This is a genomic window from Mucilaginibacter sp. (assembly GCF_025362475.1).
In the GTDB taxonomy this organism is placed as follows: domain Bacteria; phylum Bacteroidota; class Bacteroidia; order Sphingobacteriales; family Sphingobacteriaceae; genus Mucilaginibacter.
This window is the reverse complement of record NZ_JANYGH010000034.1, coordinates 57,672-110,286: the sequence shown is the minus strand read 5'-3', so window position 1 is coordinate 110,286 and position 52,615 is coordinate 57,672. Positions and strand designations below refer to the sequence as shown.

The 52,615-nt window shown below is 41.9% G+C and carries 47 protein-coding genes and 1 tRNA gene (1 of these 48 running past the window's edge); 27 read left to right on the top strand and 21 right to left on the bottom strand.

Annotated elements, in window-relative coordinates; all coding sequences use genetic code 11:
• Positions 1 to 161: 161 nt before the first annotated feature.
• Positions 162 to 249, bottom strand: a tRNA-Ser gene (locus tag Q0R88_RS12575).
• 264 nt (positions 250 to 513) lie between these two features.
• Between Q0R88_RS12575 and Q0R88_RS12570 the strand changes: the two genes are divergently transcribed.
• From Q0R88_RS12570 to Q0R88_RS12550, 5 genes are all read left to right on the top strand, one after another.
• The gene (locus tag Q0R88_RS12570) at positions 514 to 1,485 is read left to right on the top strand and encodes a polyprenyl synthetase family protein (RefSeq protein WP_295716569.1); all 972 of its coding nucleotides are present in this window, start codon (positions 514 to 516) and stop codon (positions 1,483 to 1,485) included.
• An 85-nt stretch (positions 1,486 to 1,570) separates the two neighbouring features.
• Positions 1,571 to 2,056 carry a group II truncated hemoglobin gene (locus Q0R88_RS12565; RefSeq protein ID WP_295716567.1) on the top strand — a complete coding sequence of 162 codons (486 nt, stop codon included), beginning with the start codon at positions 1,571 to 1,573 and terminating at the stop codon, positions 2,054 to 2,056.
• Between the two features lie 37 nt (positions 2,057 to 2,093).
• On the top strand, positions 2,094 to 2,885 hold the full coding sequence (cdaA, locus tag Q0R88_RS12560; protein ID WP_295716566.1) for a diadenylate cyclase CdaA: 792 nt from the start codon (positions 2,094 to 2,096) through the stop codon (positions 2,883 to 2,885).
• Positions 2,886 to 2,950: 65 nt separating this feature from the next.
• Positions 2,951 to 3,787, top strand: coding sequence for a sterol desaturase family protein (locus tag Q0R88_RS12555; protein WP_295716565.1), 837 nt, complete (start codon positions 2,951 to 2,953; stop codon positions 3,785 to 3,787).
• Positions 3,784 to 4,233: a hypothetical protein gene (locus tag Q0R88_RS12550; RefSeq protein WP_295716563.1), complete on the top strand. Its 450-nt coding sequence runs from the start codon at positions 3,784 to 3,786 to the stop codon at positions 4,231 to 4,233. Before Q0R88_RS12555 ends, Q0R88_RS12550 begins: the two co-directional genes overlap by 4 nt.
• On the opposite strand, the gene Q0R88_RS12545 is transcribed toward Q0R88_RS12550, so the two are convergent.
• Positions 4,230 to 4,607, bottom strand: a complete 378-nt coding sequence (locus Q0R88_RS12545) for a hypothetical protein (protein ID WP_295716561.1) — start codon at positions 4,605 to 4,607, stop codon at positions 4,230 to 4,232. The two genes, Q0R88_RS12550 and Q0R88_RS12545, sit on opposite strands and share 4 nt — an antisense overlap.
• 196 nt (positions 4,608 to 4,803) lie before the next feature.
• On the opposite strand from Q0R88_RS12545, the gene frr reads away from it, so the two are divergent.
• Positions 4,804 to 5,367 (top strand): ribosome recycling factor, encoded by a 564-nt coding sequence (gene frr / locus Q0R88_RS12540; RefSeq protein ID WP_295716559.1) that lies wholly within the window; start codon positions 4,804 to 4,806, stop codon positions 5,365 to 5,367.
• A 73-nt stretch (positions 5,368 to 5,440) separates the two neighbouring features.
• Positions 5,441 to 7,198 carry an ABC transporter ATP-binding protein gene (locus Q0R88_RS12535; protein WP_295716557.1) on the top strand — a complete coding sequence of 586 codons (1,758 nt, stop codon included), beginning with the start codon at positions 5,441 to 5,443 and terminating at the stop codon, positions 7,196 to 7,198.
• Positions 7,199 to 7,330: 132 nt separating this feature from the next.
• On the opposite strand, the gene Q0R88_RS12530 is transcribed toward Q0R88_RS12535, so the two are convergent.
• Genes Q0R88_RS12530 through Q0R88_RS12520 form a run of 3 tightly spaced genes read right to left on the bottom strand, consistent with a single transcriptional unit; the run spans position 7,331 to position 10,511 of the window.
• The gene (locus Q0R88_RS12530; protein ID WP_295716556.1) at positions 7,331 to 8,056 is read right to left on the bottom strand and encodes a LytTR family DNA-binding domain-containing protein; all 726 of its coding nucleotides are present in this window, start codon (positions 8,054 to 8,056) and stop codon (positions 7,331 to 7,333) included.
• Between the two features lie 51 nt (positions 8,057 to 8,107).
• Positions 8,108 to 9,442 (bottom strand): DUF1080 domain-containing protein, encoded by a 1,335-nt coding sequence (locus tag Q0R88_RS12525; protein WP_295716555.1) that lies wholly within the window; start codon positions 9,440 to 9,442, stop codon positions 8,108 to 8,110.
• A gap of 16 nt (positions 9,443 to 9,458) precedes the next feature.
• Complete coding sequence (locus Q0R88_RS12520; RefSeq protein ID WP_295716552.1) at positions 9,459 to 10,511, bottom strand: sensor histidine kinase; 1,053 nt, start codon at positions 10,509 to 10,511, stop codon at positions 9,459 to 9,461.
• Positions 10,512 to 10,748: 237 nt separating this feature from the next.
• Between Q0R88_RS12520 and Q0R88_RS12515 the strand changes: the two genes are divergently transcribed.
• The 3 genes from Q0R88_RS12515 to Q0R88_RS12505 are packed head-to-tail and all read left to right on the top strand — an operon-like array spanning position 10,749 to position 12,657.
• Positions 10,749 to 10,961, top strand: coding sequence for a hypothetical protein (locus Q0R88_RS12515; protein WP_295716550.1), 213 nt, complete (start codon positions 10,749 to 10,751; stop codon positions 10,959 to 10,961).
• On the top strand, positions 10,955 to 11,854 hold the full coding sequence (locus tag Q0R88_RS12510) for an ABC transporter ATP-binding protein (RefSeq protein WP_295716548.1): 900 nt from the start codon (positions 10,955 to 10,957) through the stop codon (positions 11,852 to 11,854). The genes Q0R88_RS12515 and Q0R88_RS12510 overlap by 7 nt, the downstream gene beginning before the upstream one ends.
• Positions 11,855 to 11,859: 5 nt before the next feature.
• Positions 11,860 to 12,657, top strand: coding sequence for an ABC transporter permease (locus Q0R88_RS12505; RefSeq protein ID WP_295716547.1), 798 nt, complete (start codon positions 11,860 to 11,862; stop codon positions 12,655 to 12,657).
• 214 nt (positions 12,658 to 12,871) lie between these two features.
• Here the strand turns inward: Q0R88_RS12505 and Q0R88_RS12500 are convergent, their stop codons facing one another.
• The 3 genes from Q0R88_RS12500 to mutY all read right to left on the bottom strand — a co-directional run bounded on the left by Q0R88_RS12500 (position 12,872) and on the right by mutY (position 16,002).
• Positions 12,872 to 14,362: a serine hydrolase gene (locus tag Q0R88_RS12500; protein ID WP_295716545.1), complete on the bottom strand. Its 1,491-nt coding sequence runs from the start codon at positions 14,360 to 14,362 to the stop codon at positions 12,872 to 12,874.
• A gap of 144 nt (positions 14,363 to 14,506) precedes the next feature.
• Positions 14,507 to 14,926: a single-stranded DNA-binding protein gene (gene ssb, locus Q0R88_RS12495; RefSeq protein WP_295716543.1), complete on the bottom strand. Its 420-nt coding sequence runs from the start codon at positions 14,924 to 14,926 to the stop codon at positions 14,507 to 14,509.
• A gap of 23 nt (positions 14,927 to 14,949) precedes the next feature.
• A complete protein-coding gene (gene mutY, locus Q0R88_RS12490; RefSeq protein WP_295716542.1) occupies positions 14,950 to 16,002 on the bottom strand; it encodes an A/G-specific adenine glycosylase in 1,053 nt (350 codons plus the stop codon).
• A gap of 362 nt (positions 16,003 to 16,364) precedes the next feature.
• On the opposite strand from mutY, the gene Q0R88_RS12485 reads away from it, so the two are divergent.
• From Q0R88_RS12485 to Q0R88_RS12475, 4 genes are all read left to right on the top strand, one after another.
• Positions 16,365 to 16,658, top strand: a complete 294-nt coding sequence (locus tag Q0R88_RS12485; protein WP_259093777.1) for an HU family DNA-binding protein — start codon at positions 16,365 to 16,367, stop codon at positions 16,656 to 16,658.
• 10 nt (positions 16,659 to 16,668) lie between these two features.
• Entirely contained in the window at positions 16,669 to 17,511 is an 843-nt protein-coding gene (locus Q0R88_RS12480; RefSeq protein ID WP_295716538.1) for a tetratricopeptide repeat protein, read from the top strand.
• A gap of 21 nt (positions 17,512 to 17,532) precedes the next feature.
• On the top strand, positions 17,533 to 17,622 hold the full coding sequence (locus tag Q0R88_RS27200; RefSeq protein ID WP_008506795.1) for a hypothetical protein: 90 nt from the start codon (positions 17,533 to 17,535) through the stop codon (positions 17,620 to 17,622).
• Between the two features lie 120 nt (positions 17,623 to 17,742).
• Positions 17,743 to 19,293, top strand: a complete 1,551-nt coding sequence (locus tag Q0R88_RS12475; protein WP_295716537.1) for an Rne/Rng family ribonuclease — start codon at positions 17,743 to 17,745, stop codon at positions 19,291 to 19,293.
• Positions 19,294 to 19,552: 259 nt separating this feature from the next.
• Here the strand turns inward: Q0R88_RS12475 and Q0R88_RS12470 are convergent, their stop codons facing one another.
• On the bottom strand, positions 19,553 to 20,413 hold the full coding sequence (locus tag Q0R88_RS12470) for a glycosyltransferase (RefSeq protein ID WP_295716535.1): 861 nt from the start codon (positions 20,411 to 20,413) through the stop codon (positions 19,553 to 19,555).
• A 528-nt stretch (positions 20,414 to 20,941) separates the two neighbouring features.
• Here Q0R88_RS12470 and Q0R88_RS12465 point away from each other — a divergent pair.
• Complete coding sequence (locus Q0R88_RS12465; RefSeq protein ID WP_295716534.1) at positions 20,942 to 21,571, top strand: acetyltransferase; 630 nt, start codon at positions 20,942 to 20,944, stop codon at positions 21,569 to 21,571.
• A gap of 87 nt (positions 21,572 to 21,658) precedes the next feature.
• On the opposite strand, the gene Q0R88_RS12460 is transcribed toward Q0R88_RS12465, so the two are convergent.
• Positions 21,659 to 22,102 carry a DUF1569 domain-containing protein gene (locus Q0R88_RS12460; protein ID WP_295716533.1) on the bottom strand — a complete coding sequence of 148 codons (444 nt, stop codon included), beginning with the start codon at positions 22,100 to 22,102 and terminating at the stop codon, positions 21,659 to 21,661.
• 315 nt (positions 22,103 to 22,417) lie between these two features.
• Between Q0R88_RS12460 and radA the strand changes: the two genes are divergently transcribed.
• Positions 22,418 to 23,896 carry a DNA repair protein RadA gene (gene radA / locus Q0R88_RS12455; RefSeq protein WP_295716519.1) on the top strand — a complete coding sequence of 493 codons (1,479 nt, stop codon included), beginning with the start codon at positions 22,418 to 22,420 and terminating at the stop codon, positions 23,894 to 23,896.
• 243 nt (positions 23,897 to 24,139) lie between these two features.
• Here radA and Q0R88_RS12450 read toward each other — a convergent pair whose 3' ends face one another.
• Positions 24,140 to 25,513, bottom strand: a complete 1,374-nt coding sequence (locus Q0R88_RS12450) for an NHL repeat-containing protein (protein WP_295716516.1) — start codon at positions 25,511 to 25,513, stop codon at positions 24,140 to 24,142.
• 260 nt (positions 25,514 to 25,773) lie between these two features.
• Here Q0R88_RS12450 and Q0R88_RS12445 point away from each other — a divergent pair, with 260 nt between their 5' ends.
• On the top strand, positions 25,774 to 26,238 hold the full coding sequence (locus Q0R88_RS12445) for a DUF4920 domain-containing protein (RefSeq protein WP_295716514.1): 465 nt from the start codon (positions 25,774 to 25,776) through the stop codon (positions 26,236 to 26,238).
• 18 nt (positions 26,239 to 26,256) lie between these two features.
• Here the strand turns inward: Q0R88_RS12445 and Q0R88_RS12440 are convergent, their stop codons facing one another.
• The 4 genes from Q0R88_RS12440 to Q0R88_RS12425 all read right to left on the bottom strand — a co-directional run bounded on the left by Q0R88_RS12440 (position 26,257) and on the right by Q0R88_RS12425 (position 30,918).
• Positions 26,257 to 26,736: a hypothetical protein gene (locus tag Q0R88_RS12440; protein ID WP_295716512.1), complete on the bottom strand. Its 480-nt coding sequence runs from the start codon at positions 26,734 to 26,736 to the stop codon at positions 26,257 to 26,259.
• Between the two features lie 89 nt (positions 26,737 to 26,825).
• The gene (locus Q0R88_RS12435; RefSeq protein ID WP_295716510.1) at positions 26,826 to 27,518 is read right to left on the bottom strand and encodes a hypothetical protein; all 693 of its coding nucleotides are present in this window, start codon (positions 27,516 to 27,518) and stop codon (positions 26,826 to 26,828) included.
• A 103-nt stretch (positions 27,519 to 27,621) separates the two neighbouring features.
• Entirely contained in the window at positions 27,622 to 30,438 is a 2,817-nt protein-coding gene (gene carB, locus Q0R88_RS12430; RefSeq protein WP_295716507.1) for a carbamoyl-phosphate synthase large subunit, read from the bottom strand.
• A 165-nt stretch (positions 30,439 to 30,603) separates the two neighbouring features.
• Positions 30,604 to 30,918, bottom strand: a complete 315-nt coding sequence (locus Q0R88_RS12425) for a sterol desaturase family protein (protein WP_295716506.1) — start codon at positions 30,916 to 30,918, stop codon at positions 30,604 to 30,606.
• A 402-nt stretch (positions 30,919 to 31,320) separates the two neighbouring features.
• On the opposite strand from Q0R88_RS12425, the gene Q0R88_RS12420 reads away from it, so the two are divergent.
• Positions 31,321 to 31,851 (top strand): hypothetical protein, encoded by a 531-nt coding sequence (locus Q0R88_RS12420; protein ID WP_295716504.1) that lies wholly within the window; start codon positions 31,321 to 31,323, stop codon positions 31,849 to 31,851.
• Between the two features lie 126 nt (positions 31,852 to 31,977).
• Here the strand turns inward: Q0R88_RS12420 and panD are convergent, their stop codons facing one another.
• The gene (gene panD, locus Q0R88_RS12415; protein WP_295716502.1) at positions 31,978 to 32,328 is read right to left on the bottom strand and encodes an aspartate 1-decarboxylase; all 351 of its coding nucleotides are present in this window, start codon (positions 32,326 to 32,328) and stop codon (positions 31,978 to 31,980) included.
• A 128-nt stretch (positions 32,329 to 32,456) separates the two neighbouring features.
• Complete coding sequence (gene panC, locus Q0R88_RS12410; RefSeq protein ID WP_295716501.1) at positions 32,457 to 33,287, bottom strand: pantoate--beta-alanine ligase; 831 nt, start codon at positions 33,285 to 33,287, stop codon at positions 32,457 to 32,459.
• A 155-nt stretch (positions 33,288 to 33,442) separates the two neighbouring features.
• Between panC and Q0R88_RS12405 the strand changes: the two genes are divergently transcribed.
• The 3 genes from Q0R88_RS12405 to glmS all read left to right on the top strand — a co-directional run bounded on the left by Q0R88_RS12405 (position 33,443) and on the right by glmS (position 37,709).
• Positions 33,443 to 34,267 (top strand): glycogen/starch synthase, encoded by an 825-nt coding sequence (locus Q0R88_RS12405; RefSeq protein ID WP_295716500.1) that lies wholly within the window; start codon positions 33,443 to 33,445, stop codon positions 34,265 to 34,267.
• Between the two features lie 15 nt (positions 34,268 to 34,282).
• On the top strand, positions 34,283 to 35,683 hold the full coding sequence (locus tag Q0R88_RS12400; RefSeq protein ID WP_295716499.1) for a DUF4270 family protein: 1,401 nt from the start codon (positions 34,283 to 34,285) through the stop codon (positions 35,681 to 35,683).
• A gap of 190 nt (positions 35,684 to 35,873) precedes the next feature.
• On the top strand, positions 35,874 to 37,709 hold the full coding sequence (gene glmS / locus Q0R88_RS12395; protein ID WP_295716497.1) for a glutamine--fructose-6-phosphate transaminase (isomerizing): 1,836 nt from the start codon (positions 35,874 to 35,876) through the stop codon (positions 37,707 to 37,709).
• 246 nt (positions 37,710 to 37,955) lie between these two features.
• Here the strand turns inward: glmS and Q0R88_RS12390 are convergent, their stop codons facing one another.
• The gene (locus Q0R88_RS12390) at positions 37,956 to 39,449 is read right to left on the bottom strand and encodes a catalase (RefSeq protein ID WP_295716496.1); all 1,494 of its coding nucleotides are present in this window, start codon (positions 39,447 to 39,449) and stop codon (positions 37,956 to 37,958) included.
• 87 nt (positions 39,450 to 39,536) lie between these two features.
• On the opposite strand from Q0R88_RS12390, the gene Q0R88_RS12385 reads away from it, so the two are divergent.
• From Q0R88_RS12385 to Q0R88_RS12375, 3 genes are all read left to right on the top strand, one after another.
• On the top strand, positions 39,537 to 40,472 hold the full coding sequence (locus tag Q0R88_RS12385; RefSeq protein ID WP_295716494.1) for a hydrogen peroxide-inducible genes activator: 936 nt from the start codon (positions 39,537 to 39,539) through the stop codon (positions 40,470 to 40,472).
• A gap of 266 nt (positions 40,473 to 40,738) precedes the next feature.
• Positions 40,739 to 43,156, top strand: coding sequence for a TonB-dependent receptor (locus Q0R88_RS12380; RefSeq protein ID WP_295716492.1), 2,418 nt, complete (start codon positions 40,739 to 40,741; stop codon positions 43,154 to 43,156).
• 2 nt (positions 43,157 to 43,158) lie between these two features.
• On the top strand, positions 43,159 to 44,331 hold the full coding sequence (locus tag Q0R88_RS12375; RefSeq protein WP_295716491.1) for a PepSY-associated TM helix domain-containing protein: 1,173 nt from the start codon (positions 43,159 to 43,161) through the stop codon (positions 44,329 to 44,331).
• 224 nt (positions 44,332 to 44,555) lie between these two features.
• Here Q0R88_RS12375 and Q0R88_RS12370 read toward each other — a convergent pair whose 3' ends face one another.
• Together Q0R88_RS12370 and Q0R88_RS12365 are read right to left on the bottom strand one after the other, a co-directional pair.
• Positions 44,556 to 45,809 carry a TlpA disulfide reductase family protein gene (locus Q0R88_RS12370; RefSeq protein WP_295716489.1) on the bottom strand — a complete coding sequence of 418 codons (1,254 nt, stop codon included), beginning with the start codon at positions 45,807 to 45,809 and terminating at the stop codon, positions 44,556 to 44,558.
• 60 nt (positions 45,810 to 45,869) lie between these two features.
• Positions 45,870 to 47,009 carry an acyl-CoA dehydrogenase gene (locus Q0R88_RS12365; RefSeq protein ID WP_295716487.1) on the bottom strand — a complete coding sequence of 380 codons (1,140 nt, stop codon included), beginning with the start codon at positions 47,007 to 47,009 and terminating at the stop codon, positions 45,870 to 45,872.
• Positions 47,010 to 47,412: 403 nt separating this feature from the next.
• Here Q0R88_RS12365 and Q0R88_RS12360 point away from each other — a divergent pair, with 403 nt between their 5' ends.
• From Q0R88_RS12360 to Q0R88_RS12350, 3 genes are all read left to right on the top strand, one after another.
• Positions 47,413 to 47,655, top strand: a complete 243-nt coding sequence (locus Q0R88_RS12360) for a helix-turn-helix transcriptional regulator (protein WP_295716485.1) — start codon at positions 47,413 to 47,415, stop codon at positions 47,653 to 47,655.
• A gap of 84 nt (positions 47,656 to 47,739) precedes the next feature.
• Positions 47,740 to 49,791 carry a M13 family metallopeptidase gene (locus Q0R88_RS12355; protein WP_295716484.1) on the top strand — a complete coding sequence of 684 codons (2,052 nt, stop codon included), beginning with the start codon at positions 47,740 to 47,742 and terminating at the stop codon, positions 49,789 to 49,791.
• A gap of 257 nt (positions 49,792 to 50,048) precedes the next feature.
• Positions 50,049 to 52,088: a M13 family metallopeptidase gene (locus Q0R88_RS12350; RefSeq protein ID WP_295716482.1), complete on the top strand. Its 2,040-nt coding sequence runs from the start codon at positions 50,049 to 50,051 to the stop codon at positions 52,086 to 52,088.
• A 208-nt stretch (positions 52,089 to 52,296) separates the two neighbouring features.
• On the opposite strand, the gene Q0R88_RS12345 is transcribed toward Q0R88_RS12350, so the two are convergent.
• Positions 52,297 to 52,615, bottom strand: partial view of a DPP IV N-terminal domain-containing protein gene (locus Q0R88_RS12345; RefSeq protein ID WP_295716481.1) — the end only. It continues 1,865 nt past the right edge of the window; only the last 319 of its 2,184 coding nucleotides appear in the window; its start codon lies off the right edge, out of view; it ends in the stop codon at positions 52,297 to 52,299.

The window sequence follows — 52,615 nt, the reverse complement described above, 5'->3', positions numbered from 1 at the left end:
TATAAGCTTTTTGGTGACCTGTTGGTTTTTGACCTCGACAGGTCACCCAGAGGTCACCAGAAGTATGCGATTATTTGGTTTATTTTGACTTTTGATATAAACAGAAAACGCCGTAAATCATTCATTTACAGCGTTTTTGTTGTTTTTTAAAATATACTTAGCGGAGAGGGAGGGATTCGAACCCTCGATACCCTTTTGAAGTATACACACTTTCCAGGCGTGCTCTTTCGACCACTCAGACACCTCTCCGGATTGTTAAATGGATTGCAAAGGTAAAATATTATTGCATTTATAGGCAATAAAAAAGCGGGTACCTTTTTACAGGGCCCGCTCACACTAAAACTTTAACTCAACTTAATAAAATATGGCATTCATCTGTATTGACAATAAGTAACGCCAATGGTTTAATTTGAGTAAAAAATATATCGTGCCAATGCAGATAAATAATTTTAGCTTATGTTTGCCTCATATTGCCACAAGGCAGTTTTACACCTTAAAGCTTGTTTAGTTTAAATGCTGAGCATCAACGACATTAAGAAACCTATCGAAGCTGATATTGATGCGTTTGAGGAGAAGTTTAAGTCTTCTATGCAAAGTTCAGTGCCATTACTTGATCGCATTACTCATTACATTGTTAAACGTAAGGGCAAGCAGATCAGACCGATGTTTGTTTTTTTTGCTGCCAAAATTTGCGGGGGCATAAATGAATCAACGCACAGGGGCGCTGCTCTTGTTGAACTGTTGCATACCGCTTCGCTGGTACATGATGATGTAGTTGATAACTCCTATCAGCGCAGGGGCTTTTTCTCCATCAATGCCTTATGGAAAAATAAGATCGCCGTTTTGGTGGGGGATTATTTGCTATCAAAGGGCTTGCTGCTTTCTATAGAGAACAATGATTTTCAGTTGCTTAGGATTGTATCTGATGCCGTGAAGCAAATGAGCGAAGGCGAGCTGATGCAGATAGAAAAGGTACGCCGCATGGATATTGGCGAGCCGGTTTATTATGAGGTGATTCGTCAAAAAACGGCGTCGCTCATTGCATCCTGCTGTGCCTGTGGAGCTTCTTCTGCAGGGGCAAGTGATGAGGTGGTTGAAAAAATGCGCTTGTTTGGAGAGAAGATCGGCATAGCTTTCCAGATTAAAGATGATATGTTTGATTTTGGTACCGATGACGTAGGCAAGCCTTTGGGTATCGATATTAAGGAAAAGAAAGTTACGCTGCCGCTGATCTATTCGCTGGCAAATACCACATCTTCCGAAAAGAAAAGAATTATCAACCTGGTTAAGAATCATAATGATGATCCCGCTAAAATTGCCCAGATCATTAAGTTTGTGAACGAAACCGGTGGCTTACAGTATGCTGAAACCCAAATGAAAAAATACCAGGACGAGGCCTTTGCCATACTGAACACATTCCCCGAGAGTGATTCGCATAAAGCTTTGGAGCAGCTGGTACGCTTTACTACTGAGCGTAGTACATAAATAACAATCATTCATCTTATTTAAAATTTGTTGCGCATATCGGTTGATCTCATTTATCTTTATTATGAATTAACCAGACAAGGATATGGCAACTCATGATAAACACATTCCTACACTTTTTGAGTGGGCAGGTGGAATGAAGGTATTCGAAACGCTTTTTAATAAGTTTTACGATAAGGTTTTAGCCGATGAACTGCTGGAGCCTGTATTTAAACACATGTCGACCCATCACCGGCTGCATGTGGCGCATTTTGTAGCCGAAGTTTTAGGCGGCCCCAAGCTGTACAGCGCGGAGGAAGGGAGCCACTTCATTATGATAAGCAAACACTTGCAAAAATACCTTACAGAGGCGCATCGTAAACGCTGGATGGAGCTGTTGCTGCAAACTGCCGATGAGCTGCTGTTTCCTGATGATCCTGAATTTCGCTCGGCTTTTTTGGCCTATCTGGAGTGGGGCACCCGCATTGCGGTAATTAACTCAAAGCAGGATGAAGCAGCAGAAGCGATTGACGCGCCAATGCCGCGGTGGGGCTGGGGTGAAGTTGGCGGCCCGTATTTAGGCAACAAATAACTACTTCTTAACTTCCATAAACTTGTTAACTTCGTAAATGCATTCCTTTTTCCTCAACTTTCCAAAGATCACCGTATTCGATATAGTGGATGTGGTTTTGGTTGCCTTCATCATTTACCAACTCTATAATCTTATCAGGGGTACCATAGCGGCCAATATTTTTATTGGTTTCGCGGTGATATTTGCCATGAATTTGGTGGTTAATCAATTGCACATGAAATTGCTTACCGCCATATTGGGCAAGTTTGTTGATGTGGGGATCATTGCCGTTATAGTGGTTTTTCAGCAGGAGGTACGGCGTTTTTTGCTGCTCGTGGGTAAAAACGCGTCGTTACAGCGCAATAAAGCATGGTGGCAATATTTTTTTGGTAAAAAGGAAGTGGAGAAGAATAACTTCGCCCGTATAAAACCGATTATTGATGCCTGTAAAAGCATGAAGCAAACCCGTACCGGCGCGCTCATTGTGTTTGCTAAATATTACGATGAGCAGTTTTACCAAAACAGCTGCGAGGTGGTAGAGGCCAGGATTTCTAAACGCCTTTTGGAAAGTATCTTTCAAAAAACAAGTCCGCTGCATGATGGAGCTGTAGTGATATCTGAGAATAAAATTAAATCGGCAAGCTGCATTTTACCCCTTACCGAAAAAACAGATCTGCCTGCGCAGTTTGGGCTACGCCACCGCGCGGGTATAGGTGTAACGGAGGCTAACGAGGCAACAGCCATTATCATATCCGAAGAAACCGGCGAAATATCTTACGCCAAACAAGGGCGTGTAAAAATGAATATCAGCTTTGCCGAGTTGGAAAAAGTGCTGAATAAGGATTTTTAATATGGCATATAATCCTGGCTCAATAAGCGTTTAATATCAGGTAAATGGATATATAATTTAAAGCCATGTTTGATGATTTCCACATAGAGCAGTTAATCACCATATCGAACGTTTTACTTCGGCTGGCCTTTCGCTACCTGTTATTTGCCGGATCTTTTTACCTGGTGTTTTATGTTTGGAAGAACAAGGCCATCTGGCGCGCCAAAATTCAGCAACGTTATCCCGAAAATAAACACGTGATTCGCGAGATCGTGAACTCTTTTATTACCATCATTATTTTTGGCCTGGTGATCATGGGGGTTATTTTTGCCAGTAAGGCAGGTTATACCCGCATTTACCCCAGCATAAGCGATCGCAGCTATGGCTATTACATTTTCAGTATTGTGTTGATGATATTTATGCACGATACCTACTTTTACTGGACCCACCGTGCCATGCATTGGAAGCCACTATTTAAGCTGGTGCATAAAACCCATCACCTGTCAACAAACCCTACGCCATTCGCTGCATACGCGTTCCATCCTTTCGAGGCTGTTATTGAAATTGGTATAGTTCCATTGATAGCGTTCACCATACCCTATCATGGTACCGCTTTAACTTTGTTTTCGCTTTATTCTTTGTTGCTGAATGTTACCGGCCACCTGGGCTTTGAACTTTTTCCTAAAGGATTTGCCAGCCATAAGCTGTTTAAATGGCACAATACATCTACCCATCATAACATGCACCATCGCTTGGTTAAGTGCAACTACGGACTGTATTTTAACATCTGGGACAGGCTGATGAATACCAACCACCCAGATTATGAGAAAAGCTTTAACCAGGTGGTTGAAAAGCGTAAAGAAAAAAGTGAGCTCGGTATAGATGAGGCAAGTCCAGTTTTATATTCAGGCAAAAACTCTTGAAGCCGGTATTTAATTATTGCCTGAAGGTTTGGCTCACGTCGCTAATAATCGCACCTGTTTTGTGGTTGCTCCTCGCTTTTGTTTTAAATACCCGGGTACAATTCTCTTCTTCTCCTGTTTTGCTCATAGGTCAATTTTTAGCCTTCATGGCTTATATGATAGTTTTTGGAGCGATTGCTTCTATTCCGAGTTTTATTCTTCTTTATTTCTCCGCTTTTTTGCTAAGTAAGTGGGCGCGTAGTATGCATGTATTCAAATATATACTGTCATTTTTAGGCGTTTTATTTTCGTTGATCCCGCTGTTGATTGTAGCGTTATCAATCAAAAATCTTTCACCAGAAAATCTTGTGATGTGTTCTTCTTACCCGATGATGATTGTCGCCGGTATCTGGTATTTTAGATTGAACATAATCCTTGAAGTAGCAAAAACAGAAATTGTTAACTAAGGCCGTGGTTCGATCATCATATCCGGTTTAACAGTTCCAATTCTTTTGATCAACATATCATAATGCATACCCGGTTCATCAGTTTGTACTATCGGCATCCTGTCATTACTTGAAACCTTAGCTATTGGCATATTATATTTCATCTGCGTGGCGTCTGCAATAGCCGGTATGGTTTTGGTTATTTCCAGATCATTTAGCAAAGGCTGATTTAATTTTGGCAGTACAGGAGCTATTTTAAACAGATTGTCACCCGTTTTAGGTTTTAAATAGGGGCTCCAGTATTTTTTATTACCCAAAAGAGGCTGGTTTAAAGTTTGTGCCATTATGTGGCCCGCACAAGTGACCAGCATAATAAATAGGAATACTTTTTTCATGGCTGTAACAGGTTTATACTAATATAAATACAAATCGGCATTTCAAGTGTTAAAAAAAGTTATTTTGCATTTATTATCAAAAACATACGGATAATATTTACGTTAATTGGCAAACCTCAACCAGTACTAAGTGATTAATACATCCGGTGGCGGTAAAATGATAGATTTTATTATTTTTGTGAAAAATTAAAACCCGATGAGCGAACTCATTAAAAAACAAGTAACTGATGCAAAGGCATCCATGGATAGAGCCATTGATCATGCTGACAGCGAATTAAATAAAATACGTGCCGGTAAAGCCAATCCATCTATGCTGGATGATGTTATGGTTGATTACTATGGCACAGCAACGCCACTAAGCCAGGTTGGTAGCGTAAACACTCCTGATGCGCGTACTATTATAGTACAACCATGGGAAAAATCATTACTGCCACTTATTGAAAAAGCCATAAAAGAAGCTAATCTTGGCGTTAACCCACAAAATGATGGTATCATCATCCGTATCAACGTACCGCCTTTAACCGAAGAGCGTCGTCGTGACCTGGTTAAAAAAGCAAAAGCTGAAGCCGAAACCGGTAAAATAGCTGTTCGTAACATCCGTAAAGATGCCAACGAAAAAATCAAAAAATTAAAAACTGAAGGTGTATCTGAAGATGAGATAAAAGTAGGCGAAGCCGAAATTCAAAAACTGACCGATGCTTATATTATTAAGGTTGATCAGCTTTCAGAAGCCAAAGAAAAAGATATCATGACGGTTTAATATTAACCTTATGTCAAATTAAAAGGGAATGAGCTACTTAGCCATTCCCTTTTTTTATTTTTACTGCCGAAACATGAATATACTACTTTCTTATTTAAAAAAACACCGCTGGATAGTGGTTATGGCGCTATTTCTTGCGGCCATGAATATTGGATTTTCATTGCTTGATCCATGGATAACCGGTCGTATTGTTGATCGTGTTATTGAAAAACGCAGCAGCCTTCAGTATGAGCAGTACCTGCACCAGGTATTATTGCTGGTTGGCGCGGCTATTGGCGTAGCGATGGTATCGCGTATAGCAAAAAATTTCCAGGATTATTTTACCAACATTATTACCCAAAAGGTGGGTGCCGCCATGTATGCCGATGGTTTACGCCACTCACTTGAGCTGCCTTACCAGGTTTTTGAGGATCAGCGCAGCGGCGAAACGCTGGGCATATTGCAAAAGGTGAGGTTGGATTGCGAAAAGTTTATTACAGCCTTTATAAGCATATTGTTTGTATCCCTTATCGGGATGGTATTTGTTATCGTGTACTCGGTAAGTGTTAGCTACCAGGTAACGCTGGTTTATTTTGCAGCGATACCCATTATCACTTTTGTGAGCATGGCCATGAGCCGTAAGATTAAAACCATCCAAAAAAAGATAGTTTCTGAAACTACTGCCCTTGCAGGTTCAACTACCGAATCATTAAGGAATATAGAGCTGGTAAAAAGCCTTGGGCTTGCCAAACAGGAGATAGAAAGACTGAATAACACCACTTACAAGATCCTCGATCTGGAGTTAAAAAAAGTGAAATACGTACGTAGCATGAGCTTTGTGCAGGGTACAACGGTTAACTTTGTACGCAGTGTAATGGTGGTTGTATTATTGTTGCTGATATTCAAGACCACTATATCGCCGGGACAATATTTTAGCTTTTTGTTTTACTCATTCTTCCTGTTTAATCCATTGCAGGAGTTAGGTAACGTCATTCTTTCATGGCGCGAGGCAGAAGTTTCCTTAGGTAATTTTAAAGGGATATTAAGTACGCCTATCGATAAAAAGCCGGAGAGGCCTGTATTGCTTGAAAAAGTAAATACCCTAACCTTTAGCGATGTTACCTTTAAACACTTAACCGCCAACCGCAACGCGCTAAACCATATCAGTTTTGAAACTAATACCGGCGAAACTATCGCCTTTGTTGGTCCGTCGGGTTCCGGGAAAACTACGTTGGTGAAGTTACTGGTAGGTTTGTATCAACCGCTGGAAGGTGATATTTTATACAATAATATTTTAAGCAAGGAGATTGATCTTGATCAGCTGCGCGAGAAGATAGGCTTTGTTACACAGGATACGCAACTGTTTTCGGGCACAATCCGCGAGAACCTATTGTTTGTTAGGCCAAATGCTACTGATGAGGAGTGTATGAATGTATTGCAGCGTGCTGCCTGCCAAACATTGCTTGCCCGTGCTGATAAAGGTTTGAGTACAGTGATTGGTGAGGGTGGTGTAAAAGTATCCGGAGGAGAAAAGCAACGCCTTTCTATAGCCCGTGCACTGTTACGTAAGCCCGATATCCTGGTGTTTGATGAGGCTACTTCATCCCTGGATTCAATTACCGAAGAAGAGATCACAGAAACTATCCGCAATGTATCAGAACAGGAAAATCATATCACTATCCTGATTGCTCACCGCTTATCAACCATTATGCATGCCGATTGTATTTACGTACTTGAAAAAGGCCGTATAATTGAACAAGGCAGGCATCTTGACCTCATAGCTCAAAAAGGTCTTTACTACGCCATGTGGCGCCAGCAAATAGGCGAAAAGGTCACCGTGGAAGTGGAGTAGATTTTTTTTAACCGCGTCATTGCGAGGTACGAAGCAATCCCCAATTTAGCAGAGAGACTTTGCTAAGTTGGGGATTGTTTATTTTATGTCCGAGGCTAACCACCATAGTTCCCCCTTCAGGGGGTTAGGGGGCTAAACATTCTTATCATCTATAATCTTGAAAAATTCATCACGGTAAGTATCACCAACCGGGATAATCTTTTCACCTATCTGGATACGACTGCGCTCAATGCTGTCAATTTTATTGAGGGCTACGATGTATGATTTATGTACCCTTACAAAATGCTTTTCGGGCAGGGCATCTTCCATTTTTTTCATTCCCTGCAGGGTAATGATACGCTCGGCCGGGGTAAATATGGAAATGTAATCCTTCAGGCCTTCAATAAACAAAATATCGTGCAGGTAAACCTTTTGTATTTTATGCTCGGTTTTTACGAAAATGAAATCTGTAGAAAAATCATCCTGTTGCGCGGGTTCGGCCTGTATAACGGTTTTTGTTACCGGCTGTATAATGGTTTGCGCTTTTTGCACCGATTTAAAAAACCTGTCAAAAGCTATTGGCTTTAGCAGGTAATCCACTACATCAAGTTCATAACCTTCAAGCGCATACTGCGGATAGGCGGTGGTTAATATTACTTTGGCCTTACCGTTGGCAATTTTTAAAAACTGGATGCCGGTAAGCTCGGGCATTTGAACATCTAAAAAAACCAGGTCTGCTTCGCCCGCCTGTACCAGGGTAAGGGCCTCAATAGGATTGGTTGTGGCTTTCACCAATTGCAAAAAAGGCATTTTGGAAATATAGTCTTCCAATATATGCAGCGCTAAAGGCTCATCATCAACTACCAGGCATCTGATCATGCTGTAAAAATAAGTGTTAAAATGATTTAATAATTATTTTTTTTATCCGTGTTAAAATGGTGTTAACTCCACCGACTTGTAAAAAATCTCTGCCCCTTCTGATTGCAGCAAAATCTTCCCTTCCCAAATGGAGCCCAACCCCCAGTTAACTAAATGCCCGTTCACATAATGTTCAATTTGGTTGCCATTGCAAATAATTTCAATGGTATTCCATTCGCTATTCGGTTTCTCGAAATTTGCCGTACGGAAAATATGTTTTTGATCCCAGGCTATCTCTGATTTATTGGGCGAATCCACATTGGTATGCTGCACACACCAGATATCGCCGCAATCCTCTTCCTGCACCTGGAACTCCAATGATTTTGGCCAAACGGTATCTTTCTGCATCTCACCAAAATGATAAAGCACACCACTATCCCGTTTTCCTTTTTGGCGGGGAGCATATTGTTTGGTTCCCCATTTAAATACAACTTTAAGGTAATAATTGGAATACGATTTAAGTGTGCTCATGTAACCAAAATACTTACCCATTACGTGTACCACGCCATTTTCAACGGCAAAGTTGTTATGGATATCGTTGTTTTTACCCAAAGTATCCAAAAAGGTGTACCACCCTGTTTTATCCTTACCATTAAATAGTTTTTGCACGTTGATCTCCCTGATCCAGATGTTACGGAACGATACCGGGAATTCATGCTCCTGCAACAATAAAGGTTGGGCAAAATTATGCTTAGTGTATTTAGGCTGACCAACATGGGCTACTGTGCCTTTTATAGCTACGTGGTTTTGTACCAATACGCCATTGTGCAATACGGTAATATAGGCCGGTGTTTTAAGCGAACTATCGAGGTTAAAACGGGGGGCGGTGTAAATGATATCATATTTTTGCCACTCACCGGGTTTAAGCGAGGCATTAACCAGGGGCACATGCTGTTTGTAAATAGAACCTGCCTGCCCGTTGGAATAGGTGCGGTTTTTATAGCTATCCAATATCTGCAGTTCGTACCGGCTTTGCATAATTACACCGCTGTTGCCACGTTCCTGGCCCTCACCTTTAACTATTGCTGGTGTGCGCCATTCAATGTGCAGCTGGCAATCGGCAAAGTTTCTTTTGGTGATGATGGAGCCGCTGCCCGGTTTAACGGTGAGGATGCCATCTTTGATGGTCCAGCCCGGCGGCATTCCTTTTTGATTGGTCCACTCGTTAAGGTTTTTCCCATCAAACAAAATAATAGCGTCTGATGGCGCTTTATTACCTGCGCCCGGTAATACAACAGCAGGCTCCGGATCCCATACTTCGGTAAGCTTGGGGTCGTTTTGGGCTGAAGCATGGTATCCGCATACTACTAAAAACAGGAAAAGTAAGGTGCTTTTTAACTGATTCATAGGTTTGGTTATTATCTTATAAAATTATAGATAATTCGCAAGTATAGGTGTCTGCCTCATCCCTTATATTTAAAGTGTACTTTCCGGGGTAGAGCAAATTGAGCCGCCTTTGCACATTAGTTAAGCCTATGCCGCCTATGGCATCACGGTTATGCGTATGCTTTTTATTCTGAATGTAAAAGTGAAGCTTACATTCTTCAACATTAATGAGCAGTTTAATAGGCGTCATCACATCATTAGCCACGCCGTGCTTAAAAGCGTTCTCTATAAAAGCGATAAGGAGTAAGGGAACAATTTGCTGGTTAGTTACGTCTCCCATCACCTTAAAATCAATAAATGCTTTGTTGCCAAAGCGGATTTTTTGCAGGTCGATATAGTTTTGCAGGTATTGGAGCTCTTTAGTTAAATCAACCTTATTATCATTACACTCATACAGCATATAGCGCATAATTTCTGATAATTTCAGGATAGCTTCGGGCGTAGTTTCAGATCGCTGATAGGCGAGCGAATAAATACTGTTTAACGAATTGAACAAAAAGTGCGGGTTTATCTGCGATTTAAGAAAAGCCAGTTCGGCGCTTAGCCGTTGATTTTCCAGGTCACGCTGAATGCGTTCGTTCATAAACCAGTCTGTTGTAAACTTGAGTACGGTGCTCAGGAAAACAAATATCAAACTGGCAAAAACTGTACTGAAGAAATAGGCGGTAAAGCTGATAACCTGGCCTTTCATCCGGGTAAGTACAACATCCTTAAAAAGCAGACCTACGCCGTATTTGCTAACACCATAAACAATAATGGTGATGAGTATAACAAAGGCATAAGCCCAGTATCGTTTTTTATCAAGAAACTGTGGAATATAGATCAGGAAGTTGAGGTAAAACAAGCTGATATTAATTGCGGGGTATAATAAAAATATAATCAGCAGTTGCCTGGTGTTTAAATGATCATTCATGCTTGCCAGAAAAACGAAGAATGAGATCATGGCCAGCCAAAAAAGTAAATGCCAGAAAATATGCCAGGCTGTTTTTATAATACGGGTTTGTTTATCAGTTGAAATAGAGTCCTGCATGCTATTTTGAAAATACCTTTATATACCAGTGGTAATGGCATGTAATTTAATATTTTGATTGTGATATGGGGGGATATTTATATATAGTAATTTATTTTGTCGATGAACTGGCCTTTACAATCGATGAACCACTTAAAGTGGTTAAAAAGCCGTTCATCTATAAACTCCGTGTGTTGGTCTAATACTTTTTAGCGGGTGAAGAAATAAGTATTTCTTTGTTCTATCAAATCACTCGCAATGAAAACGCTTATCAAAAATTCAAATCCTTTTATCATGTTATTGATACCTGTAATGTTTGCCCTTATTTTAGGTGTAAGCTATCAGTTTGAACAAAAAAGGGAATCATCAATGATGGGTGCTTCAGCTGTGCATGCTACTTCGTTGTTTTACAAAGGTATAAGCCTTGTTAAAACTGTTTGCTCTATAGCAAAAAGTAACAATGTATGGTAATTAGCACCCAGGACTTATCTTTCAACTTTGGCGATCAGCAGGTTGTTAAATCGCTAAGTCTACAAGTTCCTGAGGGAAGTATATATGGTTTTCTTGGCCCAAATGGTGCCGGGAAAACCACCACTATCAAACTCCTGTTAAACCTGCTGAAAGTACAAAGCGGCAGCATCCACATATTTGAACAGGATATTCAACATCACCGCATCAATATATTATCCCAAATAGGCTCACTTATTGAGCAGCCAGCCATTTACCAGCATCTTACCGGAAAAGAAAATTTACTTAATCGTGCCCTGTTATTACGTGTTCCTGTAAAGCGGGTTGATGATATGCTGGCGCTTGTACAGCTTACCGGCGCTGGCGATAAAAAGGCAGGTCAGTATTCATTGGGGATGAAACAGCGCCTGGGTATTGCGCTGGCCCTGCTTGCTGATCCTAAACTGCTTATACTGGATGAACCTACCAATGGCCTTGACCCTAACGGTATTATAGAAGTACGCGAGTTGCTTATTAAACTGGTAAGGCAATATAACAAAACCGTATTTATATCGAGCCATTTACTGGCCGAGGTGGAACGGATGGCCACACATGTAGGCATCATTAACAATGGCGAGCTGCTTTTTCAGGGCAGTATAAACGAATTGCAGGCATTGAGCCAGCCGCAGGTATGCATCGAAGCTGATAATACGGTTGATGCCGCTAATTTGCTTACCCGCAACCATTTTATGGTAACCGATGTTACTGATAACTACTTATATGTACCTTACAGCAGCAAACAAAAAATTGCCGAGATCAATTCCTTACTAAATCGCAATGGGCATGCTGTATACAGTATTGGTAAGCAACAAAAAGATCTGGAGCGATTGTTTTTAGATATTACTCAAAAAGCCTGAACCCCATGAATGGATTTATATTATCGTTCCGCTCGGAGTTTTACAAGAGCCGCAAAACGCTGGGTTTTTGGGCGGCCATATTATTGCCTTTGTTTATATGTCTATTACTTTTTGTAGGCTTTTATGTTAAAAGCGAAAAGCTAACCGGTATGCCACCCATTACGTTATGGCTGCAATTTGCGGGTGCTATATTAGGCATTATGGGGTCTTTGTTACTGCCCATGTTCACCATTTTTATAGCCTACTCGGTAAATAGTATTGAGCATAAGGCTGATACCTGGAAAAGCCTGTTTAGCTTACCAATTTCGCGTTGGGCGGTATATGGCGCTAAGTTTTCATATGCGGTGTTCCTGATATTTTTAACGCTCACGCTGTTTGTGCTGTTCACTATAGGTTTTGGTAACTTGTTAAGTGTGGTAAAACCCGACTTAAGGTTTGATAATTACCATATGGAAAAGGAGCTGGGCCAGGTATATTTAAAGCTGTTTTTATCATCATTGGGTATACTTTCCATCCAATTTTTGCTCAGCCTGCTTTGGGCCGATTTTTTAAAGCCGATGGGGATAGGCTTTGTTTGCACAATTACAGGCGTTATCCTGGCAACTAAAAACTGGGAGTATTGTTACCTTTTTCCATATTCGCACCCTATGGTAGCTATAGCTACGATGTTACATGGGGGTGATAATCCGGCAAAGGGAATCCAAATAGATATTTTTACCAAAGATGTTTTTGTAAGCATGGCGATAGCCGCAGTTGTTTTTATACTGGGCTATTTTATAGTGCTAAAGAAGAGTATAAAATAAATACGCAGATTTTAAGGGGGGCTTCATTTTAGCCAACCAATCAAAAAACTATTTTTTAGGGTTACTTACTGTTTATATCCCAATAAAAGGCAACTCTGCACCGTTAGGTGCTACCTGTTTGTAGAAAACGCAGGGCATTTACCTTTGCCTCGCAGAGGTTACCCATGATGGGTTAGTTTATAACACGTTTGTCGGCCCGGAAGCAATACTTACCCTACTGCTTTGCAAACGTTAATCCATCAACATTCACCGTGCTCACTTTACCAAATTCATCAACACTGAATGTCGCGGTTACTTTGCCGTACTCCTTGCGGGCATATGGCCCTCTAAAAGTATCGTAGTTCCAGCAGGTGGCTTCGGCGCTAAGGAACTTGTTTATATCCAGGCTTAACTTATCCCCGGTTGCGGTTATCACCACCGAGCCGTAAAGCGGATCTGTATAAGTCCCCGCATAGGATTTTATATCCAATGTAGGGTGCGTATCCATTACCCTTTTTGCTTCGTAATCCTTTTCGGCTTTTTCACCTTTGGCCCGCAAGCCGTTGTAAAGAGTCTGAAATTCTTTGCTCCAATCCCTATCGCCGCCCAACGCGAAATAATCAAAGGCTTTAAACATCAGCGCGTGGCGCACCTCTGCATGATCAAGATTGGCCAATACATACACGCCTATCTTTTTGTCTACTATCATGCCGTTAATAGCTACCAAACCACCAAGGCTGCCGGTATGAAAATCAACCTTTTGCCCCTTATAATCCTGCTGAAACCAACCCATGCCATAAGTGATCCAATGCGGTTGGGTAATGCGCGCGGTTGGATAAAATTCTTCCTGCGATACAAATGTTTGCGGTTTAAGCAACCTGGCCCAGCTTTCGGGTTTCAGCAAACGCTGATTGCCGTATTTGCTGCTATCCAGCATACAGTTAACCCATTTGGCCATATCATCCACGCATGACCACACACCACCTGCCGGAGCGATGGCATCTGTCATATCTTTTTCAACTACAATAATGGTGCTGTCAACTTTAACATGAGCCGCCGTTTGATTAGGCATACCTTTGGATTTTGAAAAAACAGGCACCGTGCGTGTCATTTTCAAAGGCGTAAAAATTCTTTTCTGAACAAAAGTTTCCCATGGCATGCCGCTGGCTTTTTCAATAACCTTACCTGCGGCCATGTAAAATATATTCTGATAAACAAAGCCCGCCCTAAAGCCATACTGAGGTTTTACCAGCCTCATCCGGTGCAGGATCTCATCCGATGATATATTCATCGTTCCCCATAAATAATCGGTATTGCCAATGCCGCTATCATGCAGAAACAGGTCGCTAACGGTAAGTTCACGGGTTACATAGGGGTCATAGAGCTGAAAATCGGGCAGGTAATCTGTAACCTTATCGCTCCAATGCAGCTTACCCTCATCAACCAGCATTGCGGCACAGGCAGCTGTGAGTGCCTTTGTTGTAGATGCAATACCAAAAATGGTTTGTGTATCAACGTTGCCTGGTTTGCCCAACTCCCGCTGGCCATAGCCTTTAGCAAATATTACCCGGCCATCCTTTACAACAGCTATAGCCAAACCCGGCACATGCCAATCAGTGACTGCCTGCTGCACATATTTATCAAACTCTTTAATATCCGGCGTAGTTTGCGCCATCAGCATGGCCGGTAACAAGCATGCGAAGAGGAGGCTCTTAAAAAACTTCATAATACTAATGGTAAGGTTTTATGTGCTGAATATAGGCATAAAATACAATTCCAATCCACACCCCATAAGTAAAAAGCACAAAAAATACCCCTTGCTTAACAGCAAAGAGTATCCAATTATCGTTGTTTAAAAAATGTATTATGCTTAGTAACCGTTAACGTTATCTTCCCCTTCAATATAATTAAATGATTCGCCTGGTTTTGCAACGTGTTTTGTAAGGTCAGGATCAAAATCACTCTTTCTGCCAAGCATTGTGAAGTTCTCAGCAACTACTTCTGTAGTGTATTTCTTAACCCCATCCCTATCCTCAAACGAGCGGGTACGCAGCTTACCTTCAATGTAAACCAGTTTACCTTTTTGCAAAAATTTGGCCGCCATCTCGGCAAGGCCACGCCACATAACAATGTTATGCCATTCGGTTTGTTCAACCTTGCGCCCGTCCTTATTAAAGGTTTCAGAAGTAGCCAAGGGGAAACTTGTTACAGCAACCCCGCCATCTAATGTTCGCAACTCGGGATCCTTGCCTAAATGGCCAACAAGGATAACTTTATTTATTCCAGACATGGTATAAAGGACTGAAAAATTATTTACAAATTAAAAATATTTTTTAATAATATAAAAACAACCTTCGGAAGCGCCAATTCATGCAAATCGACTATGGGTATATATATCCAGTTTTTATTTAACATTTGGGGGGTGCTAATAGTTTTAATCATCCTCACAAATAATCGCTGATGGGTAAGAATGTGTTTCAATGGGGGAGTATCTTCTATAATATTTATGGCAGCGCCATCGCCAAAAATCGCTGCCACTTCTGGTAGTTTTACCAGTTCGCCGGCAGTCAGTAAAGAGGAGGTTTCAACCATTGGTAAATCGAACATGTTGGCCCAGATATCCTTATCGCCCCTTTTATTCATCAATACAGTGTTACCATCAGTAATTAAAAAGTAGTTAAAAAAGCGCTCGCGAACTTTAACCGTTTTTAATTTTACCGGTAAGGCAGCGGTTGCATTGCTGATAAACGCCACGCAGCCGGTACGTACCGGGCAAGTGCCGCAAGCCGGATTTTTGGGCTTGCAGAGCATAGCCCCAAACTCCATCATGGCCTGGTTATGCAGCGCGGGATTTTTCGTATTAATTAAATCGTTTGCGATGTTCTGAAATGCCTTTTTGCCGGCGGTAGAGTTAATAGCATCATAAATTCCAAAATAGCGGGCCAGTACCCGGTAAACATTACCATCAACAACAGCCCTTGCCTCATTTGCCGAGAACGACGCTATAGCCGCGGCAGTATATTCGCCAATGCCTTTCAACTTAATCAGCTCATCATAACTTCGCGGAAACACGCCCTCATATACTTCCTGCACAAGGCGCGCCGTTTTAAGCATATTACGCCCCCTGGAGTAATAACCAAGCCCTTGCCATAGCTTAAGTACCTCATCTTCATGGGCTGCAGCAAAATGACTTACTATAGGATACTTTTCTACAAACCGGTTAAAATAAGGCAAACCCTGCTCAACACGGGTTTGCTGCAAAATAATTTCAGACAGCCAAATGGTATAAGCATCGGTAGTGTTTCTCCAGGGCAGGTCGCGTTTATTTTCAAGGTACCATTGCACCAGTTCGTCGGTAAAATTCATTGATGTAAAAGTAATGGATTTTGGTGGCAGGAATTTAAGACGGACGATTTCTGGATTAAAAGAAACAACAGGGATAATAAAATAACCCAAACGAAAGAAAAATACTGGCTAAAAGTGCCGTTTGAAAAGCCGGGAGAATTGCCAGGTTTTCACTCTTTATTCAACTAATCTTTCATCCCCAAAAACGTATTCATATAGCGGCGTAAATAAGCCCAATTGTCTATACTTTGTAACGAAAATATGCGTTTTAGGTACTGAGTAAAAAAAATCTATTAAATATTTCGCTCTTAAATTTTAAAGCGATACTTTTGCAACCCCAAAACAGTTAAGTATTTATATAATTAAATAAAAGTAAATCAGATATGACTAAGGCAGAAATTATAACTGAAATCTCATCTAAGACAGGTATAGAGAAAGTAGACGTGCAGGAAACTGTTGAGGCGTTTTTTAAAGTTGTTAAAAGCTCAATGGTTGGCGGCGAAAATGTTTACGTTAGAGGATTCGGTAGCTTTGTAGTAAAGAAAAGAGCAAAAAAGACAGCACGTAACATTTCAAAAAATACTGCCATCATTATCCCCGAGCATTTTGTGCCCAGCTTTAAACCAGCAAAAACTTTTGTTGAGAAAGTAAAAACAGGCAACAAAACCACCAAATAATTTTAAAGATATGTATAAGAAACAAATAGCCATAAGTGTAGCAATAGTTATTGTTATGGGCTATTTGTATTATTTACCTGTTAAAGGTTTAATAAAACCCAAAGAGGCCAAAAGCGATAAAACAAACGTGCTCACCAGCCGCAAGGCTTCAACAGTAACGGTTGATATGGTATCAGAACCGGCCAAAGCCGCAATTGGGGCGGGTTTGGCAGCTAAGATAAACGACCTTGAAGGGCAATTAAAAAAAGCATCAGGCACTGATGCCGATATGTTGCAACAGCAACTGGCAAAACAGTGGGATGATGATAACCAGCCTGCACCGGCAGCATTTTACTACCAGGCTTTGGCCCGTAAGCAAAATAAAGCCGAAGATTGGTTAAATGCAGGTAATCGTTTTAACGATGCATACAAAATTACCCAGGATACTTTATTGCAGCCTGCTTTTGTAACAAACGCTGCAGAGGCTTTTCAAAATGCCTTAAAGTTACAACCTGAAAGCCTTGTGGGTAAAACAGGATTAGGCATAGCGTACGTTAATGGCGCAGGTGCCCCTATGCAAGGTATAGCCTTACTGCTTGAAGTAGTTAAAAAAGACCCGAACAATTGGAGTGCAAACCTCAACTTAGGAATGTTTGCCATGAAATCGGGACAGTACGAAAAAGCGGTTACAAGGTTTAAAACGTTACTTGCCCAAAAAACAGAACTGGAGCCAACATTTTACCTGGCCGAAAGTTACAAACAACTGGGCATGAAAAAGGAAGCAATTGCTGCTTACCAAAAATGCAAAGAAATGATGCCCGACCAAGTGTTTGGGCAACGTATTGATGAATACATAAAGGAATTAAAGAATTAATCACATTTAAAAATTATTACTATGCCGAGCGGTAAAAAACGTAAGAGACACAAAATGGCTACCCACAAACGCAAAAAACGTTTAAGAAAAAACAGACATAAAAAGAAATAAGCTGCTATAAATTGGCAGATTTTACCTGCCTTTATTAAAGGTGGGTAACTTTTTATTACGAGTGTTTTTTACCCACTTATTTACATACGGTTTTTGCCGTTTTAAGAAATGGAGTAGCAGTTGATAAAAGAATTAATTATCGATTCATCCCCCAATGGGGCTACCATTGCATTATTACAGGACAAACAACTTGTAGAACTTCACAAAGAACAAACCAGCAATAATTATACTGTTGGAGACATTTACCTTGGGCGTATAAAGAAAATTATGCCCAGTTTAAATGCTGCCTTTGTGGATGTAGGCTACGAGAAGGATGCCTTTTTGCATTATCTTGATCTTGGTCCGCAGGTGCAGAGCCTGCTTAAGCTGACCAAGCAAGTACGTAGCGGGGGATATCAGTCAAAGCTTTTGGATGGCTTTAAGCTGGAAGCCGATATCAATAAAGGAGGTAAGATCTCTGATATATTGACAAAGGGCCAGCTTATACCGGTACAAATAGCCAAAGAACCTATATCAACCAAAGGACCGCGTTTAAGTTCTGATCTTTCTATCGCAGGGCGATATGTAGTATTGGTTCCGTTTTCGGAAGCAATCTCAATCTCCAAAAAAATAAAAAGTAATACAGAGCGTAACCGCTTACGCAAGGTTGTTGAAAGTATTAAACCAAAGCATTTTGGTGTAATCATCCGTACGGTATCTGAAGGTAAAGGCGTTGAGGAATTACAAAAAGACTTGCTTGATCTGATATCAAAGTGGGAATCATTTATAACAAGGTTGCCGTCAACAGAACCATCTAAAAAGGTTTTGGGCGAAATTGGGCGTACATCAACTATCCTAAGGGATATATTGAACCCCGATTTTCAGCATATCTATGTAAATGATAACGGTATGTTCGAAGAAATTCGGTCATACATCCATGAAATATCGCCCGATATGGAAAGTATAGTCCGCATGCATAAGCATAAGGAGCCTATATTTGAACATTTTGGTGTTGATAAACAGATTAAAGGAGCCTTTGGTAAAACCGTAAACCTTGCCGGCGGCGCTTACCTGGTTATTGAACATACCGAAGCGTTACACGTTATTGACGTGAACAGCGGTAACCGTACAGCCAGTAAAGAAAACCAGGAAGAGAACGCTTACCAGGTAAACAAAGAAGCGGCTAAAGAAATTGCCCGCCAGTTACGTTTACGCGATATGGGCGGCATTGTTGTTATCGATTTTATTGATATGCACAAGCCCCAGAACCGTAAAGAACTGTTTGATTACCTGCGTACCGAAATGACTTTGGACAGGGCAAAGCATACCATTTTACCTCCGAGTAAATTTGGATTGGTGCAAATTACACGCCAGCGTGTAAGGCCCGAAATGAACATTGTAACCAGCGAAGTGTGCCCTACATGTAATGGTACAGGTACCATTAGGCCAACCATTTTGCTGATGGACGACATTGAAAATAACTTCAATTATATATTGGATGAGCAAAACGAAAAGGGCATTACCCTATCCGTGCACCCATACATTGAAGCCTTTATTAAACAGGGTATTTATACCCGCCAAATGAAGTGGTTCCTGAAATACGGGCAGTGGATTAAAGTTAAAAGTAACCCCGCCTACCAGATCACCGAGTTTCACTTCTTCTCCAATAAAGACGAAGAGATTAAACTGTAAGTTTTTTTGATATACAGCTATAAGATGTGCAGATGTTGATAAAACGTCTGCACATTTTTTGTTTTAAGGGTGAGGGAAATGACATTCCCAAAGATTTGTCATCCTGAACATAGTGAAGGATCTATTATTCGCCATGCTTCTTCGCCCTGTAAAGTCTGCGAACAGATCCTTCACTATGTTCAGGATGACAAAAAGGGTAGTCCCCAGGCAATCGACGCCATTACCGCCCGAACATGCCAGGGCAAATAAATTCAAATACTTAAAGCAGGTATTTTACGGTGTTGTAAGCCTTCCGCATTTTATATCGTGTAAGCTCAAATAATAAATATCTTTTTATGTAAAGCAGCAATAGCTTTCTTTTCTCCCTTACGGGATAGCCAAATTGTTTAATGATCAAATTAAAATCACTGATCATCATTTCCATCCGCGCATCATCTTTTATCATGCTCCAGATACCGCCAACGTGGTTGCGGTAACAACTCATTACCTCTGGCATAACATATATTTTAAGGCCTGTGGTATAGGTTGCAAAAATCTTTAATAGCTTATCGGCAGCAAAAACGTTGAAATACCAGGGCTTCTGGAAAAACTGGTTTACCTGCGGTACATTACGATATACCACGGTGGCTGTTTTGGTTTCTTCCTGCTTCCCCACAAGTAAATCGAGGTATGTATATTCACGCGGTACCGGATTTGGGTGTTCGTGCAGCGTTTTGCCAAACGCGTCAATTACCCGGGTGTAATGGCAACAAACTATGTATTCGGGATGCTGATCTAAAAAATCGACCTGTTTTTGTAATTTATGCTCATCTGTCCAATAGTCATCACCTTCACAAAGCGCAATGTATTTACCTTTACAAGCTTTAAGTGTGTTCATCAGGTTATAATAACAACCCTTATTTTTTTCATTTGCAATCACTGTAACTTTTGTAGGATAGCTTTCTTTAAAAAATTTCACAACCTCCGATGTACCATCGGTTGAGCAATCGTCTCCAATTACAATTTCAAATTTAAAATTCGTTCGCTGCATGATAAAGCCATCAAGCGCCTGGAAAATAAATTGTTTTTGGTTGAAAGTAATACAGCATATGCTTACCACTAATTCGCGCTTTTTCATCATAACTCACTCATTTCGGTTTATTTTGCAAACGATAAAATTAGCTAAAGGTTAAATTAGATAATGCAGGTTGTAAGCAACTTGTGCCCTTTATTACATACCGTTTTAATTTAATGTCTGCAAAACCCTGCAAATATTGCTTAGCCCAAAGTTTATTTTCCAAATGTATTTAATTGAAAGTCAATACTATAGAAATTTGTAATAATTTATAAAATTGTAAATAGCAACCAAATGTTTTACAAAAAGTGTAAAATCTCTTTACAATTAGACACAAACCGGCAAAAAAATACATGTCTGTTTCACATCTGATTTACAGCTGAAAAGCATTTTAAATTATCTGAAAAACGAATCCATTAATGAACACTAAAAAATAGCGTTGGTACGTTTATTGCAATAAACACATGTCTCAAAGCCGGGTTCATATCAATATTAAATGTTGATTTTTTTTAAGAATTAAAAATTTTAATGAAGCAGGCAATAACCTAAAGCATTTAAATGAAATAGACCAAATAATACAAAAAACGAATTGACATGATAGTAATTGGAGCAGGCGGACACGCATTAGAAGTGCTGGATGTGTTATTGGAAAATCCGGTAACTGATGAGATGTTTTTCTATGACGACATCAATATTTCAAACGTCAGATTGCGGAATTACGATGTACTGAAATCAGCTGATGATATTAGAGGTATTTCACATGGTAAATTCAATTTCATTTTAGGCATTGGCGATCCTGCTAAAAGGCGGTTTCTTTTCAACAAGTTTGTTAAACTGGGAGGGGTGTATTGCCCGTTAAAATCCATCACATCTACATTTAGTCAATTTGTAAATAATTTATGTTTCGATGTGATGAAAAATTGTTTCATTGGCTCGGGAGTTGTAATTGGAAAAGGTTGCTTAATAAACACCGGAGCCCAAATTCATCATGGTGTTCAAATTGGCGAATTTACCGAAATTTCACCACGGGCAACCATACTGGGAGATGTAAAGATTGGCTCCAATTGCAGCATAGGCGCCAATGCAACTATTTTACCACGGCTAATAATTGGCTCTAATGTTACCATAGGAGCCGGCTCAGTGGTTACCCACAACATTGCCGGCAATTCTGTGGCGTATGGCAACCCGGCCAGGGTAGTCAACGAGGTACTTACACATTTTTAGCACTTGCCTTTTTTTATAGTCCGGATTTTAAACCGGCCAATTGTTCTGGATGGGCAGTATGCGCTAATAGTAAATTGTTGTTGATCGCTAAGCATTAAATTGCCGCAAATGATGGTCGGTATGTTTATAAACCAAATAGCCGATTTGTTCAGTAGTCATTTTTCCGAAAAATGGATGAACAAAATCATAGTTTGAAAAATCCGCATACTCCTCAACCAGGCCGATCCATTTATTTTTTTCGGCTATAACATCCCCGTTGCCAGTTACCTTAAATCCGGCGACAGTGGGCATATTTTTCTTTACCGGAAGCTCATCTTTAATCATACCTTTCAAAGCCATCTTGCCAAATAAAAAACCGATGAAAGATTGTTTATACTTTTGCCTGCCCAATACCATTTCGTCAAACAGGGTGCAATGTTTCACCATCTGGTAAATATTCATTTTGCCCCATTGCGCAGTATTAGTTTCGTTAAGTTTTTTAATTCGGGTTAATAGTTCCTCTCTGGTTGTTTGGTCAAATATGGTTTTCATAAGGCTTCATTATTTTTGAAATTATAGGTCAGCTAATTTAAGAGGTTATCAAACAAAAATAAGTGATAAAGCCTGATAAAAAACACTGCTATGATCCTGTCATTGTTCTGATTTTTAAAAACAGCGTGCCTATTTTAAGTAAATCCCCGGTAATAATTATACTCACCAAAAAGCGAACGGGTATATTTTACTAATTTAATTAGTAAAACATATGATTTAATCTGCATATTTGTACATCTAAAATGGCGTGGTTTCATGAACGCTTAGAAAAAAAATCTGCACATCTGAAATTTGTAATCTGCACATATAACAATAATGGCCAAAACTAAATTTGCGTATTTCTGCCAAAGCTGTGGCTTCGAATCGGCCAAGTGGCTGGGTAAATGTCCCTCGTGCCAGCAGTGGAACACCTTCGTGGAAGAGATTATAGATAAAGGTAACACCAACAACGCCGTACCTACATGGAAGGTTACTTCAAACACCCAGCAAAGAGCCAATAAGCCGGTGCAGGTTGCCGATATCAGCTTCAGCGAAGAACACCGCATGCTTACTCCCGATAAAGAATTTAACCGGGTATTGGGCGGTGGTATAGTTGCAGGCTCACTGGTTTTAATAGGCGGCGAGCCGGGCATAGGTAAATCAACCCTGATGTTGCAGCTGGCCCTCAACATGCCCAACCTCAAGGTGCTTTATGTATCGGGCGAGGAAAGCGAAAGGCAGATTAAGATGCGGGCAGAAAGGCTGACAATGCCCCCCCCGCCCCCTGAAGGGGGAGCTAAAAAGAATAGCTCATTAGTCATAAACTCAGAAACTCCCCCTTCAGGGGGCGGGGGGGCTTGCTACGTGCTTTGTGAAACATCAACCCAAAACATATTTAAGCAGATAGAATCGCTGGAGCCCGACCTGGTGGTGATTGACTCTATCCAAACCCTGCATTCATCACATATCGAATCTACCCCGGGGAGTGTGTCACAGGTACGGGAATGTACGGCCGAAATGCTTCGCTTTGCCAAAGAAACTTCAACCCCCGTATTCCTGATTGGCCACATTACCAAAGATGGCATGATAGCCGGCCCCAAAATACTGGAACACATGGTTGATACCGTACTGCAGTTTGAGGGCGACAGGCATCATGTATACCGCATCCTGCGCACCATAAAAAACCGTTTCGGCTCTTCGTCCGAGCTTGGTATCTATGAAATGTTAGGCGAGGGCCTCAGGGAAGTATCCAACCCTTCCGAAATACTGTTATCACACCGGGATGAGCCTTTGAGTGGCATCACCATATCCGCAACCTTAGAGGGCATGCGGCCGATGCTGATAGAAACCCAGGCATTGGTAAGTACATCGGCCTATGGCACGCCTCAGCGCACCGCTACGGGCTTTGATACCAAACGGATGAGTATGTTATTGGCCGTGCTTGAAAAACGCTGTGGCTTCAGGCTGGCGGCCAAAGATGTGTTCCTGAATATTACCGGGGGCATCAGGGTTGAAGATCCTGCTATCGACCTGGGTTTGGCAGCAGCCATCATATCATCGCATGAGGATATGCCTGTGCCCTTTAAAACCTGCTTTGCCGGCGAGATAGGGCTCTCTGGCGAGATCAGGGCGGTAAACCGTGTAGAACAGCGCATAGCCGAAGCGCAAAAGCTGGGATTCAACCAAATATTTATCTCCAAATACAACCTCCCATCCGGAGGGCAGGATAAAAAACGGATGGACCTATCCCGCTATGATATCGACATAAAAATTGTAAGCAGCATAGAAGAGGTTTTTGGCCAGCTATTTGGATAGCTTTGGAGCAAGGAGCAAAGATTTTTAGACTATGGATAAAAAGCAGAAAGGATAAAAGATAGGGAAGCAGCTAAGCAATCGCCTATCTTTTAGCTTTGGAGCAAGGAGCAAAGAGTTTTAGATTATGGATGAAAAGCAAAAAGGATAAAAGACAGGAAAACTGCTAAGCAATCATCTATCTTTTATCCTTTAAAACAAGGGCTTTTTATCCTTGCTCTTTAATCCAAAAATCTTTGCTCCAAATTATATCCCCGTAGGTAATACTATTTTACGGATGCGGTTATTGCCGGCATCAGCTACATAAATGTTGCCATTGGCATCAGCAGCCACACCCTGTGGTGAGTTAAACAAAGCACTTGCTCCAGTACCATCTGCAAAGCCTGCAGTTGAACTCCGGCCGGCTAATGGCAATAAAACCTTATCAGTAGTAACTTCAAACACACGACCGGTTTGGTCGGTTATAAACAGGTTTCCCTTAGCATCAATTGCTATTGCTGATGGTGAACCAAGCACCTGGTGTTTTGCATTGCCCAAATAAGTAGTAACAATACCAGCAGATGTAATTTTACGAACAGCATAGTTTTGCGCGTCGGCCACATAAATATTACCGGCAGCATCAATTGCCAGCCCCGATGGTTTATTAAATGAAGCGCTGGTGCCCGTAACCTGATCAACATAGGCAGATAACCTGTTACCTGCAAACGTTGTTACCACACCAGCCGGTGTAATCTTACGGATAAGGTTGTTACCTCTATCGGCTACATAAATATTACCGGTTGCATCAATAGCAAGGCCACGTGGATTATTAAATGAAGCGGCAATACCTGTACCGTCATCGTATCCCGCGCTACCGCTTCCGGCCAGGGTACTTACCACGCCTGCAGGCGTAATTTTACGGATAATATTGTTACTGAAATCGGCAACGTAAATGTTACCGGCAGCATCTGTTACCAGGCTTTGCGGCGCATAAAAACGGGCATTAGCCAATGAGCCATCTATGTAGCCAATAGTTCCGTTACCGGTTAGTGTGCTTACATCGCCGGCGCTTGTAACTTTCCTTATAGCGCTGTTAAAGGCATCGGCCACATAAAAATTACCATCGCTGCTAAGCGTAATACCCTGTGGACTGTAAAAAGATGCAGCGGTACCACTACCATCAACAAAGGCCGGGGCTGCATTACCTGCAAATGTGCTTACCGTACCAACTTTTGAGGTAAGATCACCTCCGGTAGTAAACTCAATTACTTTACCATAACCGGTACCAACAACATTACTTGCATAAGCACGCACATAATATTTAGTATTGATTTTTAACCCTTTCATTTTACTTGTAAAACTTAGCGAGATAACAGTATCCTGGGTTTTTGAATCGGTAATGGTAGGGCTTGTATTTGTAGTGCTCCAGCAAACACCATAATAAGTAATACCAGCGGTAAGTGTTTCGGTGATCAATCCACCGCTGTGGGCACTTGTATCGGCGGCATCTTTAACTACATCGGTAGTAGTAATTACTGGTATAGAGCCAGCCACAGGATCGCTGCTTTTAACGCATCCTGTAACGGCAAAAGCAAAAAGGATTGCCACAAACAGGACTAATTTAGTATGGGTTTTGTTCATTGGGTTGTTATATGAATTAATTAAGCAAGGGTATGTTGTTAGCTGTAAAAATAGTCCAACTTGTTAAAGCTTATTACTTTATTAAGATATTTTAACATTCATTAACATTTTAACAAATGATAGCTGCAAATTGAACATAAATAAATGAGTTTACTGTGAACATATACGTTTGGTTACGCTAAAACGTAACAAACAAAATTCAATAAAAAGAGTGGCCAACATTTTACATTTTATGATGTTATTCAGTAATAAACTATAAAATGAAATTAGCGCTGTTAATAGTTCCTCTATTTTGCACAACAATGGCATTGGCCCAATTGCACACACCGCTGCCACATGGTATGGTTTATGGAAAAAAACCGGATACCACCACCTTAATGACCGCCGGCAAAACGGAGGCGTTTATGGGGAAGAAAACACGCATCAGCACCACCATTGAGGGCAGGGTTACGCGGGTGACCAAACAAAAAGGCGGCTGGTTTGAAATGGATGCGGGCAGCGGAAAAATAATTGCCGCTCATTTTAAAGATTATAACATCAACATTCCCCAAAATATAACCGGGCGCAGGGTAATTATTGAAGGTGTTGCTCAAAAGCTATTTATTGCTGATGATCTGCAACACCTGGCCGGTGACACCGTTACCGGAAAAAAGCAACACAAGGTAAAAACAGATGCCAAGAGAAGATTAATTTTTGAAGTGACAGGGCTGATGGTGGATAAGTAGCCTGTTTTTGCGAATAACTTATTTATCCAGGCGTGTAAACGAAAAACTATATACTATACGGATACCACCTACTGCCCTTGATTTGTTTTCAGAGCTCAAGATGTCGGCATGGAAGTTAAGATCAATAACGTTTCTTTTGGTGGAGAGCAGCATATACCCTAAGCCAGCGGTTCCGCCGGGGCCGCTATCGCTGAAAGTATCACCGCCGGCGCGAATGAAACCACCCAGGTGCACATAAAACCGGGGCGCCACATAATATCTTCCGGCCAATCCTGCATAAACAACGTAAGGTACCTCTACACCAAGCGAGGGCACTATACTAAACCTTTTATCGAGCTTTATTTCGCCCTGGAAAACGATGCCAAAGCCTGTAGGATTTTCTGCTGACGTACTAAACGCAGGGCCAAGCCCAATTGCATTTTTCGCCTGTGCATTGGCGTAACCGGCAATAAAAACAAACAGGATAAGGGTTATTACAGCTTTGCAGGCAGTATTCATAAGGTTGATTTAGGGCAAATGACAAAGGCTCCTGAACAGAGCCTTTGAAAAATAATACAATATGTTGAAATTACAAAATACGGATATGCCTAATTAAATTTCGCGTCGCGGGTTAATACTGCCGGCTCCAGGTAAAGGTCTTTAGTGAAAAGCTCTTTTACTTTTTGCGCTATTTCGGCCCGGTTCACGGTAGCGGCTTCACGTTTACATTTCAGGTGATGCTCTTTTGCCACCTTTTCGGCCAGATCACCAAGCGTTTTTACTTTTAGCTCTTTCCCAAACCTCCCGGCAAGTGCAAAACCTGATCCGGCAACAACAAGACCTAAAGCAGCCATCATAGGCTGAAAAAAGAACCCGGCTAATGATGCGATAAGTATAAATGCAAATGCAGTTATGATGCCTTGCTTAGGCTGCAGCAGGTTAAGCTGAAAGCCCATTTCTTTTTCTATCTCGGTTATAACTACAATACGATTATCACGGGGAAAGATATCCTCCAGCTTGGTTTGGGGTTTTACAAGTTCTTTAGGGGCCGAAATGGTGGTGTTAATGGCATTCCTGATCTTATAAAATGCCTGCTGTGTGGTACAGCTTTCGTTGTTGGTTTGCTTTACTTTTTCAACTACGATATCGCAAAGTTTGCCGAAGGTTTTAACATCTTTAAAAGATGTATCTTCTAAACTGATATTAAATGATCTTTCAATTTTTACAAGAACGTCATCCAAATCCTCAGGATCAACATTATTAAGGTTGAATGCCTGGTTATTACTCAAATTAACTTTCAAACTATAGCAACTAAATTTAACCATAATTTGCCTGTAACCGGGTGGGGTTACAGGCAACTATTATAAGCGTTTAAACTACAACGTTTAGTAATTCAATTTTTTACTACCTGCTCAGGTACATTGATTTCTCTTTGTACAAGTGCCTGAAGTATGGATCCTGCAGGTTAGGTATAAAGCGGATGGATTCACCTGTTGATTTCATTTCTGGGCCTAATTCCTTAGTTACCTCAGGGAATTTATCAAAGGAGAATACCGGCTCTTTTATAGCGTAACCCCATAGCTTACGCTCTATGGTAAAGTCTTTAAGTTTATTAACTCCAAGCATTACTTTGGCGGCAATGTTGATGTATGGCACATCATAAGCTTTCGCGATAAAAGGCACCGTACGTGATGCGCGCGGGTTAGCTTCAATTACATATACACTATCATTTTTAACCGCAAACTGTATATTCAGCAAGCCACGCACATTTAATGCCTTGGCAATTTTAACGGTATATTCCTCCATCAGGCTGATCACATTGTCAGAAAGATCAAAGGGCGGCAACACCGCAAATGAATCGCCAGAATGGATCCCGGCAGGTTCAATATGTTCCATTAAGCCAATGATATGTACATCATCGCCATCACTTATCGAGTCCGACTCGGCTTCCGCCGCACGGTCAAGGAAGTGATCTATGAGTACACGGTTACCCGGCAGGTTGCGCAATAAGCTTACAACAGCTTTCTCCAGGTCCTCGTCATTAATAACTATACTCATACCCTGTCCGCCTAAAACATAGCTTGGGCGAACTAACACAGGGTAACCTACATGGTGAGCAACCTCAAGAGCCTCTTCAGCGCTTTCGGCAACACCATACTTAGGATATGGAATATCAAGCTCTTTCAGCAAATCAGAGAAGCGGCCACGATCCTCGGCAACATCCATATCATTAAATGATGTTCCAATAATGTTGATGCCGTGCTCCTGCATTTTCTCTGCCATTTTCAAAGCAGTTTGCCCACCTAACTGAACTATTACACCGTAAGGTTTTTCCAGTTCAATAATCTCGCGAACATGCTCCCAGTAAACCGGCTCAAAGTATAGCTTATCAGCCATGTTAAAGTCGGTAGATACTGTTTCCGGGTTACAGTTAATCATGATGGCCTCAAAGCCTGATTCTTTTGCGGCTAATAAACCATGCACGCAGCTATAATCAAACTCAATACCCTGTCCTATACGGTTAGGGCCTGATCCTAATACAATGATCTTCTTTTTATCTGAGCAAACGGATTCGTTCTCGCCCTCGTAAGTTGAATAGTAGTAAGGGGTTTTTGCAGGAAACTCGGCGGCGCAGGTATCAACCATTTTGTAAACACGCTTAATGCCTAATCCCTTGCGGCGCTGGTAAACATCCTCTTCGGTTACGTTACCCAAAATGTAGGCAATTTGCGTATCCGAGAAACCTTTTTGTTTAAGGGTGAAGAAGAATTCTTCAGGAATGTTATTGAGTGAATAACGGCGTAGTTCGTTCTCTAAATTAACTACATCCATTATCTGGTTCAGGAACCAGCGATCTATCTTGGTAACTTTACGTACCGATTCAATTGGTACGCCTAAGCTTAATGCATCATAAATATGGAACAACCTATCCCAGCTTGGATGCTCAAGGCTATACATGATCTCATCCAGGTTGCGGCTCTGGCGACCGTCGGCACCTAAACCGGCACGACCAATCTCCAAACTCTGACAAGCTTTTTGCAACGCTTCAATAAAGCTGCGTCCAATACCCATCACTTCGCCTACTGATTTCATTTGCAGGCCAAGCTCTTTGTTTGCACCTTTAAACTTATCAAAGTTCCAGCGAGGTATCTTAACAATCACATAATCCAAAGTAGGCTCAAAATAGGCCGAAGTTGTTTTGGTGATCTGGTTTTCTATTTCATCAAGGTTGTAACCTATGGCCAGCTTGGCAGCGATTTTAGCAATTGGGTAACCTGTTGCTTTTGATGCCAGTGCCGATGAGCGCGAAACGCGTGGGTTAATTTCAATAGCAATGATAGATTCATCGGCAGGGTTAACCGAGAACTGTACGTTACAGCCGCCGGCAAAGTTGCCAATGGCCCGCATCATACGGATGGCCTGATTACGCATATCCTGGTAGCAGCGGTCGCTCAGGGTCATGGCCGGGGCCACGGTGATTGAATCGCCGGTATGGATTCCCATTGGATCAAAATTCTCGATAGAGCAGATGATGATCACGTTGTCGTTACTATCGCGCAGCAGCTCTAACTCGTATTCCTTCCAACCTATAACGGCCTGCTCAACCAAAACCTCGTGGGTTGGCGATGCCTGTAAGCCTTTGTTTAAGGCGGCGTCAAAATCTTCTTTTTTATGAACAAATCCTGCTCCTTTACCCCCCAGTGTATAACTTGGGCGAATAACCAGCGGGAAGCCAATCTCTTGTGCGCCTTCTTTTCCTTCTAAAAAAGAGTTGGCAATTTTTGATTTTGCAACACCTACACCAATATCAACCATTAATTGACGGAAAGCCTCGCGGTTTTCTGTTTTTTCAATTGCGGCTATATCAACACCTACAATTTTAACACCGTATTTTTCCCAAATTCCACGTTCGGCAGCCTCAATACAAAGGTTGAGCGCGGTTTGGCCGCCCATGGTAGGCAGTACAGCATCAATTTTTTGTTCGGTAAGTATCTGTTCAATACTTGCGCAGGTGAGTGGAAGCAGGTAAACATGATCCCCAATAACCTTATCCGTCATGATAGTTGCCGGATTGCTGTTAATGATGGATACGGTAATACCTTCTTCTTTAAGGGAAAGGGCGGCTTGTGAGCCAGCGTAATCAAATTCGCAGGCCTGGCCAATAATGATGGGACCAGAGCCAATGATCAGAACGGATTTGATGGAATTATCTTTGGGCATAGGGCTTTTTTTTAATTCAAAAGTTCTAAGTCAAAAGTTACCGGCTTTTTGCAAGCCTGTAAACGATTTTTCCTATGCACTGAAGGCGAGAAATCCCGACCTCAGTGTCGGGGTGCAAAGATAGGGTTTTGTTAAACACAATTAATCTTTTTTTTGAATTAATATTTATATTTTATGTACATCCTTAAATTTGAGCATTTGGATGAGTTTAAGCTCCTTTTCGGTATCAAACCCGCATGATGTATTAAAATTTTGTGGATTTACGTACGTGCCAAATAACATATCCCACCAAACAATATCGCCGTAATTACTGGTATGTTTTTCATGCTCGTGGTGTATGCGGTGCATTTCGGGTCTTTGAAAAATGTAGCCAATCCATTTAGGGGTTTTTATATTGGTATGATAAAAAAACTCGCCCAAAGCGGTGCATAAGGTATATATAGCTCCGGCTTCGGGATTTAGTCCCAGTAGGGAGTACACATCTTTCCACCCAGGATTGTTAAAAAAATGTCATTTCGATGGAGCATGGGGAGGAATGAGCGGGGCGCGAAAGAGAAATCCTATGCGACAGGCGTCGACTATGCAGGCGTCGAAGATTTCTCCTCACCACGGCGCTCAATTCCCGTTCTGGTTCGCTCGAAATGACATTTTCTTTTATTAATAAGAGATGGATACATCAACAAGCCGCCTATCACAGCCGTTTACAACTATCTCCGGGGGGACGATTTTCATCTCCTCTCGTATACATATTTATATTATTCAATACCTGCAATAAGCCTGTTGTTTCCATAAAATCTTAATATATTTATAGTGTGTAAATTACCTAATAAACCAATTAAACTTGTAATTGTAGTATTCTACAATTACCTTACGGCGATAATCATGATGAAGAAACCAACATTTTTTTTGCTTGCTGCTATTTTGTTTTTAGGAAGTTGCGGTATGCTGCAGTCAATAATGAAATCTACTTTTCCTTATACTGCCGATCTGGCAATCCCTGCATCGTCAAAGGTAGGTGAGCCTCATACGGCCATAAGCATTGCAAACAGTTTCGATCAGGATTTTACAAAAGACGGTAACAACGCCAACAGAATCAGCGAGGTTCGTATTATCTCGGCTAAATTACAATCCAAAGATCCGTCAGATTATAATATTGGCAACATTGAGGCATTAAGAATCTACATGTCAAAAACCGATGGCAGTGACGAGGTTTTAGTGGCTGTACGTAAGGATATTACCCCAAACGTAGGCAATAGCATTGTTCTTGATATTGATAATTCCCACTTTTTGGATGAGCTTGTACGCCAGCCGAGCGTACGCGTAAGAATGGTTTATTTGCTGCGCAAAGCCTCCGACGTTGATATCAGTTTAAAAGTATCACTTGGCATTGGTGCCGAACCAAGACAGCGATAATTTGTTAATTACTGCTTAAACAGCTGTTGTATAATCGACCTGTCTGGCGTATGAGCTATTGCAGAGCAAGCTAAAGCGACATTTTTAAGGGCCGCCGCAGGAATTTATTGGGGAAAAAGAATGCTGTTATTTAATCAGCTTATTATCGCCATCGGGAAATACCAATATTGGCTCATACACACGGGCTTCTTCCCTCTCCATATATGCGTATGACATGATGATAACCACATCGCCAACCTGGGCCAGCCGCGCGGTAGCACCGTTTAGGCAAACCGTACCGCTGCCACGCTCGCCTTTTATAACATACGTTTCAAAACGGGCGCCGTTGTTGTTATTTACGATCTGAACTTTCTCGTTAGGTATAATATTGGCTGCCTCAATCAGATCTTCGTCAATTGTAATACTGCCCACATAATTCAGTTCCGCCTGTGTTACCTTCACCCTGTGAATTTTGGACTTTAATATCTCAATAATCATGGTGCAAAGTTATAAATAATTCGGTCCATTGTTAATGGTCGATAGTCCATGGATTGTAAAATGATTATCACCTGCATTTTAGCTATAAATAACCCAATTAACATGCCCTAAATAGGATCATCTATTCGTTAATATATCAACATATTATCTATCAATCTCGTTTTACCGGCGCGGGCTGCCACCAGGGCAACTACTTTTTTGGTAGCGGCGGTAACCGGTTTCAGGGTATCCCCATCAACTATTTCAAAATATTCCGGTATTATGCCAGGTTCGTTATTCAGCATCTGTTCTGCCTGTTGTTGTAGCTCTGGTATGCTATCCACATTAAAATGCTCCTTAATCCAGCCCAGGGTTTTAGATAAGATGAGCGCGTGCTCCCTGTCATAAGCTGTTAAATGAACATTCCTTGAGCTCATGGCCAGCCCATCGGTTTCGCGCTGTATGGGGCACATCACCAGTTTAACAGGCATGTTCAGCAGTTCAACCATTTTAGTGATTACCATAACCTGCTGGTAATCCTTTTGGCCAAAAAAAGCCATATCTGGTTTAACAATATTAAACAGTTTATTTACCACCTGCATCACACCCTGGTAATGCCCCGGCCTGAATTTGCCTTCCAGCAAATGCTCCATATTGCCTATGTCCAAATGCCATTTCTCATCGTCATCATAAATTTCGCTTACCGTTGGATTGAACAAAATGTCGCAGCCTGCCTGCTCCAGCATAGCAATATCTGCAGCTATTGGACGGGGATATTTTTCTAAATCTTTAGGGTCATTAAACTGTGTAGGGTTTACAAAAATGCTGCAAACAACCTCGGTGCACACTTGCTGCGCCTGTTTAATTAATGATATATGGCCGTTGTGAAGCGCGCCCATAGTAGGAACAAAGCCAGTAGTTTTGCCCGTTTTATAGGTAAAATACTGCGCTACCTCTTGCCTGGTGGTAAATATTTTCAATGCAATTTAAATTACAAAATTTGGCAAAGGTGTACTTTTTTGTAAAAAATTCCAAAAGTTACTTGCATAATTCGTTGACAGTTTATATAATAATGATTACATTTGCAAACTCAAATTTTTTGACTTCTTTACATATTTTTAATACTGATTAAGTGATGGGTAAATCTAAGCTATTGTTTATAACTCATGAAATGTCTCCTTTCCTTGAACTCACAAAAATTGCTGAAATAACAAGACAACTTCCGCAGGCAATGCAGGAGAAGGGTTACGAGATCCGTATCCTTATGCCTCGTTTTGGCAATATCAATGAGCGCAGGAACAGACTTCATGAAGTTATCCGTTTATCGGGTATGAATATTATTATCAACGATAATGATAACCCGCTGATCATCAAGGTAGCATCTATCCCGGCAGCACGTATGCAGGTATATTTTTTAGATAATGAAGAATATTTTCAGCGTAAACATGTGTTTGGTGATAAAGACGGCAAATTTTACGCCGATAACGATGAAAGGATGATCTTCTTTTGCAAAGGTGCATTGGAGACAGTTAAAAAATTAGGCTGGGCTCCTGATATCATCCATTGCCATGGATGGTTGAGTGCTTTGGTACCCGCTTATTTAAAAACTACCTACAAAGACGATCCGACATTTAAAAATTCAAAGATCATCTATTCCATCTATGAAAATGACTTTAAGGACAAGTTGGCTAATGATTTCGCCCAAAAAGCAATCATGAGCAACATGACCGAAGAGCATGTGGATACCTATAAGGAAGGTACAAATTCTGCGCTATATGCAGGCGCCATTCAATACTCTGATGGCATTGTTTTGGGCAGCGAAAATATTGATGCAGATGTGTTAAATAATGTTAAAAACAGCAATAAATCGGTTTTAGAATTTGATTCTACCGCAGATTTCGAAAATTATTACAATTTTTACGACGAAATTACCAACGACGAATTGGTGCATGTTGCATAATACTTAATATTATATATGAAATTTTTCCGATTAGACTTATTGACCCTGTTAATAAGTCTTTTTATTTTGAATAGCTGTAAGCGCCAGGATGGCATTGGTTTAGGTATTGATACATCAAACCAGATAAGCGGTAACTTAATTGTTGATACCAATGTGGTTATCAATACCGTTGCCGAAGACTCTTCCACGGTAATTACATCAGGCCTTACCAAAACACCACTGGGTGATTTTGTTGATCCTGCTTTTGGCACAGTTAAAGCAAATGTTGCCTTAGGTATGCTTTTGCCTACCGCTCCTTATACAGTACCTCCCGGTACGCTTACCATTGATTCGGCAGTATTGGTATTGGGGTATGCAAATGGTTTTTATGGCGACTCAGTAGCTACACGTTACAAGATCAATGTGTATCAGCTAAAAGTGAAGCCGCTTAATCAAACCTACTACAGTAACCAGCACTGGGATAATGAGGCAACCGTTTTAGCAACCAAAACATTTACAGCTAACACGCATGATAGTTTAACAATTGCCAGGATACGTAAAGACACAATTGATACTGTGCAAAGGGTAGCCCCTCAATTACGCGTAGCATTCAGCAAAAAGTTTATTTATGATAACCTGTTTAATGCAAGTGGTACTCAATTATCATCTGACGCGGCTTTTCAAAATGCCGTTAAGGGTTTATACCTTACTGTAGAAAGGGCTCAGCCATCAAATGCAGGCGGTACTTTACAGTTAAATCTTGCTTCTACTGCATCTCATTTAGATATTTTTTACAAGGCCAAAAACGACACGACAACCGATACAACAACCGTGTCATTAACCTTCCCGATACATGCGGCAGAGATCATCCACAAATATAATTCAACCATAACTGCAGCCAGGGCCGCCACAACTACACAAGCCACTTTTTACTTACAAGGCTTAGGTGGTTTACGCAGTAAGATTTCTTTCCCTGGACTGAGCAAGCTTAATCCGGATTCAATTGTACTAAACCGTGCCGAACTGGTTATAACACCTGTACAAGGTTCAGGAATACCATATGCGCCTTTTTCTAAATTGACAATGTATCAATTAGATATTGCACATCAGCGTATCCTGATACAGGATGCTTCGTCAACTGATGCCCGTTACCAGGCTGGTTTATTTGGCGGCTTTTATACCCGGACAACCAAAGAGCCTGTTAAAGCCTACCGTTTTGTTATCACCGGCTACATTCAGGACCTGATCCGTAAAAAGACGGTGGATTACGGAACTTACATAGCTCCTATTGATACCACCGAGGTAAATTCAACAACAGGTGCATCAGGTATTGCTACAAGTGTACAAACCGCTGCCCGCGCTATACTGATCGGTAATGATAAAAATTCGCCTTACCGCATTAAGTTGAATATCATTTACACCAAGATCCCCAAGTAAAAAAACTTCAAGTTAAATAAAAAGAATCCCCGCTTAGGGGATTTTTTTGTTTAAGCCAACAGTACTTCTTAAAAATTATTTTTAAGTAAGTAAAAACCTTGCACTATTCTCAAATAATTAAAATAATTAGCTGTGAAGTATGTTATATAGCTGATTATTTTTGCTCCATTTACATTTTATAAAATTTACTATGTGCGGAATTGTTGGTTATATAGGTTACAGGGATGCTTATCCCATCATTATAAAAGGCCTTCATCGTTTAGAGTACCGGGGCTATGATAGCGCCGGCGTAGCTTTATTTGATAAGGAACTTAAAGTTTACAAAAAGGCGGGAAAGGTTGATGACCTTGAAAAATTTGTTAAAGATATTGACCTTAAAGGTACGGTAGGAATGGGCCATACCCGTTGGGCCACACATGGTGCTCCAAGCGATCGTAACTCTCACCCGCACTCTTCAGGTAACCGTAAGCTTACCATCATCCATAATGGTATCATCGAGAATTATGGCATCATCAAGGAAACACTTACCGCCAAGGGCCATGTTTTTAAAAGCGATACCGACACGGAAGTTTTAATACACCTGATAGAGGATATTCAGGACGAAACCGGCCTTGATCTGCGCGAAGTAGTAAGGGTGGCCCTGAACAAGGTTATAGGTGCTTACGCCATTGTGATCATGAGCGCTGATGAGCCCGATTTGCTTATAGCAGCCCGAAAAGGCAGCCCTATGGTAATTGGGGTTGGCAAGGGTGAATACTTTGTTGCATCTGATGCTACGCCCATTGTGGAGTACACCAAAAACGTGATCTATTTAAATGATAACGAAATTGCCTTTATTAACCGCGATAGCCTGCTGATAAAAAATATCGATAATTCGGTACAAACCCCATATATCCAGGAGCTCGATCTTAAACTGGAAATGCTGGAAAAAGGCGGCTACGATCACTTTATGCTGAAAGAGATCTATGAGCAGCCACGTTCTATCCGCGATTGTTTACGCGGCCGTATTTACCCGCAGCAGGGCAAAGTACAACTGGGTGGGATAAAAGAATACACCGAGAAGCTAAAGAATGTAGACAGGATCATTATTATTGCCTGTGGCACCTCATGGCATGCCGGCTTAGTAGGTGAGTATCTCATAGAGGAATATGCCCGCGTACCTGTAGAGGTAGAATATGCATCGGAGTTTAGGTACCGAAATCCTATTATTACAGAGAAGGACCTGGTTATAGCCATATCACAATCCGGCGAAACCGCCGATACCATGGCAGCCATTGAATTGGCCAAAGAAAAGGGAGCCACCATTTTTGGTATTTGCAACGTAGTTGGGGCATCTATACCCCGCACTACACATGCGGGAGTTTATACCCATGCCGGACCCGAGATAGGTGTAGCATCAACCAAAGCATTTACCGCACAGGTGAGTGTTTTAACCCTTATCGCTTTTTACATAGCGCAACAACGCGGTACAATAACCCAAAGCAAATTGGTTGAATATTTAACCGAGCTTAATGAAATACCGCAACTGGTTGAGCAGGCTTTAAAATGCAACGACCATGTAATGGAGATTGCAGCGAAGTTTAAAGACTCCACCAATTGCCTGTTCCTAGGCAGGGGAAGCTCGTTCCCGGTTGCACTGGAAGGCGCTTTGAAGCTAAAGGAAATCTCCTACATACATGCGGAAGGCTATCCCGCTGCCGAAATGAAACACGGCCCTATCGCTTTAATTGACGATGATATGCCGGTTGTGGTAATTGCTACCCAAAGTTCATCGTACGAGAAAGTGATCAGCAATATACAGGAGGTTAAAGCCCGCAAAGGCCACGTAATAGCGATAGTTACCGAGGGCGATACGGAAGTTAAAGCGATGGCCGATTATGTAATTGAGATCCCCGCAACCAACGAAGCTTTTGTGCCACTGCTTGCTACCATACCGCTACAACTATTGGCTTACCACATTGCTGTAATGCGCGGCTGTAACGTTGATCAGCCAAGGAATTTGGCCAAATCTGTTACGGTAGAGTAGTTATAGATATGAGATGTTAGATATGAGACAGCTTCACAAGCGTCTCAAATCTCATTTTTGTTTAATATCATTTCCCATTGTTTGTGTCCTCACAAACAACTATGAGAGCAGCTTTCTGTAAGCTGTTTGTGAGGACACAAACAGCCGGTACAAAAAACATATAATAAAAAAAGCGATGGGTTAACCCATCGCTTTTTTTATTATATGAGAGCCTGCAAACTGCAGACCCAAAACTGCAAACTAAACTTAAGCCGGCATTTGTTTCATGGTTTCTGCCAAATCAAGCTCGAGGCCTTTGGCAATAGCCATACCTAAGTTAATATCAGCCCTAAACCAGTGACAAAGCTGGCGGTTGGTGATAATGTCTTTCTTAGGGCCATCTATGCCACTCATAGAGTTCACGATATTGTTGATCAGGTCCTGTTTGGCCTGCGTATCCATTAAACGGTACAAATCGCCTGGCTGCGTGTAATGGTCGTTCTCGCCTTCCGCGTTCCTGTCATACCAATCGCCAACAGAGTTTCCAAAATCCCAGGCTGGTTCTTTGTAGCTTTGATCGGCTTCTATATCATCAAAGCTGTTTGGGAAATAGTTAGGTCCCGAACCGCCATTGCCATCAACTCTCATTTGTCCATCCCTTTCATAATTGCTTACCAGGTAAGGGCATTTATTTACCGGAATTTGCTCATAATTACCTCCTAAGCGGTAACGGTGGGCATCCGGGTATGAAAGGATCCTTCCCTGCAACATTTTATCGGGCGAGTAGCCAATACCATCCACCACGTGCGCCGGGGCAAAAGCAGCCTGCTCCACATGGGCAAAATAATTGTCGGGGTTTTCGTTAAGTTCCAATACACCTACATCGATCAATGGATAATCACCATGCGGCCATACTTTGGTCAGATCAAAGGGATTGAGGTGGTACGTTGCGGCATCGGCTTCCGGCATTACCTGTATTTTCAGGCTCCATTTTGGAAAGTCACCGTTATCAATATGTGTCAGCAGATCATGTTGTGCAAAATCAGGTGCTTTACCACGCATATCGGCAGCTTCTGCATCTGTAAAGTTTTTAATACCCTGCTGGGTTTTAAAGTGGAATTTCACCCAAAACCGTTCATTTTTGGCGTTGATGAACGAAAATGTATGGCTTCCAAAACCATCCATATGGCGATAGCCGTAAGGAGTACCCCTATCACTCATCAGGATAGTTACCTGGTGAAGGCTTTCCGGGTTAAGCGACCAAAAATCCCACATCATGGTTGCGCTTTTACTATTGGTGTATGGATCGCGTTTTTGGGTATGGATAAAATCACCAAACTTTTTAGCATCCTTTATAAAAAATACCGGAGTGTTGTTACCAACCAGATCCCAGTTGCCATCCTCGGTATAAAATTTAATAGCAAAGCCACGCGGGTCGCGCTCGGTATCTGCTGATCCCTTTTCGCCGCCAACGGTAGAAAAACGTAAGAATACCTTTGTTTCCTTACCAATCATGTTAAATATTTTGGCACGTGTGTATTGCGAAATATCATGCGTAATGGTGAGCTTTCCATAAGCGCCGGAACCTTTTGCATGTACAACACGTTCAGGGATACGCTCACGGTTAAAATGCGCCATTTTTTCATGCAGTATAAAATCCTGTAGCAAAATTGGTCCCCTCGGACCCGCGGTTTGGGTATTCTCATTTTCCGCGTAGGGCTTGCCGGAGGCAGTGGTCAGCTTTCTTTTATTGGTTTCCATATAGGTTAGTTTTATTATATCAAACTTCACAATAATAAATCAATAGAAAAAATCAATAATTGCTATGTTTGTATAGAATTTATCTATATGACAATTACCCAACTCGAATACATAGTAGCCGTTGACACTTACCGGAGTTTTGTGTTAGCCGCCGAGAAATGTTTTGTTACCCAGCCAACCCTGAGCATGCAGGTGCAAAAGCTGGAGGATACCCTGGGCGTAAAGCTATTTGACCGCAGCAAACAGCCCGTAACACCTACCGAAATAGGTATAGAAATAATTACCCAGGCACGCGTTATGCTGTCAGAAAGTGAGAAGATCAAGGAGATCATCACCGATAGGCAAAAGGAATTATCCGGCGAATTAAGGGTTGGCATCATCCCTACCATATCACCTTATATATTACCAAAGATAATCCATGGCTTTATTGAGAAGTATCCGCAGGTAAAATTGATAGTATGGGAGCAAACCACCGAAGAGATAGTTCAACAGTTAAAGCTGGGCATGATTGATTGCGGTATCCTATCTACCCCGCTGCATGAAAATAATTTAACAGAGATCCCCGTGTTTTATGAAAATTTTGTGGCCTATGTATCCAAACACAGCAAGCTGTCCAAAAAGAAAAGCATCACACCGGATGATATTGATATGGAAGAGATCTGGATCCTGAACGAGGGACATTGCATGCGCGAGCAAGTGTTAAACATCTGCCAACGCCGTAAAGCCACCAAAGGATTTCAGCATTTTGAATACAATACAGGCAGTGTGGAAACCCTTAAACGCATGGTTGACCAAAACAATGGCGCAACCATATTGCCCGAACTTGCACTGGCCGAACTTTCTGACAAGCAATTAGACAAGGTGCGCTATTTTAAATCGCCCGAGCCCGCCCGTGAAGTGAGCATCGTGATACAACGCAATTTTTTAAAGCGCCGCATGATAGAAGCCCTTAAAAACGAAATACTTGAATTTGTACCCAAACGAATGAAAAGTAAAAAGAAGAAAGAATTGATGGACATATAGATGTGCAAATTTTAAATGTGCAGATATGCAGATGAAGAGTGGTATTGTTCAATGCAATTCTTCATCTGAAAATCCGTTGCCCAGTTATAGCTGAACTACCGGCGCAAACTCCTTTTATCTGCAAGCCTATATTCCTAAGGTCTTGCTACTTGATACTAATTACCTGATACTTTCCTGGCGTCCTATTTATAATCTTTCTAAATAAATTTGGATGGATAGTCATGTTGGAGTACTTTTGGGCATTATTTGTAATTAGTCTAAATAAAATGAAGCAACCCCAACTATCTTTTCACAAACTATTCTTTTCTCTTTTTCTATCAATCATATTACTCTCCAATACCGTCCCGGCACTGGCTCAACAAACCCGCGGAACCATTAAAGGACATGTAATAACCAACAATAATCAACCGGCCGATAATATTTCTGTATTGCTGAAGGGTACTAAATACGGCGTGATAACCGATGAAAACGGGGATTACACCCTAAGAGCCCCTCATGGAAAATACACCTTAGCTTTCACACATGTGGGCGTTAAAGTATATGAAACTGCGGTTGAAGTAATAGCCGGCCAAACAATAATAGTAAATGCTACTTTAGAAGCCACCGCCAACCAGCTAAAGGAAGTAGCCATATCCGGCACCAAACAGAAATATAAAATCAGTAATCCATCGCCAAGCTTAAGGCTCAATGAGCCATTGCTGGAGGTTCCGCAAAATATCCAGGTGGTTACCTCACAAGTATTGGCCGATCAGCAGGTAATAAGCATGAGCGACGGTTTAATACGCAATGTTAGCGGTGCCGTAAGGTTAGAGCATTGGGGCGATTTATATACCAACATTACCATGCGCGGTTCGCAGATTCAGGCATTCAGAAACGGGTTTAACGTAGTGAGTTCATACTGGGGACCGCTTACCGAAGACATGAGCTTTGTTGACCATATTGAATTTGTTAAAGGCCCTGCAGGTTTTATGCTGGGTAACGGCGATCCGAGTGGTTTATATAACGTAGTTACTAAAAAGCCTACAGGCGAAACCAAAGGTGAGTTTAGCTTAACCACTGGCAGCTTTGGTTTGTACAGAAGTACGCTCGACCTGGATGGCAAGTTAAGTAAGGATGGTAAATTTTTGTACCGGTTAAACCTGGCAGGCCAAAAGAAAGGTTCTTTCCGCGCCAATGAGTTTAATAACCGTTACAGCATAGCGCCGGTAATTTCATACCAGATAGATAGCGCCACCAAACTAACCGCCGAATACACCCTGCAGCATGCTAACATGTCTGATGTGGGCTCATTCTACGTTTTCAGTCCGAACGGTTATGCTACTTTGCCGCGCAATTTTACCGCGCTGCCGGCAGGCCTGCCTCCTACAAACATCAACGATCAAAGTTTTACCATAAACCTGCAACACCAGTTAAATAACAACTGGAAGTTAACCGCGCAGGCCGCTTACTATAATTACAGCCAAAAAGGCTCATCCATGTGGGCCGATTCTGTTGGCGCAAGCGGCAAATACATCAGGAGTATAGGTATTTGGGACGCTAAAAGCGATATGACCCTGGCACAGGCTTTCATTAATGGAAAGGTAACCACAGGCAGCATCAACCATAGGATACTTGCAGGTATAGACATGGGCACAAAAAATTACGATGCCGATTACGCTCAGTCGCACCCCTTAGACAAAGCGGGGGCTGAGTTTGATCCGCAGAACCCTAATCTTGGTGTACCCAGCAACGGCTACCCTGTGTTTGATCGCAGCACCAACCTGGAAGCGCGATCTGCAGCAGGTTACGGCAATATTAATCAAACTTACAGCAGCTTATATGTACAGGATGAGCTTGGCTTTATTGATAACAGGGTAAGGCTTACTTTAGCCGGCCGGTATACTTATGTAAAACAAGGCGATTTTGGCAGCGCGGCTATAACTGGTAAACATTTCACCCCGCGTATTGGCTTAAGTGCTTCGGTAGATGAGCATACATCGGTATATGGTTTGTATGACCAGGCTTTTATACCACAGGGTGCGGCCAGGCTTTTAGATGGTGGATCGGTTAAGCCGATAACCGGCAGTAACCTGGAGTTTGGGATCAAAAAAGACTGGGCCGACAGCAAATGGAACACCACCTTATCTGTTTATCGTATAATTAAAAACAACGAGGCACAAGCCGATCCGAGCAGTACACCTCAAAGCCCGGTCAGTTTTTTGCTTGGTCAAAAAAGGGCTCAGGGTATTGAGTTTGATTTACGTGGCGAAATATTGCCGGGTTTAAACCTGACCGCCAACTACGCGCTTACCGATTCGAAAGTAAGCAAGGTTGACCAGTATACGCCTGCGACCATCAAAGTTGGCGATGTTGTGCCGGGTTATGCAAAACACACAGCCAACGCCTGGTTAGGTTATAAATTGCAAAACGGTGCGTTAAAAGGTACAGGTGTATCTGCCGGCTTTACCTACCTGGCCGGTCGCCAAACTGATAGCTGGAGCGAATCTGACGTAAGATTGCCAAACTATTTTAAATTGGATGGTGGTATGTTTTGGGAAGGAAAGCAAATGAAGATCACCGCCAACGTGTTCAACGTGCTTGATAAATATTTATACTCAGGTTCATATTACTCCTATTTAAAAGCGTTTTACTGGCAGGCGGAAGCGCCGCGTAACTATCGTTTAAGCATCGCCTACAAATTTTAATAATGACCCGGTTTAAAAAAGTCATATTATTTATACACCGCTGGCTGGGCTTTATTGCCGGGCTGGTGGTGTTTATTGTAAGTATCACGGGCTGTATATTTTGTTTCCAGGATGAGATACAGGATGCATTATATAATTACCGCAAGGTTGAATTTAACCATAAGCCCTACCTGCCTCCATCAACCCTAAAAGCCGAAGGACTGAAAGCACACCCTGGCGCTACGGCAAACTATATGTATTGCTATGGTGTTGAAAGGCCCGCAGCACTATTGGTAAATTTGCCCAAGGAGCAAGGGATGCTATATGTATACATGAACCCTTATACTGGGCAGATTACCCATACCGAAAACCCGGCCCGTAACTTTTTTATCGTTGTTGAGTACATCCACCTTTACCTGCTGCTACCTCCCAATATTGGCAGCCTTGTTGTAGGCATCTCTGTTATTATATTTATAGTGCTGATGATCAGCGGTATCATCCTCTGGTGGCCCAAACGTAAAAGCGACCGTAAGCGCAGCTTTAACATTAAATGGAATGGCCGCTGGCGCAGGGTAAATTACGATTTGCACAATGTACTGGGCTTTTACGCAACCGGCATTGCCCTTATATTAGCCCTAACAGGTTTATCAATGGTTTTTGAATCGGTACGGGAAGGCATTTATGCTACCGCTAACCTGGGCAAAAGTTATCCATCCGAAAAAGTATTCCCAAAATCCGATTCGTTGTTAAAGACCAAAATTGATAACCGGCTTGTTATTGATAAGGCATTTTCACAGGCACAAATAAAATCGCCCCAGGCGAAGATGTTCCTGGTTTATGACGATGCCGCCGCCACAGGTACCATTGGGATAACAGCATACGCCAAAAGCCTGCATTTTTATAAAAGTGATGGCTATGTGTTTGAGAAATATACAGGCAAACTACTCAAACAAACCCCACACACCCAAAAAAGCCCGGGCATGAAGATGAATGATATGAATTACGATCTTCATGTTGGCCAGGTACTGGGCCTGCCCGGCAAGATCATCGCTTTTTTAGCCAGTTTGATTTGTGCCTCGCTACCGGTAACCGGTTTTATTATCTGGTTAGGGAAGCGAAAAAAAGGCAAATCAAAAAAAGTAAAAGAGGTAGTGCATCGCAGGGTGCATAAACAACATATAGAAAAGAAACTCTAATGCTGATAAACTATAAAATACCCCGGCTCAGAGCAAGTTTAAAAATCCGGGGAATACTGAATGAAAAATAACATTTTGAAAAGTTTGTCATCCTGAACGCAGTGAAGGATCTGTTATTCGCCATGTAAAGTCTGCGATTAGATCCTTCACTGCGTTCAGGATGACAATTTTTTTCAAAAAAACGTCATAAGCAAGCACGAAGCAATGGCGGCAATAATCCTTCCTTACTTTCCCTTTACAGCTCCTGATGGCTCGGCCAACAGATCATCTGTCAGTTTCTCAAACTCATTGATAAACCCGGTGTAATATTCACCTGTGCCAGGGCCGCTAAAACCGGTGTGAATCTTGCGTACATCGCCGCTTTTATCAATGATGATGGTTGTAGGGAAACCAACCACTTTTGATAACATGGGCAGGCTTTTTGATGTCTCAGCCTTATCACTGGTGTACCCGGTTATCAGTAGGGGATAAGGCACATTAAAGCGATTTTTTACTTGTTGCAAAGCTTTTTGCGATTTGGCAAAATCGGAGGTGCGTTCATAAGCCAAACCCACAACCTCTACACCTTTAGCCTGGTATTTTTTGTAGTAGTTAACCATGTAGGCTGTTTCATCCATACAGTTGGGGCACCATGAGCCTAATATCTGCACAATAACTACTTTGTTTTTATATCTATCATCCTGTAAGGAAACCGTTTTACCATCGATGTCTTTAAAAGCAAAATCTATCTTTTTAAAACCCGGTTTAAGCGCGGTTAACGAATAGGCATCCGGCAATTTGGCATTCGGATCTTTTACGCCTGCCCATGATTGTACAGAGGAGTAGCCCGCGTAAAACTTGCCATCAGTAATGGTTTGTTCATCTTTAATAGTTGCGGTAAACGTATAGGCATGGCCGCCATCAAAGCAGGAAAGGTATAGTTTATCTCCAGATACAATTCCTTCCAGGTAACGATAATCGCCGGTGGTAGTTAAAAATGTGCCTGTAAGCTTTGCGCCCACCTGTTTAAACTCACCAACTGTAGTATCCCGTCCATCACCCTCACCTATTACAGCCGACCATCTGCCGCCTATATTAAAAGCAGGCTTTACCGGGCTCTTTAAAAATCGCCAGGCCGTGTTGGGCTCCGCGGCAAACTTAACCAAAACATCCTGGCTGGCCAGGTGCCTCACCCAGTTGCCGATTAGCTTATCATTTTCCAGTTTCAGTTTAAATTCCGAATTGAAAAGGGGCATTTGTATAAAAACGGAGTCGCCCCGGGAAGTAACGTCAGTTACCTTAAACCTTTCGGCGCCGTTAATAATAGCAAGCTGCTGTTTCCCGGCGGTATCTTTAACTTCAAAATTAAAAGGGATCTCGGTATCTGATTTAGTGGTAAGCGCTCCACGCCAAACACCTGTTTTAAGTTTGGTTTGGGCTGATGCTACCTGCAAAAGCGCGGCGGATGATATAATGGTTATGATTGCCTTTAAATTCATGTTGATTAAAAATAGTCTACTAAGTCGATATACTTTGTCAAAAGTATAAAAATCAGCCCACTATTTCAACACTTCGCGCGAAATGACAATTCGCTGAATTTCTGATGTGCCTTCATAAATCTGGGTAATTTTAGCATCCCGCATTAAACGCTCCACATGGTATTCCTTTACATAGCCGTATCCTCCATGTATCTGTACTGCTTCAACGGTAACGCGCATAGCGACATCTGATGCAAAAAGCTTGGCCATTGAACTGGCCTGGGCATACGGTTGTTTATGATCTTTTAACCAGGCGGCTTTAACACAAAGTAACCGGGCTGCTTCAATCTCGGTAGCCATATCGGCCAGTTTAAATTGAATAGCCTGTAAATCGGCAAGGCTCTTTCCAAAAGCTTTACGATCTTTTGAATATTGTAAAGCCAGTTCATAAGCCCCGGCCGCTATACCCAAAGCCTGCGAAGCGATACCTATCCTCCCGCCCTCTAACATAGTCATGGCAAATTTAAACCCGAAACCTTCCTCTCCAATCCTGTTTTCCTTAGGCACTTTAACATCGGTAAACATAATTGAATGCGTGTCAGACCCGCGGATGCCCATCTTGTTTTCCTTTGCACCTATGGTAAAGCCTTCCATCCCTCTTTCAACAATAAGGGCATTGATACCATGATGCCCCTTTGAAGCATCCGTTTGGGCCATTACAATATAGGTTGAGGCGGTGCTGCCGTTAGTGATCCAGTTTTTCACCCCATTTAACAGGTAATGATCGCCCATATCAATAGCGGTAGTATTTTGGGAGGTGGCATCAGAGCCGGCTTCCGGTTCCGAAAGGCAGAAAGCACCTATCTTTTCACCTTTGGCCAGGGGGATCAAATATTTTTCTTTCTGAAAATCATTTCCAAACCGCTCCAGCCCATTACAAATCAATGAGTTATTTACAGAAAGCACTACCGCCGTAGATGCATCTATCCTTGAAATTTCTTCCATGGCCAGTACGTATGAAATAGCGTCCATACCGCTGCCGCCATATTGCGGCGAAACCATCATTCCTAAAAAGCCAAGTTCGCCCAATTTCTTTATTTGTTCGGCAGGGAATTTTTGCTGGTCGTCGCGTTCAATTACGCCGGGTTTTAATTCAGTTTGGGCAAAATCACGGGCAGCCTGTTTAATCATCAGCTGCTCTTCTGTATATTTAAATTGCATAGTATGATAAAAAGCTAAATATAGTAATTACTATGCATGCATAGTAAAAAACAGTAAACAAAAAAAGAGAGCCTTTTTGGAAGCTCCCTTTCCCCTAATTAATTTAAACTATTGATTAAACCCAAAACAAAGAACAAAAAATCTCAACTTGGGCGTCTGAGAATTCAAAAAAAGTTTTTCACAGGTAGGTGATTTTAATTTTTTTTTCACAGATTTTATGCAGGGCAAAACATACTAAACAAATTCGTTGCCACTAATTGTTGCGCGGCATATACTTTAACTTAAATAATAGTTGTTTGCACATTATTATTGCAAATATTTTTCACGAACTTTAAATACAAATTGCCAATTATTTTTGAAGCCCCTATCAAAGATCATTTTTTTCAATCAATCAAATTGAATTATGCTACTTACTGACTTTGAATATCTTAGCAACTCCGATGAGGCATTTAAGAAGAAGATCGCGCTTCAGATCAAAAATCTGCGCAGGCAAAATCAAGTTACCCAGGAAAAGTTTTTTGCCGAAACTAATATTAACATTGCCCGGCTGGAGTCTGGAAAAATAGATATCAGGCTGGATACCCTCAGAAAAGTATGCTATTATTTCGACGTTTCTTTAGCCGGTTTTTTTCAGGGCATTTATTAAAGTTGTCCTTTTTACTTAATTTGCTGTCCTGAATTCTATTATTCCATACAATCGTTGTATTTTTTTTTATACACTAATAAATCTATGATAAAAAAGTTTTCGTCATTGGCAATATTAACCGGTGCACTGAGCCTTACCTTAATTACAGCTTGCAAAGACAACGCAAAAATTTACGCCGAAAATGATCCGGTAATTAAAAACATGGACCCCAAAGTGAAGCCGGGCGACGATTTCTTTAAATATGCAAACGGAACCTGGCTCAGGAAAAACCCTATTCCCGGCGCCTACTCCTCATGGGGTATAGGCAATGTTGTGCAGGAAGAGCTGCGCGATCGCATGAAAAAAATCAACCAGGACGCACTTGAAGCAAACGCTCCTAAAGGAAGCAGTACCCAAAAAATAGGCGATTTTTATTACAGCGGCATGGATACCGTTGATATTGAAAAGCAAGGCCTTTCCCCGCTTAAAGACGAACTGAAGAAGATTGATGACATAAAAGATATAAAGAGCCTGGTGGAAGAGTTTGCCCACCTCGACGGGATTGGAGTAACTACTCCCTTAGGCACCTATGCCGGGCAGGACAGTAAAAACAGTGATAAGATCATGCTGCAGTTGGGCCAATCGGGAATAGGATTGCCAAACCGCGATTATTATTTCAATAAGGATGCGCACAGCGTAACCGTGCGTACAGATTATCAGCAGAAACACTTACCAACCATTTTTAAACTGGGTGGACTATCTGCCGATGCCGCGAACGCCGCAGCTAAAAAAACATACGCTTTAGAAATATCCCTGGCCGATAGCAGCCGTAAACTGGAAGACCTGCGCGACCCATACCATAACTATAATAAAATGACCATGGCCGGCTTAAGCAAGCTGGCACCGGATGTTGACTGGAAATCCACATTTGATAAAATGGATTACAAAAATACAGATTCGGTAATTGTTGGTCAGCCGGAGTATTACCGCGCATTGAATAAAGCCTTACATGATTATAGTATTGAGGATTGGAAAAACTACCTGCGCAAAAACCTGGTAACAACCTTTGGTGCATATTTAAGTAAGCCTTTTGATCAGGAGCTATTCCGCTTTTATGATATGGTCCTTTATGGCAACAAAGAACAGTTACCCCGCTGGAAACGGGTGCTTGATGCCGAGAACGGCCTGATGGGTGAAGTTTTGGGACAAATTTTTGTAAAAGAATACTTTCCCGAAAAAACAAAAGAGCGCTATGTAAAACTGGTGGAAACCATGCGCGAAACTTTTAGGGAACACATACAAAAATTGGATTGGATGAGCCCCCAAACCAAAGAAAAAGCCTATTACAAGCTAAGCAAAGTAATGCCTAAAGTTGGGTACCCGGATAAGTGGAAAGATTTTTCGACCCTGGATATCAACCGCGGGCCATTTGCTTTAAACGTAATGCGTGCCAATAACTGGTGGCACAAATTTAACGCGGCCAAGTTAGGCAAAGCGGTTGACCGTACAGAGTGGGGGATGACACCGCAAACCTATAATGCTTACTACAATCCATCAAATAACGAGATTGTATTGCCGGCGGGGATCTTTACCATTCCCGGCTTTAAGGATGAGAATATAGATGATGCCATCATTTACGGCTACGCCGCCGCCTCAACCATCGGCCACGAAATGACCCATGGCTTTGACGACCAGGGGCGCCAGTTTGATGCCAAAGGAAATTTAAAAGCATGGTGGTTACCGCAGGATTCGGTAAAGTTTACCCAGCGCGCTCAAATGTTAATAAATCAGTTTAATGGGTATACCATTTACGGCCTGCACATCAACGGCAAAGCCACACAGGGCGAAAATATTGCCGATTTAGGTGGCATTGTGATCGGGCTTGATGCGTTCAAGAAAACCGATCAATATAAAGAAGGTAAACTTATCAATGGCTTTACACCATTGCAGCGCTATTTTTTAGGCTATGCTTTAGGATGGCTTGGGCAAGACAGGCAGGAATCACTATCCAGCCAAATCCTCACCAACGAGCATTCCCCCGGCTTTATGCGCGTAAACGGACCGTTTACCGATGTGCCCGAGTTTTATGAGGCTTTCCATATCAAAAAAGGTGATAAGATGTGGTTAGATCCGGATAAGAGGGTGAAAATTTGGTAGGCTTTAGTCGAAAATGGCGTTTGAAAAGTTTGTCATCCTGAGGAACGAAGGATCTATTCGCACACTGTACAGGGCGAAGAAGCATGGTAGAGAGTAAATCTTTCACCGCGTTCAGGATGACAAAAAGTTTTTTTTGCGACACGCTGATGGAAACGCTCGCAATGACATGATGCCAAATAATTCACACAACACTGTTACAAACGCCTTTTAATAAGGCGTTTGTTTTTTAATTAAATTTGATGCAAACGTATTTCTGCATGATGAAACATTACACAAAAATTATTTTAGGGTGCGTGACCTTATCCACGCTGGCGTTAAGCGCGTACATAGCTATACCAAACGACCCAGTTTTCAACAACCTTGATCAATCGGTTAAACCGGGTGACGATTTTTTTAAATACGCCAACGGCGGGTGGTTGAAACGTAACCCTATCCCGGCCGCATATTCCAGCTGGGGCATAGGCAATGTGGTATCAGAAGAACTGCGCGACAGACTAAAGAAAATCAATGAGGATGCCCTGGCTGCCAATGCACCCAAAGGAACTACAACTCAAAAAATAGGCGATTTTTATTTTACCGGTTTAGATACTGTTAATATCGAAAAAAGCGCCATCGCTCCATTAAAAACACAACTGGCACTAATAGACCAGGCAAATGACATCACAGGAATATTAAACGCCGCGGCTGTTTTAACAACTACCGGTACACGTAACATGATTGGCAGCCGGGTTAGCCAGGATGCTAAGAATAGCTCCAAAATGATGCTGCAATTAGGCCAGGCAGGCCTGGGTTTGCCTAACCGCGATTACTATTTTAAAACTGATGCCCGTACCGTTAAAATTCGTGCGGATTATACTACCAACCATTTGCCTGCCATGCTCAGGTTAACCGGCTATGATGAGCAACAGGCTAAAACAGGCGCCGAAAGTATTTATAAAATAGAAAAGTTTTTGGCCGATAGCAGCCGCAAACTTGAAAAGCTGCGCGATCCTTATGCCAACTACCATAAAATGCCCATAGCGCAATTAAACGCGCTTACACCAAACATCAACTGGAATACTGTTTTTAAAACGCTGGAATTAAAACCTATAGATACCGTAATTGTTGGTCAGCCGGAATATTACAGGGCGTTAAATACCGCGTTGAAAACTTTCTCTGCCGATGAATGGAAAGCGTACCTGCGTTGGAAACTAATCTCATCCTACTCGCCATACCTTAATAATGCTGCCGACCAGGAAAGCTTCCGTTTTGGCGGCAAGGTGATATCTGGTCGGAAAGAACAACTTCCCCGCTGGAAACGTGTTCTGGATACCGAAAACGGTTTGATGGGCGAGGCTTTGGGCCAGTTGTTTGTGAAAGAGTATTTCCCGGTTACAGCCAAACTCCGCTATACCGAAATGGTTGAAGCCATTCGGCAGGCTTACCGTGAGCATATTGCCAAACTGGATTGGATGACTCCCGAAACGAAGCAAAAGGCATTGGCTAAACTCAATGCTATCCACCCCAAAGTAGGCTATCCGGATAAATGGAAAGATTTTTCGACATTGGTGATGGACCGTGAATCATACGCCGGCAACGTGATGCGCGCCAGACACTGGGCCTACATGGTGAACATCAACAAGCTGGGCAAACCGGTTGACCATACCGAATGGGGGATGACACCGCAAACCTACAATGCCAGTTACAGTCCATCAAATAACGAGATAACTTTGCCGGCAGCGCAGTTCACTATACCGGGTGTAAAAGACAGCGAAGTTGATGATGCTGTAGCTTATGGATATGTAGCGGCATCAACCATTGGCCACGAAATTACACACGGCTTTGATGATGAAGGCCGCCAGTTTGATGCTAAAGGAAATCTCAAAACCTGGTGGACACCAACCGACTCTGTTAAATTCACCAAACGCGCCACCATGCTTGCTGATCAGTTTAGCAGTTACGTTGTATTGGATAGTCTGCATGTAAATGGCAAAGCCACTTTAGGTGAAAACATTGCCGATTTAGGCGGCATTGTATTGGGTATTGATGCATTTAAAAAAACCAAACAATATAAAGAAGACAAGCAAATTAATGGCTTAAGCCCTATGCAGCGTTTCTTTTTAGGCTATGCACTTGGCTGGCTTGGGCAAGAACGTGATGAGGCCCTTGCCAACCAAATCCTGACCGACGTACATGCCCCGGGCTTTTTAAGGGTGAATGGTCCGTTTAGCGATGTGCCGGAATTTTATGAAGCTTTCCATATTAAAAAAGGAGATAAGATGTGGCTTGATCCTGGCAAAAGAGTAAGGATCTGGTAAAACTTCATCTCACTAAAGCTACTGTAGTATACCTAAAGCAAATAAAAGTAAAGATGCTCTGTCGGGAAGCTACCTGAACCTGGCTCCGGAGCTTTCTTCTAATCGCAGAGTTAATCTCAATGGGATTGTCTGAAAAATATAAGTAAAAACAAAAATGCCCCCTCATAATTACATAAGGGGGCATTTTAATTTCATTTAATCCAACGGACTATCTTCCTCCCGGAGGGCAATGTTCTTTCAAATACTTGGTGAACATGGTATGCAGGTGCAGCGATGTGCCTGGTCCTTCAAAAATACCATGGGTACGGTTAGGGTATGCCATTAGCTCAAATTGGCGGTTATATTTAACCAATTCGTTAATCAGCTCTTCGGCATTTTTGTAATGCACGTTATCATCGCCGGTACCGTGTATGTACAACAAGTTACCACGCAGATTTTTAGCGTAAGTAATGGGCGAGCCTTTGATAAATGCTGCCCTGCCTTCGTCATTAACTGGTACGCCCATGTAGCGCTCCTGGTAAATATTA

Bases quoted from the DNA above. Each gene is read 5' to 3' on its own strand.
- Q0R88_RS12545 (WP_295716561.1), bottom strand. From the start codon at position 4,607: ATGAAAAAAGTATTCCTATTTATTATGCTGGTCACTTGTGCGGGCCAC.
- Q0R88_RS12465 (WP_295716534.1), top strand. From the start codon at position 20,942: ATGATAGTAATTGGAGCAGGCGGACACGCATTAGAAGTGCTGGATGTG.
- Q0R88_RS12405 (WP_295716500.1), top strand. From the start codon at position 33,443: ATGGGTAAATCTAAGCTATTGTTTATAACTCATGAAATGTCTCCTTTC.
- Q0R88_RS12510 (WP_295716548.1), top strand. From the start codon at position 10,955: ATGGTAATTAGCACCCAGGACTTATCTTTCAACTTTGGCGATCAGCAG.
- cdaA (WP_295716566.1), top strand. From the start codon at position 2,094: ATGCATTCCTTTTTCCTCAACTTTCCAAAGATCACCGTATTCGATATA.
- Q0R88_RS12520 (WP_295716552.1), bottom strand. From the start codon at position 10,511: ATGCAGGACTCTATTTCAACTGATAAACAAACCCGTATTATAAAAACA.
- ssb (WP_295716543.1), bottom strand. From the start codon at position 14,926: ATGTCTGGAATAAATAAAGTTATCCTTGTTGGCCATTTAGGCAAGGAT.
- Q0R88_RS12555 (WP_295716565.1), top strand. From the start codon at position 2,951: ATGTTTGATGATTTCCACATAGAGCAGTTAATCACCATATCGAACGTT.
- Q0R88_RS12370 (WP_295716489.1), bottom strand. From the start codon at position 45,809: ATGAATTTAAAGGCAATCATAACCATTATATCATCCGCCGCGCTTTTG.
- Q0R88_RS27200 (WP_008506795.1), top strand. From the start codon at position 17,533: ATGCCGAGCGGTAAAAAACGTAAGAGACACAAAATGGCTACCCACAAA.
- carB (WP_295716507.1), bottom strand. From the start codon at position 30,438: ATGCCCAAAGATAATTCCATCAAATCCGTTCTGATCATTGGCTCTGGT.
- Q0R88_RS12420 (WP_295716504.1), top strand. From the start codon at position 31,321: ATGATGAAGAAACCAACATTTTTTTTGCTTGCTGCTATTTTGTTTTTA.
- Q0R88_RS12385 (WP_295716494.1), top strand. From the start codon at position 39,537: ATGACAATTACCCAACTCGAATACATAGTAGCCGTTGACACTTACCGG.
- Q0R88_RS12480 (WP_295716538.1), top strand. From the start codon at position 16,669: ATGTATAAGAAACAAATAGCCATAAGTGTAGCAATAGTTATTGTTATG.
- Q0R88_RS12485 (WP_259093777.1), top strand. From the start codon at position 16,365: ATGACTAAGGCAGAAATTATAACTGAAATCTCATCTAAGACAGGTATA.
- Q0R88_RS12355 (WP_295716484.1), top strand. From the start codon at position 47,740: ATGATAAAAAAGTTTTCGTCATTGGCAATATTAACCGGTGCACTGAGC.
- Q0R88_RS12440 (WP_295716512.1), bottom strand. From the start codon at position 26,736: ATGAATACTGCCTGCAAAGCTGTAATAACCCTTATCCTGTTTGTTTTT.
- Q0R88_RS12390 (WP_295716496.1), bottom strand. From the start codon at position 39,449: ATGGAAACCAATAAAAGAAAGCTGACCACTGCCTCCGGCAAGCCCTAC.
- Q0R88_RS12375 (WP_295716491.1), top strand. From the start codon at position 43,159: ATGACCCGGTTTAAAAAAGTCATATTATTTATACACCGCTGGCTGGGC.
- Q0R88_RS12470 (WP_295716535.1), bottom strand. From the start codon at position 20,413: ATGATGAAAAAGCGCGAATTAGTGGTAAGCATATGCTGTATTACTTTC.
- Q0R88_RS12445 (WP_295716514.1), top strand. From the start codon at position 25,774: ATGAAATTAGCGCTGTTAATAGTTCCTCTATTTTGCACAACAATGGCA.
- Q0R88_RS12365 (WP_295716487.1), bottom strand. From the start codon at position 47,009: ATGCAATTTAAATATACAGAAGAGCAGCTGATGATTAAACAGGCTGCC.
- Q0R88_RS12360 (WP_295716485.1), top strand. From the start codon at position 47,413: ATGCTACTTACTGACTTTGAATATCTTAGCAACTCCGATGAGGCATTT.
- Q0R88_RS12460 (WP_295716533.1), bottom strand. From the start codon at position 22,102: ATGAAAACCATATTTGACCAAACAACCAGAGAGGAACTATTAACCCGA.
- Q0R88_RS12400 (WP_295716499.1), top strand. From the start codon at position 34,283: ATGAAATTTTTCCGATTAGACTTATTGACCCTGTTAATAAGTCTTTTT.
- Q0R88_RS12450 (WP_295716516.1), bottom strand. From the start codon at position 25,513: ATGAACAAAACCCATACTAAATTAGTCCTGTTTGTGGCAATCCTTTTT.
- Q0R88_RS12535 (WP_295716557.1), top strand. From the start codon at position 5,441: ATGAATATACTACTTTCTTATTTAAAAAAACACCGCTGGATAGTGGTT.
- Q0R88_RS12525 (WP_295716555.1), bottom strand. From the start codon at position 9,442: ATGAATCAGTTAAAAAGCACCTTACTTTTCCTGTTTTTAGTAGTATGC.
- radA (WP_295716519.1), top strand. From the start codon at position 22,418: ATGGCCAAAACTAAATTTGCGTATTTCTGCCAAAGCTGTGGCTTCGAA.
- Q0R88_RS12380 (WP_295716492.1), top strand. From the start codon at position 40,739: ATGAAGCAACCCCAACTATCTTTTCACAAACTATTCTTTTCTCTTTTT.
- Q0R88_RS12350 (WP_295716482.1), top strand. From the start codon at position 50,049: ATGATGAAACATTACACAAAAATTATTTTAGGGTGCGTGACCTTATCC.
- panD (WP_295716502.1), bottom strand. From the start codon at position 32,328: ATGATTATTGAGATATTAAAGTCCAAAATTCACAGGGTGAAGGTAACA.
- Q0R88_RS12570 (WP_295716569.1), top strand. From the start codon at position 514: ATGCTGAGCATCAACGACATTAAGAAACCTATCGAAGCTGATATTGAT.
- mutY (WP_295716542.1), bottom strand. From the start codon at position 16,002: ATGAATTTTACCGACGAACTGGTGCAATGGTACCTTGAAAATAAACGC.
- frr (WP_295716559.1), top strand. From the start codon at position 4,804: ATGAGCGAACTCATTAAAAAACAAGTAACTGATGCAAAGGCATCCATG.
- Q0R88_RS12565 (WP_295716567.1), top strand. From the start codon at position 1,571: ATGGCAACTCATGATAAACACATTCCTACACTTTTTGAGTGGGCAGGT.
- glmS (WP_295716497.1), top strand. From the start codon at position 35,874: ATGTGCGGAATTGTTGGTTATATAGGTTACAGGGATGCTTATCCCATC.
- Q0R88_RS12505 (WP_295716547.1), top strand. From the start codon at position 11,860: ATGAATGGATTTATATTATCGTTCCGCTCGGAGTTTTACAAGAGCCGC.
- Q0R88_RS12515 (WP_295716550.1), top strand. From the start codon at position 10,749: ATGAAAACGCTTATCAAAAATTCAAATCCTTTTATCATGTTATTGATA.
- Q0R88_RS12500 (WP_295716545.1), bottom strand. From the start codon at position 14,362: ATGAAGTTTTTTAAGAGCCTCCTCTTCGCATGCTTGTTACCGGCCATG.
- Q0R88_RS12530 (WP_295716556.1), bottom strand. From the start codon at position 8,056: ATGATCAGATGCCTGGTAGTTGATGATGAGCCTTTAGCGCTGCATATA.